The 57,671-nt window shown below is 43.7% G+C and carries 57 protein-coding genes (2 of these 57 only partly in view); 7 read left to right on the forward strand and 50 right to left on the reverse strand.

Going from position 1 to position 57,671, the window contains the following annotated elements; genetic code table 11:
* The 7 genes in view from DWX28_RS06125 to DWX28_RS06155 are tightly spaced (at most 47 nt apart) and all read right to left on the reverse strand, a layout consistent with a single transcriptional unit that may run on beyond the window.
* On the reverse strand, positions 1–1,183 hold the 5' portion of the coding sequence (locus tag DWX28_RS06125; RefSeq protein ID WP_118252151.1) for a DUF5702 domain-containing protein. The gene continues 305 nt to the left of window position 1, outside the view; the window shows 1,183 of its 1,488 coding nt (coding positions 1–1,183); its start codon is at positions 1,181–1,183; the stop codon falls past the left edge of the window.
* A gap of 15 nt (positions 1,184–1,198) precedes the next feature.
* Positions 1,199–1,378 (reverse strand): Flp1 family type IVb pilin, encoded by a 180-nt coding sequence (locus tag DWX28_RS06130; protein ID WP_022213977.1) that lies wholly within the window; start codon positions 1,376–1,378, stop codon positions 1,199–1,201.
* Positions 1,379–1,425: 47 nt separating this feature from the next.
* Entirely contained in the window at positions 1,426–2,460 is a 1,035-nt protein-coding gene (locus tag DWX28_RS06135) for a type II secretion system F family protein (protein WP_118252152.1), read from the reverse strand.
* A 1-nt stretch (position 2,461) separates the two neighbouring features.
* Positions 2,462–3,205 (reverse strand): type II secretion system F family protein, encoded by a 744-nt coding sequence (locus DWX28_RS06140; RefSeq protein WP_118252153.1) that lies wholly within the window; start codon positions 3,203–3,205, stop codon positions 2,462–2,464.
* Complete coding sequence (locus DWX28_RS06145) at positions 3,202–4,392, reverse strand: CpaF family protein (RefSeq protein WP_022213974.1); 1,191 nt, start codon at positions 4,390–4,392, stop codon at positions 3,202–3,204. The genes DWX28_RS06140 and DWX28_RS06145 overlap by 4 nt, the downstream gene beginning before the upstream one ends.
* Positions 4,382–5,404: a hypothetical protein gene (locus DWX28_RS06150; RefSeq protein WP_243002360.1), complete on the reverse strand. Its 1,023-nt coding sequence runs from the start codon at positions 5,402–5,404 to the stop codon at positions 4,382–4,384. Before DWX28_RS06150 ends, DWX28_RS06145 begins: the two co-directional genes overlap by 11 nt.
* Entirely contained in the window at positions 5,401–5,895 is a 495-nt protein-coding gene (locus tag DWX28_RS06155) for a prepilin peptidase (RefSeq protein ID WP_118252154.1), read from the reverse strand. The genes DWX28_RS06150 and DWX28_RS06155 overlap by 4 nt, the downstream gene beginning before the upstream one ends.
* 309 nt (positions 5,896–6,204) lie before the next feature.
* Here DWX28_RS06155 and DWX28_RS06160 point away from each other — a divergent pair, with 309 nt between their 5' ends.
* Together DWX28_RS06160 and DWX28_RS06165 are read left to right on the forward strand one after the other, a co-directional pair.
* Positions 6,205–6,966: a GNAT family N-acetyltransferase gene (locus DWX28_RS06160; RefSeq protein WP_118252155.1), complete on the forward strand. Its 762-nt coding sequence runs from the start codon at positions 6,205–6,207 to the stop codon at positions 6,964–6,966.
* Positions 6,963–8,108, forward strand: a complete 1,146-nt coding sequence (locus DWX28_RS06165; RefSeq protein ID WP_118252156.1) for a hypothetical protein — start codon at positions 6,963–6,965, stop codon at positions 8,106–8,108. The genes DWX28_RS06160 and DWX28_RS06165 overlap by 4 nt, the downstream gene beginning before the upstream one ends.
* An 88-nt stretch (positions 8,109–8,196) precedes the next feature.
* On the opposite strand, the gene DWX28_RS06170 is transcribed toward DWX28_RS06165, so the two are convergent.
* The 23 genes from DWX28_RS06170 to upp form a co-directional block, all read right to left on the reverse strand.
* Positions 8,197–9,066 carry an amidohydrolase family protein gene (locus DWX28_RS06170; protein WP_118252157.1) on the reverse strand — a complete coding sequence of 290 codons (870 nt, stop codon included), beginning with the start codon at positions 9,064–9,066 and terminating at the stop codon, positions 8,197–8,199.
* 21 nt (positions 9,067–9,087) lie between these two features.
* Positions 9,088–10,239, reverse strand: coding sequence for an alanyl-tRNA editing protein (locus DWX28_RS06175; protein ID WP_118252158.1), 1,152 nt, complete (start codon positions 10,237–10,239; stop codon positions 9,088–9,090).
* 142 nt (positions 10,240–10,381) lie between these two features.
* The gene (locus DWX28_RS06180) at positions 10,382–11,869 is read right to left on the reverse strand and encodes a glycoside hydrolase family 32 protein (protein ID WP_118252159.1); all 1,488 of its coding nucleotides are present in this window, start codon (positions 11,867–11,869) and stop codon (positions 10,382–10,384) included.
* A gap of 119 nt (positions 11,870–11,988) precedes the next feature.
* A complete protein-coding gene (locus tag DWX28_RS06185; protein WP_022213966.1) occupies positions 11,989–12,837 on the reverse strand; it encodes a carbohydrate ABC transporter permease in 849 nt (282 codons plus the stop codon).
* A 17-nt stretch (positions 12,838–12,854) separates the two neighbouring features.
* Entirely contained in the window at positions 12,855–13,760 is a 906-nt protein-coding gene (locus DWX28_RS06190; protein WP_118252160.1) for a carbohydrate ABC transporter permease, read from the reverse strand.
* Between the two features lie 86 nt (positions 13,761–13,846).
* Positions 13,847–15,160: an ABC transporter substrate-binding protein gene (locus tag DWX28_RS06195; RefSeq protein WP_227222157.1), complete on the reverse strand. Its 1,314-nt coding sequence runs from the start codon at positions 15,158–15,160 to the stop codon at positions 13,847–13,849.
* 411 nt (positions 15,161–15,571) lie between these two features.
* Positions 15,572–16,573 carry a LacI family DNA-binding transcriptional regulator gene (locus tag DWX28_RS06200; RefSeq protein ID WP_118252161.1) on the reverse strand — a complete coding sequence of 334 codons (1,002 nt, stop codon included), beginning with the start codon at positions 16,571–16,573 and terminating at the stop codon, positions 15,572–15,574.
* A gap of 432 nt (positions 16,574–17,005) precedes the next feature.
* Positions 17,006–17,413 (reverse strand): ATP synthase F1 subunit epsilon, encoded by a 408-nt coding sequence (gene atpC / locus DWX28_RS06205; protein WP_118252162.1) that lies wholly within the window; start codon positions 17,411–17,413, stop codon positions 17,006–17,008.
* A 12-nt stretch (positions 17,414–17,425) separates the two neighbouring features.
* Positions 17,426–18,820, reverse strand: a complete 1,395-nt coding sequence (atpD, locus tag DWX28_RS06210; protein WP_118252163.1) for a F0F1 ATP synthase subunit beta — start codon at positions 18,818–18,820, stop codon at positions 17,426–17,428.
* A complete protein-coding gene (atpG, locus tag DWX28_RS06215) occupies positions 18,820–19,716 on the reverse strand; it encodes an ATP synthase F1 subunit gamma (RefSeq protein ID WP_022213960.1) in 897 nt (298 codons plus the stop codon). The genes atpD and atpG overlap by 1 nt, the downstream gene beginning before the upstream one ends.
* 25 nt (positions 19,717–19,741) lie before the next feature.
* Positions 19,742–21,256: a F0F1 ATP synthase subunit alpha gene (atpA, locus tag DWX28_RS06220; RefSeq protein ID WP_173905335.1), complete on the reverse strand. Its 1,515-nt coding sequence runs from the start codon at positions 21,254–21,256 to the stop codon at positions 19,742–19,744.
* A 5-nt stretch (positions 21,257–21,261) separates the two neighbouring features.
* On the reverse strand, positions 21,262–21,765 hold the full coding sequence (atpH, locus tag DWX28_RS06225; RefSeq protein WP_022213958.1) for an ATP synthase F1 subunit delta: 504 nt from the start codon (positions 21,763–21,765) through the stop codon (positions 21,262–21,264).
* Positions 21,746–22,246 carry a F0F1 ATP synthase subunit B gene (atpF, locus tag DWX28_RS06230; RefSeq protein WP_022213957.1) on the reverse strand — a complete coding sequence of 167 codons (501 nt, stop codon included), beginning with the start codon at positions 22,244–22,246 and terminating at the stop codon, positions 21,746–21,748. The genes atpH and atpF overlap by 20 nt, the downstream gene beginning before the upstream one ends.
* A gap of 40 nt (positions 22,247–22,286) precedes the next feature.
* A complete protein-coding gene (gene atpE, locus DWX28_RS06235) occupies positions 22,287–22,511 on the reverse strand; it encodes an ATP synthase F0 subunit C (protein WP_015540752.1) in 225 nt (74 codons plus the stop codon).
* 40 nt (positions 22,512–22,551) lie between these two features.
* Positions 22,552–23,217: a F0F1 ATP synthase subunit A gene (locus DWX28_RS06240; RefSeq protein ID WP_022213956.1), complete on the reverse strand. Its 666-nt coding sequence runs from the start codon at positions 23,215–23,217 to the stop codon at positions 22,552–22,554.
* Between the two features lie 190 nt (positions 23,218–23,407).
* Complete coding sequence (locus DWX28_RS06245) at positions 23,408–24,376, reverse strand: biotin--[acetyl-CoA-carboxylase] ligase (protein ID WP_118252166.1); 969 nt, start codon at positions 24,374–24,376, stop codon at positions 23,408–23,410.
* Positions 24,360–25,370, reverse strand: a complete 1,011-nt coding sequence (locus DWX28_RS06250) for a helix-turn-helix transcriptional regulator (RefSeq protein ID WP_118252167.1) — start codon at positions 25,368–25,370, stop codon at positions 24,360–24,362. Before DWX28_RS06250 ends, DWX28_RS06245 begins: the two co-directional genes overlap by 17 nt.
* A gap of 22 nt (positions 25,371–25,392) precedes the next feature.
* The gene (locus DWX28_RS06255) at positions 25,393–25,635 is read right to left on the reverse strand and encodes a hypothetical protein (protein WP_022213953.1); all 243 of its coding nucleotides are present in this window, start codon (positions 25,633–25,635) and stop codon (positions 25,393–25,395) included.
* A 149-nt stretch (positions 25,636–25,784) separates the two neighbouring features.
* Positions 25,785–26,243 (reverse strand): metallophosphoesterase family protein, encoded by a 459-nt coding sequence (locus DWX28_RS06260; RefSeq protein WP_022213952.1) that lies wholly within the window; start codon positions 26,241–26,243, stop codon positions 25,785–25,787.
* Between the two features lie 38 nt (positions 26,244–26,281).
* On the reverse strand, positions 26,282–26,755 hold the full coding sequence (locus DWX28_RS06265; protein ID WP_022213951.1) for an acyl-CoA thioesterase: 474 nt from the start codon (positions 26,753–26,755) through the stop codon (positions 26,282–26,284).
* Positions 26,756–26,776: 21 nt separating this feature from the next.
* Positions 26,777–27,694: a ketopantoate reductase family protein gene (locus DWX28_RS06270; RefSeq protein WP_118252168.1), complete on the reverse strand. Its 918-nt coding sequence runs from the start codon at positions 27,692–27,694 to the stop codon at positions 26,777–26,779.
* Positions 27,695–27,765: 71 nt separating this feature from the next.
* On the reverse strand, positions 27,766–28,398 hold the full coding sequence (locus DWX28_RS06275) for an endonuclease III domain-containing protein (RefSeq protein WP_022213949.1): 633 nt from the start codon (positions 28,396–28,398) through the stop codon (positions 27,766–27,768).
* A 10-nt stretch (positions 28,399–28,408) separates the two neighbouring features.
* Positions 28,409–29,038 carry a uracil phosphoribosyltransferase gene (gene upp, locus DWX28_RS06280; protein WP_022213948.1) on the reverse strand — a complete coding sequence of 210 codons (630 nt, stop codon included), beginning with the start codon at positions 29,036–29,038 and terminating at the stop codon, positions 28,409–28,411.
* Between the two features lie 135 nt (positions 29,039–29,173).
* On the opposite strand from upp, the gene DWX28_RS06285 reads away from it, so the two are divergent.
* The 3 genes from DWX28_RS06285 to DWX28_RS06295 are packed head-to-tail and all read left to right on the forward strand — an operon-like array spanning position 29,174 to position 32,332.
* The gene (locus DWX28_RS06285) at positions 29,174–29,509 is read left to right on the forward strand and encodes a hypothetical protein (RefSeq protein WP_118252169.1); all 336 of its coding nucleotides are present in this window, start codon (positions 29,174–29,176) and stop codon (positions 29,507–29,509) included.
* 52 nt (positions 29,510–29,561) lie between these two features.
* The gene (locus tag DWX28_RS06290; RefSeq protein ID WP_118252170.1) at positions 29,562–30,797 is read left to right on the forward strand and encodes a vWA domain-containing protein; all 1,236 of its coding nucleotides are present in this window, start codon (positions 29,562–29,564) and stop codon (positions 30,795–30,797) included.
* A 29-nt stretch (positions 30,798–30,826) separates the two neighbouring features.
* Positions 30,827–32,332 (forward strand): ATP-binding protein, encoded by a 1,506-nt coding sequence (locus tag DWX28_RS06295; protein WP_118252171.1) that lies wholly within the window; start codon positions 30,827–30,829, stop codon positions 32,330–32,332.
* A gap of 1 nt (position 32,333) precedes the next feature.
* On the opposite strand, the gene DWX28_RS06300 is transcribed toward DWX28_RS06295, so the two are convergent.
* The 12 genes from DWX28_RS06300 to DWX28_RS06360 form a co-directional block, all read right to left on the reverse strand.
* Positions 32,334–33,584, reverse strand: coding sequence for a CDP-alcohol phosphatidyltransferase family protein (locus DWX28_RS06300; RefSeq protein WP_118252172.1), 1,251 nt, complete (start codon positions 33,582–33,584; stop codon positions 32,334–32,336).
* A 235-nt stretch (positions 33,585–33,819) separates the two neighbouring features.
* A complete protein-coding gene (locus tag DWX28_RS06305; protein WP_199611802.1) occupies positions 33,820–34,893 on the reverse strand; it encodes a DnaJ C-terminal domain-containing protein in 1,074 nt (357 codons plus the stop codon).
* A 421-nt stretch (positions 34,894–35,314) separates the two neighbouring features.
* The gene (locus DWX28_RS06315; RefSeq protein WP_118252175.1) at positions 35,315–35,863 is read right to left on the reverse strand and encodes a CFI-box-CTERM domain-containing protein; all 549 of its coding nucleotides are present in this window, start codon (positions 35,861–35,863) and stop codon (positions 35,315–35,317) included.
* A gap of 154 nt (positions 35,864–36,017) precedes the next feature.
* A complete protein-coding gene (locus DWX28_RS06320; protein ID WP_118252176.1) occupies positions 36,018–36,200 on the reverse strand; it encodes a hypothetical protein in 183 nt (60 codons plus the stop codon).
* Between the two features lie 21 nt (positions 36,201–36,221).
* Positions 36,222–36,647: a Mov34/MPN/PAD-1 family protein gene (locus DWX28_RS06325; protein ID WP_118252177.1), complete on the reverse strand. Its 426-nt coding sequence runs from the start codon at positions 36,645–36,647 to the stop codon at positions 36,222–36,224.
* A 1-nt stretch (position 36,648) separates the two neighbouring features.
* Complete coding sequence (locus tag DWX28_RS06330) at positions 36,649–37,626, reverse strand: hypothetical protein (RefSeq protein ID WP_118252178.1); 978 nt, start codon at positions 37,624–37,626, stop codon at positions 36,649–36,651.
* A gap of 53 nt (positions 37,627–37,679) precedes the next feature.
* Positions 37,680–39,134, reverse strand: a complete 1,455-nt coding sequence (locus tag DWX28_RS06335) for a tetratricopeptide repeat protein (RefSeq protein WP_158565284.1) — start codon at positions 39,132–39,134, stop codon at positions 37,680–37,682.
* A gap of 12 nt (positions 39,135–39,146) precedes the next feature.
* Positions 39,147–39,455, reverse strand: coding sequence for a hypothetical protein (locus DWX28_RS06340; RefSeq protein WP_118252180.1), 309 nt, complete (start codon positions 39,453–39,455; stop codon positions 39,147–39,149).
* A 31-nt stretch (positions 39,456–39,486) separates the two neighbouring features.
* Complete coding sequence (locus tag DWX28_RS06345; RefSeq protein WP_118252181.1) at positions 39,487–41,064, reverse strand: Hsp70 family protein; 1,578 nt, start codon at positions 41,062–41,064, stop codon at positions 39,487–39,489.
* Positions 41,065–41,113: 49 nt separating this feature from the next.
* Positions 41,114–42,667 (reverse strand): Ig-like domain-containing protein, encoded by a 1,554-nt coding sequence (locus DWX28_RS06350; protein WP_118252182.1) that lies wholly within the window; start codon positions 42,665–42,667, stop codon positions 41,114–41,116.
* 35 nt (positions 42,668–42,702) lie between these two features.
* Positions 42,703–43,227: a hypothetical protein gene (locus DWX28_RS06355; RefSeq protein ID WP_118252183.1), complete on the reverse strand. Its 525-nt coding sequence runs from the start codon at positions 43,225–43,227 to the stop codon at positions 42,703–42,705.
* A 16-nt stretch (positions 43,228–43,243) separates the two neighbouring features.
* Positions 43,244–46,498, reverse strand: coding sequence for an ATP-binding protein (locus DWX28_RS06360; RefSeq protein ID WP_158565285.1), 3,255 nt, complete (start codon positions 46,496–46,498; stop codon positions 43,244–43,246).
* A gap of 211 nt (positions 46,499–46,709) precedes the next feature.
* Here DWX28_RS06360 and DWX28_RS06365 point away from each other — a divergent pair, with 211 nt between their 5' ends.
* Positions 46,710–47,261: a helix-turn-helix domain-containing protein gene (locus tag DWX28_RS06365; protein ID WP_158565286.1), complete on the forward strand. Its 552-nt coding sequence runs from the start codon at positions 46,710–46,712 to the stop codon at positions 47,259–47,261.
* Between the two features lie 163 nt (positions 47,262–47,424).
* Positions 47,425–47,871: a hypothetical protein gene (locus DWX28_RS06370; RefSeq protein ID WP_147342084.1), complete on the forward strand. Its 447-nt coding sequence runs from the start codon at positions 47,425–47,427 to the stop codon at positions 47,869–47,871.
* A 675-nt stretch (positions 47,872–48,546) separates the two neighbouring features.
* Here DWX28_RS06370 and DWX28_RS06375 read toward each other — a convergent pair.
* The 8 genes from DWX28_RS06375 to DWX28_RS06410 all read right to left on the reverse strand — a co-directional run.
* On the reverse strand, positions 48,547–48,981 hold the full coding sequence (locus tag DWX28_RS06375) for a hypothetical protein (protein WP_118252187.1): 435 nt from the start codon (positions 48,979–48,981) through the stop codon (positions 48,547–48,549).
* A 4-nt stretch (positions 48,982–48,985) separates the two neighbouring features.
* Positions 48,986–50,197, reverse strand: a complete 1,212-nt coding sequence (locus tag DWX28_RS06380; RefSeq protein ID WP_118252206.1) for a GNAT family N-acetyltransferase — start codon at positions 50,195–50,197, stop codon at positions 48,986–48,988.
* Between the two features lie 98 nt (positions 50,198–50,295).
* Positions 50,296–50,823 carry a ribosome hibernation-promoting factor, HPF/YfiA family gene (gene hpf, locus DWX28_RS06385; protein WP_022214434.1) on the reverse strand — a complete coding sequence of 176 codons (528 nt, stop codon included), beginning with the start codon at positions 50,821–50,823 and terminating at the stop codon, positions 50,296–50,298.
* Positions 50,824–50,968: 145 nt separating this feature from the next.
* Positions 50,969–52,813, reverse strand: a complete 1,845-nt coding sequence (locus DWX28_RS06390) for a glycosyltransferase 87 family protein (protein ID WP_022214433.1) — start codon at positions 52,811–52,813, stop codon at positions 50,969–50,971.
* Positions 52,810–53,787, reverse strand: a complete 978-nt coding sequence (locus tag DWX28_RS06395) for a glycosyltransferase family 2 protein (protein WP_118252188.1) — start codon at positions 53,785–53,787, stop codon at positions 52,810–52,812. The genes DWX28_RS06390 and DWX28_RS06395 overlap by 4 nt, the downstream gene beginning before the upstream one ends.
* 6 nt (positions 53,788–53,793) lie before the next feature.
* Positions 53,794–54,720 carry an NAD-dependent epimerase/dehydratase family protein gene (locus tag DWX28_RS06400; RefSeq protein WP_158565287.1) on the reverse strand — a complete coding sequence of 309 codons (927 nt, stop codon included), beginning with the start codon at positions 54,718–54,720 and terminating at the stop codon, positions 53,794–53,796.
* Between the two features lie 28 nt (positions 54,721–54,748).
* A complete protein-coding gene (locus DWX28_RS06405; RefSeq protein WP_118252190.1) occupies positions 54,749–56,596 on the reverse strand; it encodes a thiamine pyrophosphate-binding protein in 1,848 nt (615 codons plus the stop codon).
* A gap of 5 nt (positions 56,597–56,601) precedes the next feature.
* A protein-coding gene (locus DWX28_RS06410; protein ID WP_118252191.1) for a phenylacetate--CoA ligase family protein crosses the window boundary here: on the reverse strand, positions 56,602–57,671 show its 3' portion. It continues 247 nt past the right edge of the window; 1,070 of the gene's 1,317 nt are visible here — the last part of the coding sequence; the start codon falls outside the window, past its right edge; its stop codon occupies positions 56,602–56,604.

The following is a 57,671-nucleotide window of genomic DNA, read 5'->3' on the forward strand; positions in this document are numbered from 1 at the left end:
TCTTTACCAGCGGAACTTTGCCGCCGTGAAACAGTTCCCTGACATCCAGAACACTCTCCGCAAAGGACCAGCAAAGAAGAAGTGCTGCTTCGATGATGACCGCCGCAGGCGGCACGAGAAATCCAGACGCGATCGCAAGTGCAAGTGCATGCATCTGAGCCCGCTTTCCTGCATCCGACATCAGACATGCCGCATTGATTCCCTCACGGATCAGAAGCAGCCGGTTCGCGACTGTCCGCAGGTTTGCCCTGTCATTATCGTTTGCGCCAAGGATATACTCCTGCTGGTACTTAAGTCCCGAGGCTGCCGGTTTCTGGTAATTGCCAAGCCGGTCTGTCAGATATTTCTGAAACAGCATCTGAGAAGTCTGTGAAGAGTCCTCTGTCGGATTTCCTGGCATGGACATTCCCACTTCGAGGTTCCGCTTGGATACCAGATCTTTCGTTGAAATCTGTACTTCTGAGATTCCCTTCGATGCCGGAACGACCAGATCCAGAAGACTCATCGTTCGGATCCGTCGGATTGCCGGGATCGGATTTTTTGCATTATTTGATTCACCATCCGAAAATCCACCGCCTTCACCGCTTCCGAAATCCTCTTCCTTCGCTTCTTCCTTCTTGGCAGCTTCTGCCGCTTCCTGACTTTTGTTAAATGCACCATTCATCTCCGAATCATAATTTTCCAGCGTCCCTCCATTTTCTGCAGTCTTTCCATCTGTCTCTGCCTGTTTCGTTTTTTCTTCCCTGTCTTTCAGCCGGTTCAGAAGTGCCTGAACTCCCTGACCGCCAAGAGTATCCTTCATATAGGACACCGCCTGATGATAAAAAACTTCTCCATTCTGATCTGTTGCCAGACGATATCCGGTAAAACCACCCTGTTTAATCCGAAGTTTCTGGCTGTTCTGCTTCAATACAGGCTTCATATAGGATTCCATATTGTCATAGACAGCTGCCAGATCCAGCTCAGTTCCACCCTGCGCCCCGTCCAGAAAAAACAGATCATAATCCTTAAGAAGTGAACGGTCATACTGCCCGAACAGAGAATACAGTCCAATATCCAGCCCATTCAGGATCTGTGTCCTCGCCGCAGCCGCCTGCACCGACTGGATACTGGTGGCAACCAGAGACAAAAGAACACTGAGTACCAGTGCCAGAAAAACCGTAATGCTGCCTTTTTTCTTCATAAACACACCACCGGATCAGATAGAATTACTCTGTTTTGTGATCTTGCTGAGAATTGCTTTTACAAGATTTGTGAGCTGTTCCTTAAAGATAATGACAAGACTGATCAACACCACCAGGATCAAAATAATCTCAACAACACCTACTGCATCTTCTTCTCTTCCAAACTCTCTTGCTGTTTCCATAAACTCTCTCATATACATACCTCCCAATACTGTCTTTGAATTGTTGCAATTCCTTATTTTTACTGCCCGTAGAAGGAAAGAAATGCCGGAATCATGATGATTGCCATGACAACCACAAGCATCATGACCATCGGTACCAGAAGTTTCGTGGCTGCCGCCTCTCCCAGAACTCTCGCTTTTCGTTTGCGCTCATCCCAGGCTTCCAGTGCTTCTTTCTCAAGAAGATCCGCCATGCGCTGGCTTCCTTTCTGAAGGTTCTGAATCAGGATCGTAGAAAAGGTTTTGTACTTCATCAGATCGCAGTGTTCTCCAAACCGACGATAGGCTTCCAGTTCTGACATACCGCTGTCCATCTCATGGCAAGCTGTCACGATCGCTTCATATGCAAACCTGCCTTTTGCCGGTTTTGTTCTCATATAATCTGCTGCCATCTTCTGAAATGCCCGCCTCGCTGTCATTCCTGCCTGAATCAGAAGTGTAAATTTCAGAAGCAGAGGAGGATAGTCCATCAGAAGCTGTTCCGAACGTTTTGCCAGTGCCTCCTGTTCTTCCCTTGCCTTCTTCAACAGAAGCACAAAAGCAGCAAAGAAGCTCAGCGCAGCGATCAACGTTCCTGTATTGTCTCCCGGCTTCTGCCATTCTAACTTCTGTCCATTCCATTCTTCCGGCAGATAATAGTAATCCGGGTCCTCTTTTTCTTCGTTATATTTCTCGATAGCTTCCCTGAGTTCTTTTTTTCTGGATTCCTCCGGAGTTTCTTCTTTTACTGTTTCTTCAGAGGCAGGTGATTCCTCACTCTCTTTCTCCGGCACCTGAATCTCAACTTTCTCCGTATCTTCGCCGTTTACAGCAACCTGAAACTCCTGGGTATATGCCCCTGTCGACTCTTTTTCGAGACGATATCCATTCGTGTAAACTTCACTGCTTCCACTTGTCAGTGTCAGAAGCATTCCCACAAGATTTCCACAAACTGCCACAATAAGAAACCATCGCACGCTTTCTCTGTCTGCCAGTCCGTCCAGCTTAAGCCATCCGGCTTTCCAGGCAAAGGCGCTTCCTGCCGCAACGATAAAAATCACAAGATGTACCCACATATCACACCTCTATATCGACGATCTTACGTCCAAGCCAGTAGGAAAATCCATAAATTCCAAGACACACCGTCATCGCAGCGATCCCGAACGGATTCCCATACAAAACACTCAAAAATCCCGGAGAAGTCAGTTTCAGATAAATAATGATCCCTGCCGGCATCAGACTCATGACCATCTGCTCGGCTTTCTTTGCCGCCAGAGTTGTCTCTATTTCTTTCTTTACGTCAATCTTGTCTCCAAGCATCCTTGCGGAAGTCTGAATGATTCTGGTCATATCCCCGCCTGTTCTCTTGGCTGTATAAAAGACTGCTGCAAAATTCTCCATATCTTCAATACCGCTGCGCTCACCCAGACTCTGAAACAGTGCTTCTACCGGAACGCTGACTTTTAGCTGGCCTTCCATATACCGGAATTCTTTTACAATATCTGCGTCCTGCGGATAGATCCGTTCCAGATCTCCTGCACAGGCCGAGACTGCATTTTCTACAGAGTATCCGGCCTGCACTGCCACGCTCAGCGCATTCAGCGCATCCTTGAACTGATAATTCAAATTTTTCTTCCGCTCCCGGATCAGCTGCCTTTTCCGCATTTTCAGAAACACCACTGTTGCCGGAATAGCCAGTATCATCAACCATTTGCTCTGGTAAAAAAGATAATCCAGTGCACCACAGAGCAGAATGCTCTGTACCAGATATTTCGCGATCTCCTTTCCTGAAAAATGATATTCCCTGTAATCCTGCTTCATAGTTCCACCCCTGCCCGGACCAGCTTCTCCCGGTTCAGAAGTTCTGCCGTCTGTACAAGCCCGCGTCCCTCCTGCCACCGGTAAAGTGTCCTGGTCTTTATTTCATGCTCTTCAAATCCACAAACTTCTGTTATTTCCAGTACTTTACGACTCTTATCCCTCATTCGCCCGAGATGTATAAGGATGTCCACTCCCGATGCGATCTGCCTGCGTATCGCTTCAAGCGGTAACTCTACACCCATCAGCGTCATTGTCTCAAGACGCGAAAGCATATCAACTGCCGAATTCGCATGCGCTGTGCTCAGACTGCCCTCATGTCCCGTATTCAGAGCCTGCAGCATATCAACTGCCTCGCCGCCTCGTACTTCGCCTACCACGATCCTGTCAGGGCGCATTCGAAGTGCCGTCCGGATCAGATCCCGTATTGTGATCGAAGTACCACCATCAACATTTGCCATCTTTGCTTCCAGACGCACCAGATTCTGCACACCCTGAATCTTGAGTTCTGCATTATCTTCAATCGTGATCAGCCTCTCATCCTTCGGAATGTAGTTAGATAATGCCCCCAGAAATGTCGTCTTCCCGCTGCCGGTTCCACCGCCGATCACCATGGAATATCTCGCTTTTACAAGAGTCTCCAGAAACTCTGCACATTCCCGCGGAAGACTTCCAAGGGCGATCAGTTTCTCCATTGTGATCGGTGTGTCCGGGAACCTTCGGATCGTAAGGATCGGACCGTTTAAGGCAACCGGGCGGATCACCGCATTTACTCTGGCTCCGTTTTCCAGACGGGCATCCACAATAGGCATTGATTCGTTGACCACACGGTTGCACCTTCCTACAATCTGCTGGATCACATCTTCCAGTTTTTCTCTGGAAGTAAATCCCTTTTCCCATTTTTTCAGTTTCCCTGCACGTTCCACAAAAATGCTTTCCGGACCATTCACCATAATTTCCGTCACGGAATCGTCCTCGATCAGTTCCTGCAGAACATCCAGTTTACGCACCGAATAAAAAAGTTCCTGGCGAAGCTGTACCTTCTCTTTGAGTGAAAGTGCAGATTCCCGCATTCCATTCAGGATCAGATCATCAATCTGTTCCAGGATCTCCTGATCTGACAGTTCTCTTGCCAGATCCAGTTTCTCCATCAGAAGCTGCCGGAGTTTCCGGAAATGGTCATTGCTCATAAGAAAGCCCCTTTCCGAGAAGTTCTCTCACATAATCTCCCAGCGTGCTCCACACCAGCGACTGCGGATAATCTGCGCTCACGCTTTCCACGGTGCAGAACGGAAGTTTCATTTTTACTGTTTTCTCAGATACCTCGGAATAATCTCTTGCATTCAGAAGATTTTCAAACTGTCGTATTTTGCTTTTGGAAACCGGATCCACACAGATTGGCATATAAATAAATTTACACAGGTCAAGCATCTGAAAAAGTTCCTCAATTCCATTCCCCATGTCGATCACGACTGCCTCGTAAGTTCCATGAAGAATAAGTTCCTGCAAAAGATATTCCCAGTCCTTCCAGGATGTTCCCCGGATATCCTCCGGCGACTGCACCGGCGGCACGAAGTCAAGCTGCCCCACACTCTGCACCATACTGTTCAGCTTCAGAATCACACCCGGATTTTTCTGACGTACATAATAAAGCAGATCACTCAATGTACAGGAGAATTTTTTCTGCATCAGTTCCTCCAGACCGGAATATTCTTCCAGACTTATAAGAAGAACACTTCGTTCTTCACTCAGAATCTGTCCCAGTGTCCACGCAAACGAGGTCTTAAGACATCGTCCCAATGGAGAATACACGCCAAAAAGCTCTGTCTTTCTTTTTAACGCAGGGTTCTGCATCGGAAACACAGTTTTTTCCTCGCCATAGCACGCCATGACCTCCCGGACGATCTCTGCCGAAGACTGATATTTATAGACTTCTGCATATGTATCCAGTTCTTCCGGTCTGGTTCCTTCCGTGAGAATCACAGTTTTGCTGATATCCAGTTCCCGTACCTCATCACACATGGCATCTGCTGAGATAAGAAGCAGTTCCACATGTGTTTCTTTTGCATACGCAATCAGGCTCTGCACACTGGTAAATGCCTGTACTTCAAAGGGCAGATTGTTTTTGCGATTGAGATATTCCATGAAGTTTCTGGCATATTCTGCTTCAAGATCACAGACTGCAAAAATTTGTTTCTTCAATATAGACCTCCTGTATAAAGCATCACGCTCATAAATATGGGCACCGTGAAATGAATATTTTCCGGTGTACTTTCCCTTCGATAATAGGGTTTGTGGCTGCCTGTCTGCAGATACTCCATAAGATATGCCGCCAGATACGCCATCCTCTGCCGGATTTCTCCACCGCAGAGCAGAATGGCAAGTGAAATCCCGGCTCCGCACAGAAAGGAAAACCAGATACACCACAGGATCTTTACAGGTCCCATAATCCCTCCCAGTGCACAGAATACCTTGATATCACCAGGACCAAGCATTCGAAAATAAAACATCCATCCAAGGACCGCCAGCGGCATCAGGATTCCCGGTATGAATCTTGTCAGACCGGCAAATCCTTTCTGCCAGAAACATGTTACTGCTCCGGCAAGAAGTGAACACAGGATCCAGCTGTTTTTTACACGCATTTTGTAAAAATCCATGACCACAGATACACCGGCGATCGTCAGAAGCAGCATTTCATCTGCAATAAAAACCCCTCCTCGCTGTTGATATTTGATTATAAAAAAATGGGATCGTTCCGTCAGAACTGACGGCAGGAATACCAGATGATTTCTGGTGAGTCTTATTATAGTCCTGCATTCCGCCCTTTGTAAAGAAGATTCGTTCGCCAAATCCGGACAGCAGGATTCTCCCGGATTTCGCTTTTTTCTTAAATTTATTTATCTCTTCGCTTCAGAGTTATTGCAGTTTTTTTTAGGCTTTTGTATAATATGTCTATCCATCTTGGATTTTATCGAAGATGCCCGAAACAGGAGGCTTTTTTTATGGAAAAAAACATCAAAAAAATCGAGGATATGTCATTGAACGCATGGCCTTCCCACAAAATGGAACTGTACGATGGCTGGATCCTCCGTTTTTCTTATTTTTATACACACAGAACGAACAGTGTTGAGCAGTTTGGAACTTCTACCCTTCCATGGAGAGAGAAGGTTTCCTACTGTGAGGACGTTTATAAGCGTCTGGGATCACCTGCAATCTTTAAGATCAGTCCTCTGGTTTCGCCGGATTTTGACTATACACTGGAGAATCGCGGATACGAGATCCAGCACACAACCGAAGTCATGACACTCCACCTTGAAAATGCCGAACTCAGTGCCGACTGCCCGGATGTCACCCTCACAGACGAAATCCCGGATATCTGGATCACCAGCCTGTTTGACCTCAAGGGAATGACAAATCCGATCCACCGTGCCATCGTTCCTTCCATGTACCGTGCGATCCCGAAGGAAACCGTCTGCGCTTCCATCTGGAAGAACGGCAAGATCATCGCTACCGGTCTCGGCATTCTGGACCGTGATTATATTGGGATTTATGCGATCCACGTCAAAGAAAAATACCGCGGACAGGGCTTCGCCCGCCAGATCTGCACTTCTCTTCTCAAAGAAGGCATGACCAAGGGCGCACAGAATGCCTATCTGCAGGTCGTCAAGGGAAACACTCCTGCCAAGAGACTTTACGCTTCACTTGGTTTTACGGATTCCTACACATACTGGTTCCGTGTTCAGCCACAGGGAGGAACAAAATGAAAAAATGGCTTCTTTTGTTGATCTGCAGTCTTTTTGGGGTTTCTTTGTCAGGCTGCAGTTTGCAGAATGTTGTCGAGTCTGTTTCACCTTCCAGAGAAGAAACACCGCAGGATATCCACCCGGACAGCACCCGCGTCTATATGGATGAAATTCAGGGAACACTTCAGACTTTTACCGGAAACAAGCTGACTCTTACCAGTTCTTCCCAGGATTACACCTTCGATGTTTCTCAGGCTACGCTGGAATCCGTGGACGGCATGGTACGGGGAGATTCCATCAGCGTAATCTATGAAGGGCAGCTTTCCGGCACTGACACTTCTACCGTCCGTACTCTGAAAGTTGTCGATGATTATCACGATATGGATTCCCTCAAAGAAAGAACCACCCATGGACAGGTTCAGGAACTCACCACCAACTCCATCACCATCAAGTCAAAAGGCGGCAAGACCGCAACCTTCCCGATCACCGGAACCGAACAGTATTATCAGAACGGAATCAAAGCAGGCAAATGGGTCTACATCCATTTCAAGGGTGAAATGGACACACCTGATCCGGAAAATCCTTCCCATTTATATGGCTTCCATACGAAAGTTTTCAGTGTATCTGACATTGATCCTCTCAAAGTTCCCGAGCCAACGCCAACACCCGCTCCTTCCAAAAATAAAGATCAGGAAAAGGAACGACAGATGCGTGCCGTGATTCAGGGAATCCAGACTAATATTCTGCAGGTCTCTGTTGAAAACACGGATAACCTTCTGAACCTTAATATGTCTGCAATCCCCTGTTATTTCAGTGGTGGACTTTCCTCTGGTTCTCATGTGACAGTTACCTACACCGGTGAGTTTGATGGAGTTTCTACAGCAGGAATCTCGATTCTCGGCATTACCGGTGAAGTTCCGGAATCACTCAGCGACCACGGTATCTCCTTTACCGTATCCGGAGACATTACCGCCTCCACCTCCAACACACTCACACTTCTGACCTACGACAATATGTATGTGACCTGCAGCATAGAAAACGCCTCCAATTCCTCCACGGGCGGGCTCTTAAGTGGAAGTTCCGTAAAGATCACATTCAATCCGGCGGAATCCCGGAATTCCAATATTGTCTCCGCGATCAAGATTGAAGATTTATATACGTGATCCACAAATATATACTGCACACAAAAATGCCATAACCCTCAGAATCATCATCTTTCTGAGAATTATGGCATTTTTTATTTCTATGATCTTAACTTCGTCTGAATTTTTGCCGGATGATCTTTTCTCCGTTTTCCAGCCATTCCCGGACTTCGTCAGAATCTCCCAGGATCTCCTGGAAAGACTGATATTCCTGACAGATTCCTTTCCCATGAGGTACACAGTACGCCCCTGCATCGCTGCCGAGAGCGACTTTGACTTTTTTGCGAAAAGCAGTCCTGACCATAGTCTCTGCCTGACGGATGATCGGAAGCAGGACTTCATCTTCGTATCTTCCACAGCCCAGAAGATTTCTGACTGTGACAAGCGTCGGAACCCATACGGTATGACTGTCTGCAAGCATGGAAATCGTCTCTTCATCCATGTAGTTGCCATGCTCCAGGCTGTCCACACCCGCCTCGACCGCTGCCTGTACACCATAAATCCCATTCGTATGGCTCATCACTGCAAAACCTTCTTCGTGTGCAATATGTACCATTTCCCGGACTTCGTCTCTGTCGAGAGGTGTTCCTGTGACCGCTCCATGATTATTGAAATCCAGAAGCCCGGTCGTCATGATCTTGATAAAATCAGCACCTTCTGCAGCCGCTTCCTGCACTCTCTGGTGAAATTCCTTCATATTGCTGAAACTACGTCCAACGATCCTGCCATAATGTCCTTCTTTATGGACAGCAAAAATCGGTGTCCGATAGTCGATCCCGTATTCTCCGGCAATCTCAGATGCCCTCTTGGAGACTCCTGCATTATCGCCGCCATCCCGGATAAAGGAAACACCAGCCCTCTGATATGCTTCAAAAAATTCTCTGACCTTCTCTTCGCAGACAGCATCTCTGTGCCGCGCTACAGCCTCACGATAATTGACACCATCCATCAGCATATGTGCATGACATTCACCAAACATTGTCCCGTACCTCTCCGTCTTTTACTGCTGGAAAAAACTGCGGATTTCTTCTTCAGAAGCTTTGACAGAACCCTGCACAAAGAACGGCTTGCCGCCGCCGCGGCCGTTCAGGGCAGCGTTCATTTCTTTTGTGAACTGACGGAGGTCTCCGTTCTGCTCTCCCATTGCATATTTATAACTGCCATCTTCACTCTTTGAAAATACTGCACAGCAGCCGGAGCATTTCTGCATCACTGCATCTGCCATCCTGCGGACCTGATCTGCCTCCAGTCCTTCGTGGAACAGAAGCACGCTTCCGGAATCTGCCCATCTCTCTGCCTCTGTCGCGCAGAGTTCATCAACCATGTGGCTGACTTTTCCTTTGAGACGGAAGTTTTCGTCCTGAAGGCGCGCTACTGCAGCCGCTGTCTCGCCTGTTTTTGCAGAAAGTTTCATGGAAATCTGATGATTCTGCTCGTTGACCATATTCAGGTAATCCATGACACGTTTTCCGCAGATCATGGTCAGACGGATTCCTTCGTGGAAGTTTTCGACAGTAAGGATCTTAACCGCACCGATCTCGCCTGTGTGGGTAACGTGTGTTCCACAGCATGCACAGAGGTCGGAACCAGGGAAACGCACGAGACGCACCTGTCCTGTCAGTTCTTTTTTGCTTCGGTAAGAAAGTTTCTCCAGTTCTTCTTTCGGTGGATAAAAGATCTCTACCGGAGTATTTTCCCAGATTTTCTGGTTTGTCTTTGCCTCGATCTCAGCAAGCTGTGCCTCGGTGAGAACGCCGCTCAGATCCACTGTGATCACATCACTGCTCATATGGAATCCTACATTATCATATCCGTATGCTTCATGCACCAGACCGCTGACGATATGTTCACCGGAATGCTGCTGCATCAGGTCAAATCTTCTCTCCCAGTCGATCTTTCCAGTTACTTCACTTCCGACCTCCAGAGCCACCTCTGTATGATGAACAATCTCGCCGTCTTTTTCCTGGACATCTGTCACTGCGATCTCATTCAGTGTTCCAAGATCACACGGCTGTCCACCGCCCTCCGGATAAAAAGCGGTCTGATCCAGAACGATCTCATAGCCCTTACCGGTTTCTCTGCACTCGAGAACTTTTGCGGTAAATTCTTTTATATATACATCTTCGTAATACAGTTTTCTTGTTTCACTCATGCTGCCGAACCTTCTTTCTGTAAATTTAAGTCAGTAAAAAATCTGTTTTTCTGCCCTTTAGTATAGCACAGCTTTGCCTTTCTGAACAGAAAAAAGACAGGCGCAGCTAAATGCTTACGCCTGCCTTTCTTTGGAGGTTGTATCAGAAAACAAGGTTATACTTGTCAATACTGATCTCTGCTTTTCCTTCTGCTGCAAAAGTGATCTGATCTGCTTCCTGCGGAGTAAACAGGACCATTGTAGCAGTCTGGCTTCCATCATTGATGAAGATCTCAACACTGAATTTATCCATGAGGATTCGTAATGTCACTTCTCCATCTACCGGTTTCACCTGAATATCTCTGGTGTGGAGGATGTCGTAGAGATATCCGTTTCTGCTTCTGTCGATGTTCAGAACTTCTTTTGCCGGATCATAGGTAATATAAGAAGAATATGTATCGTCTGCTGCAAGTTTGATCGCAAACTTACTGAAATCATCGGTCACTTTGAGTTTCACGGTCATATCAAGAACGCGGCCTTTGATTCCGTCCAGTGCGGTTTCTTCTGAGATTTCAACGTTGTGGTGCTGAACCAGCTCTCCACGATAGTTCTCGATCTCTCTTACCGGCTGCTGGATCAGTCTGCCATTGCGGTAGTTGATCTCTCTCGGAACAGTCATCTGTCCGAAGTATTTCGCTCCGTCCGGAACGAACTTGGAGTTCGGCCATGCCTGCATCCATGCGATCATTACACGGCGGCCGTCTGGTGTGAGCATGCTCTGTGGAGCATAGAAATCGATTCCACTGTCGAGCGGCTGTACATCTTCTCTTACAAATTTGTGTGTTTCTTTGTCGTAGGTTCCTGTCAGGTAGATAACGCTGTGACCTACGTGGAATTTCAGTCCTTCCGGAAGCATTGCCATCGGACTTACTACAAGAACGTGTTTGCCGTCAACTTCGTAGAAGTCCGGGCATTCCCACATCTTGCCAAGTTTTGCATCGCTGTGATCCAGAACGGTGACATATTCCCATTTGAAACCATCGGGGCTTCTGTAAAGGAGGATACGGCTGTTTCCATCGTCTGTCATATTGGAGATAACAGCATAGAAATAACCATCGTCTTCTTTCCAGATCTTCGGGTCACGGAAATCTACTTTGCTTCCGCCTTCCGGGATATCGTCTCCGGTGATGACCGGGTTGTTCTCGTATTTCTCATAATTAACGCCATCGCCAACAGCCATACACTGTGTCTGGTGAGTCGGAAGTTCTCCGTTTGCCATCGGGGTATCGCCTACATATCCAACTCCGGTATACATCAGAAGATGACGTCCATCAGAAAGCTCCAGAGCACTTCCTGAAAAGCATCCAAAGTTATCATAGGATTCTTCCGGTGCCATAACTACCGGAAGCCTTTTCCATGCAAGCATATCTTTGCTGCTGAGATGTCCCCAGTGCATCGGACCCCATTCATTGGAATATGGATGGTACTGATAAAACAGATGGTATTCTCCATTGTAATAGGAAAATCCATTTGGATCATTGATCCAGCCTGTGCCACCAGTCACATGAAAAGAAGGACGCTCTTCCGGAGAAATTTTGCTCAACTGTTCCTGTTCAAATTCTCTGGCCTTCTGTAATTTCTCACTAATCATACATTCGTTCTCCTTGTTGTAATATTCTAACGGTTTACAGATAGTATCCCACGATGTGTTTTACATGGCAACAAAAAAACCTGACATCTTGGTTTCCTGTTTCTGATCCGAGTAAGATTTTAGCCTTTGATACCAGAAGATGCAATACCTTCTACATAGTATTTCTGCATGAAGATAAACATAATGATCATCGGAATCGCAGAGACAACCAGGGCTGCCATGATGGCACTGTAGTGCACCGGCTGGGTACCAAAAAATGACTGAACTGCAAGCTGGATCGTACGTTTATCCTCACCTGTCATAACGAGGAATGGCCACATAAAGTCATTCCAGTGTGCCACGAAATCAAGAATAAATACTGTAGCATACACAGTTTTGGAAATTGGCATAACAATCTGGAAGAAAGTTCTGATCGGACTGCAGCCATCAATTGCCGCTGCTTCAATCAGGTCATCCGGAACATCACAGAAGAACTGCCGGAACATATAAATTGAGAAGCATTTTGCAACAAAAGGAATAACAAGTGCAGCCAGTGTGTTTACCCAGCCAAGCTGAGACATTTCAATATAAAGCGGGAGCATGATAGCTTCCATCGGCAATACCATCAGTGCAATTACGAGATTCAGAACTGCACCTTTACCTTTGAACTCAAATTTAGCCAGTGCATAACCGCACATGGAGTTTACAAGAAGATCAAGAACCAGGATCAATGCAATATACAGAAGTGTATTCTTAAATACCAGTGGCATATTCAATCGTGAAAATACCTCTGCATAGTTACTTAAGGATGCCTGAACTGGTAAAAAAGTAGTCAGTGAATCCATATTTGCAAAAATCTTAGCCTCTGGCTTCAGTGATGCGGAAATCATCCAGATCAGAGGAGATACAAAGATGATACCGATGATAATATTTCCAAAATAGAACATAAATTTTCCAAATGCATTAGAAAACCTCATTGATTTTTTCATATTTATATCCTCCTTTCTCAGTCTGTTGCCGCAGTTACTTTCTTCATAGCCATAGACATACATACTACGATTACAAAGAATACAGCCGCGATCGAGCAGGCATAGCCAAAGTTACCCTTCTGGAAGCCCTGTGTATAAATATAGTATACAAGAGTCTTTGTGGAGTTTTTCGGTCCACCCTGTGTCATGATATATGGCTGTGTAAAGAGTTTCATTGCCTGGATCATAGTGATCATGATTACATATTTAATTGTTCCCTTCAGCCCAGGAATAGTGATATAAAGGAACTGTTTAAATTTTGTAGCACCGTCTACGGATGCTGCTTCGTACTGGTCTCTCGGGATTCCCTGAAGACCTGCCAGGAAGATCATCATCTGATAACCGGCGCCCTGCCATGCAGACATAAAGATGATAGAATTCATCGCTGTGCTTGCATCACTCAGGAACTTGATCGGGCTCATTCCCAGAGATACCAGAATGGAGTTGATAAGACCTGTGTTCGGGTTTGCATTGTAAAGTACGGACCACAGTACGGAGATAACTACCATAGAAGTAAGCTGTGGTGCAAAGTACATGGTACGGAAAACAGCCACTCCACGGAACTTCTTTGAAACCAGAAGTGCAAGTGCGAGTGCGAGTACACACTGACACGGAACAACAATTACAGTAAAGTACACTGTATTTTTTAATGCAAGCCAGAAGTTTTTGTCACTGAAAAGCTTCTGATAGTTTTCTAAACCAATAAATTTCATGGCATCAGGTCTCATGATCTGATATTTAAATCCTGAAAAATATACGGTATAGATCATAGGTACAACAAGAAATGCAATCAGAAGAATCACTGCCGGTGCTACAAAGATATATGCAGCCACTCTTTCATCACGTTTACGGCCGGAAAGCTTCTTTTTTTCTGCCTTTGCCATTGCCTTTCCCCCTTTTTCTTATCCAGAAAAAGCGAAGCCGCACCGCTTTTTTGCCGATGCGGCTTCGTTTTCATTTATTTGTTTTCTTATTCAGCGTAATATGTTTCGTAGTCTTCTGTAAATGTGTCAACTACTGTATCAAGCTCGGACTGAACATAATCTGTATCTACTTCTTCATTACTTGCTGCATCGGAGAAAATGTTTGTCATTGCTTCTGCGTATGCAGATGAGAATGTAGCATAGGATGGTGTTCTAGGACGCGGAACTGCTGTGTTTTCAAGCTGATCTACAATAAGAGCTCTTGCACCTTCTTTATAGTCAGCCATTGCTTCTGTTTCATAAGCAGAAGAACGTGTTGCAGGTTTTGCAATTGCTGCTGCATAAGATGCTACGTTATCAGTATTCATCAGCCATGCCAGGAATTCACCTGCTGCATCTGCGTTCTCGCAGTCTTTGGAGATTGCTGCTGCCCAGTCACCACATGGGGAAACTGCTTTTTTAGTTTCAGCATTAACCGGATAATAAGTTACCCCCCAGTCAAAATCAGCATTCTGTTCAAGTGTTGCGATTTCCCATGAACCACCGATCATTGTTGCACATGCACCATTGAGGAATTCATCTGTGATCGGTTCAACGTTTGCATATCCTTTAGCGATCAGATCTGCAAGCCATGCTGTTGTGTTTACTGCTTCTTCACTGTTCACATATCCATCGGCTTCTTTTCCATCTTCGCTGATATAATCTTTTCCAGCAGAAAGATACAGCGGTTCAAGAGCATATGGAAGTCCTTCGCCGTGGTCCATGATGATGTGTGTTCCTACATAATCATCTGTTGTACATTTTTCAGCAATCTCAGCAACTTCATCTGTTGTCAGAGGATTTTCGAGTGTACGGGAATCCAGATCATCTGTATCTACACCACATTCTTTGAGGTAATCTTTGTTGTAGTAGAATGCTACGGATGACTCTGTTGCACCTACAGCATATAATTTGCCATCATATGTATTCTGCGTCATTGAAGAATTTACGAAATCTGCTTTGTCTTCATCTGTAAAATAGTCATCCAGCGGAACTGTGATTCCATTAGCTGCATAATAGGAAACCTGCGGTCCGTCTACATAGAAGATATCCGGAAGATCGTTGGATGTAACTGCTGTAGCGATCTTGTTGTCGTAAGCGTAAGAGTCAGAACGGTCAATTGCTTCACGACTTACCTGAATCTCAGGATGTTCTTCGTTCCATTCGGAAATTTTTTCTTTCCACCATGCTTCAATTGATTCTCTGTCTGTTGGACTCCAGATGGTGATATTTGTTACGTCATCTGCGAATACCGGTACAGTTGTTGCTGCTCCTGAAATTGCAAGTGCTGCTGCCATTGCCAGACTAATGGTTTTTTTCATTTCTTAATCCTCCTTTAATGTTTATTTCCACCGCGCGAAAGGAAATATTATAGAACCCGTTCCATATTCTCAAACAGCCGATTCTCATTATTATGTTCGAGAAGTTTTATATGGAATCCGTTCCATATCGTGTCTTTATCATACTTTCATAAAGTGCATTTGTCAACAGATTTTAACTAAAAAACCGCTTCCAAGCACAATTCCGTGCATTTTTATAATTTTATATATTCATTTTTGTGCATATTGCATATCTGTATGCGTTATTTTTTTAACACAAATTATCTGTAATATAAAAAACATGCAAAGCCGCTTGCAGACTCTGCATGTTTTGAATTATTATCAGAATATTTTACCATAATTTGCTTGTAATTTACTTTTTATGTCGTATATTCTGTATTTTATTTTTATTTTTTATAATTCACCGTTAATTTCAACTGGGTATGTGCTTTGTCCCTGCCTTAATTCCACGGATAAAATCTGTCTGTGTGGAACGGGTTCCTTGTCTTCTATCAGATTTATGACACTTTTGGCACAGGTTTCTGCCAAAAATTTCACATTCTGACAAATAGCCGTTACCTCCGGATAGCAGATTCTGCTGACATCCATTCCATCATAAGTGATCACCTTGAGATCCTCCGGGACTCTTTTCCCTGCCTTGAGGGCAAGATGCATATAGTAGAGTGCCGGCTGGTCAGCTGCAAATATACCATCTGCATCCGGATATTTCTCCATTGCCTCGGCTGCTGCATTCCAGTAAGACTGGTGATCAAACAGATTCCATTCCATGGTCAGATCCAGGACTTCCACTCCATGCTTTTTCAACGTCTCTTCAAATATGATATGTCTGTCATTTGCCGCTACATTCGGAGCAATACCAGTGATGTGGACGACCCTCTTACAGTTATTTTTCAGCATGATCTCTGCTGCCAGCTTACCACCATAAGCATGGTCAGACCCTACCATAGGGATTTCCGGACCGAAATCCTGGTCCAGTGCGACAATTGTACGCTTCCGGTTTACATATTCCTTCCAGTGCAATGTATGTGCACCGGTAATGATCCCATCCACCATATTGCGGTCCAACATATTCAGATAGTCGCGTTCTCTGTTGCTGCTTCCTACTGTGTTGCAGATCATCGCCTTGTAGCCTCTCTTGTAGAGAGCTACCTCCGTTTCCCGCGTAAATGCCGAGAAAAACGGATGATCCAGATCAGGGATCAGGACACCTATGATACCGGTTCTGTTACGAAACAGATTTCTTGCCAGTTCATTTGGTGTATATTCCAGATCGCTGATCGCCTGTTCAATTTTTTTGCGGGTATCAGCAGCAACATAGCCACTGCCATTTATTACTCTGGACACAGTACCGACCCCTACTCCGGCCTTCTGTGCCACATCTTTGATACTTGCCATATTTCTTAAATTAACCTTTCTTATACTCTGTTGTCTGGTTACGATAGTTTATTGTAACTGTTCTGTCTCCTTACAGTTTTTCCACTTCAGACAACGAGTTCAAAACATTTCCAATCTTTTTCGCGGTAGATCATTACTGTTCATTCATCAACAGCAATATGAATTCTTATCACGCAGAGTGACTCTGCAGTTATAAGTAATGTGACAATTATAGCATAGCAGCATTTTCTTTACAATTATCATCCTGTAGGAAAAAACAAACGTTTTTCAGCAACCTCTCCTAAAAACATGAAACAAGTTCTTCAGATTTCCCTGAAATCCAAAAAAACAGAACCGCATTCATTTCTGAATCGCAGTCCTGTTTTGCTGACTTTGATTTGTAACTGTTCTCTGTTCACATCCCGTAACCGGTTCATGTCTTAGCAGTTACTTTTATATATTTTTGCTGACACGAAGTCTTATCATCGCTCTTGCGAGTGCAGCCTGGCTTCTGTGATATTCCACAATGCTCTGTTTCTGACGCAGCTGCTCTTCCGCGCGGTCTCTTGCCTCTTCTGCTCTGCGGATATCAATCTCTTCCGGACGTTCCACAGTCAGGCAGAACAGTTTCGCACGGTTGTTGATCATCTCAACAAAACCTGAGCTTACTGCAACTGTCAGCCAGTTCCCTTCAGAATCCTCAAAGCGCATCTCACCCGGAACGATCGCACAGATCATATTGGCATGATGTGCCAGAAATTCCTTCTGTCCATCCTCGGCCGGGATGATCAGTGATTTGGCTCTTCCTGCAAAAAACTGTCTGTTGGCAGCATAAATTTCAAGTCCGAATGTACTTTCCATAAGCCTCACCCCTTATTCTTCTGATAAAGTTTTGGCTTTTTCGATTACTTCGTCAATGGTTCCTACGTTGAAGAACGCATTTTCCGGATACTGATCCATCTCACCATCAATGATCATCTTGAATCCACGGATTGTTTCTTTGAGCGGAACATATTTACCAGGAATACCTGTAAAGTTCTCAGCTACATGGAATGGCTGGGACAGAAATTTCTGAATCTTTCTTGCACGGAATACCGTATTCTTATCCTCATCAGAAAGCTCTTCCATACCAAGGATTGCAATGATATCCTGGAGTTCTTTGTATTTCTGAAGGATTTCCTGTACTCTACGTGCAACTTCATAATGCTCCTCGCCGACTACATCAGCTTCCAGAATACGGGAAGTAGATTCCAGAGGATCAACAGCCGGATAAATACCCTGCTCTACGATCTTACGGGAAAGTACGGTAGTCGCATCCAGATGTGCAAACGTTGTTGCCGGAGCCGGGTCAGTCAGGTCATCAGCAGGTACATATACGGCTTGTACAGAAGTTACAGAACCAGAAGTTGTAGAAGCGATACGCTCCTGAAGTTCACCCATCTCAGTTGCCAGTGTAGGCTGATAACCTACGGCAGACGGCATACGTCCGAGAAGTGCAGATACCTCAGAACCGGCCTGTACAAAACGGAAAATATTATCAATAAACAAAAGTACATCTCTGTGCTCTGTATCACGGAAATATTCAGCCATTGTAAGACCTGTTTCCGCAACACGCATACGGGATCCCGGTGGCTCATTCATCTGTCCGAACACTAAGGCTGTTTTCTCAAGAACACCGGATTCCTTCATTTCTGACCAGAGGTCGTTACCTTCACGGGAACGTTCTCCGACACCTGTAAAAATAGAATATCCACCATGCTCTGTAGCGATATTCTGGATAAGTTCCTGGATCAGAACGGTTTTACCAACACCGGCACCACCGAACAGACCGATCTTACCACCCTTTGCATAAGGAGCAAGAAGGTCGATGACCTTGATACCTGTCTCCAGGATCTCTACGGCCGGTTTCTGATCTTCGAAGCTTGGCGGATCTCTGTGAATCACCCAACGCTCTGCATCATCCAGAGCTTCTCCACCGTCAACTGTCTCTCCAAGAACATTAAAAAGTCTGCCAAGAGTGCAGTCTCCTACCGGAACCTTGATTCCACTTCCTGTGGCAACTACTTCTCTGTCTCTCTGAAGTCCCTCACTGGCACTCAGCATAATGCAGCGAACCACATCATTTCCCAGATGCTGAGAAACTTCCATAACGCATTTCTTACCATTGTTTTCGACTTCAAGGGCGTCCTTGATATCCGGAAGATCGCCATTCTCAAAAACAACATCTACAACAGGTCCCATGACCTGTACAATCTTACCTTTACTCATTATCGTCCCTTCCTTTTCTGGGCCTTCGCACCACTGCAAACTTCTGTGATCTCCTGTGTGATCGCTGCCTGACGTGCACGGTTATACTGAATTGAAAGATCCTGTAGCATTTTCTTTGCACTGTCTGTAGAAGACTGCATGGCTGTCATTCTCGCATTGTTCTCACTTGCATATGCTTCTACAAGACAGCCATAAATCACACCTGTCAGATAATTAGGAATCATAATGTCCAGTACGCCGTCTGTTGAAGGAAACATCTCTATCTCCTCCTGATGAACGCCCACCGGAACCTCAAGTGGCGAAAAGTTCGTTTTCTTTAAAGGAAGAAGCTGCATATTTACCGGCTCCATCACAACTGCATTCTGCATCTGTGTATAGATGATATGCACCTCATCCACTTCTCTTTCCAGAAAGCTTCTTACAACTTCCTCACTGATCAATCTTGCACGATGCATGGTCGGCTTCTGTACGGTATAGTGGAAGCTTCCATCCATGTCCACATCTTTCTTGCCAAAATACTGACGACCGACCATACCAAGAACATACAGCTTATGATATCCAGGTGTAGATGCTATAAATTCTTCTGTCATTCTGGTGATGTTATGGTTATAAGCACCTGCCATACCCTTGTCACCGGTTACCACTATGGTCGCTATCTTACGTTCTTCCTGTGGGATCAGATGACGCACGCTGAAGAACGGATGCTGGATATCCGGAACATGACGAAGAATTCTAGCAATCGCCCCCTGCATATTATAGAAGTAAGGCTCTGTATCAGACAGTATCTTCTTGGCTTTTTTCATCTTGGAAGAGGAAATCATATACATGGCATTGGTAATCTTCATTGTGTCCTGGACACTGCTTATCCTGCTTTTTATTTCTCTTGCATTTGCCATAAGTTCCTCCTATGCAATCTCTGCTTTATTTTGCGGCTGCACGATCCTTGAATTCATCTGCAACCTGAAGGATTTTATCTCCGAGTTCATCGCTTAAGACTTTGCTCTCATCGATTTCTTTGCCGATTTCAGGATATACGTTGTCGAAGTATTCGAGCATATCCATCTGATATTTCTTCACAGCCTTCTTATCCACATGAACCAGCTTCTTGTGGGTCGCTGTCCACAGTGTGATAACCTGCTGGTGGAGAGAAAGTGGATTACACAACGGCTGTTTCAGAAGTTCCATCAGGCATCCGCCATAAGCAAGCTGTGCTTTGGTCGCATCATCCAGATCGGAACTGAACTGGGTGAATACTTCCATCTCACGGTACTGTGCCAGGTCGATACGGATACTTCCGGATGCTTTCTTCATTGCCTTGGTCTGCGCTGCACCACCAACTCGGGATACGGAAAGACCTACGTTGACCGCCGGTCTCATACCTGAGAAGAACAGGTCACTCTCGAGGAAGATCTGTCCGTCTGTGATGGAAATTACGTTGGTAGGAATGTATGCGGATACATCTCCTGCCTGTGTCTCGATGATCGGAAGTGCTGTAATGGAACCTCCGCCCAGCTTATCACTCAGACGGCTGGAACGCTCCAGAAGTCTGGAATGAAGGTAGAATACGTCACCAGGATATGCTTCACGTCCCGGAGAACGCTCCAGAAGCAGTGACAGTGCACGATATGCAACTGCATGCTTGCTCAGATCATCGTATACGATCAGGACATCCTTGCCTTTGTACATAAAGTACTCTGCAAGTGCTGTTCCTGCATAAGGAGCAATGTACTGAAGCGGCGCACAGTCGCTTGCTGTTGAAGAAAATACTGTGGTATATTCCATAGCTCCATATTTCTCAAGGTTGGATACAACTTTGGCTACCGTAGATGCCTTCTGACCGATTGCCACATAAATACAAATCACATCCTTACCCTTCTGGTTCAGGATGGTATCGATTGCAAGGGAAGTCTTACCGGTCTGTCTGTCACCAATGATAAGTTCTCGCTGTCCTCGTCCGATTGGGAACATGGAATCAAGTGAAAGGATTCCTGTTTCCAGCGGTACATTTACGGATTTACGGTCAATAATTCCAGGTGCCGGATTCTCTACCGGGCGATAATCCTGTTCTTTGATATCACCTTTTCCGTCAATCGGGGCTCCAAGAGCATTGACGATTCGTCCAACGAAACCATCACCTACAGGTATACCTGCCTGTTTACCAGTTCTGGTTACTTTGGTTCCCTCCTTGATTCCGGTATCCTTACCAAACAGAATACATCCCATGCTGTTTGTACGGATATCCTGAACCATTCCCTTGAGTCCGTTTTCAAATACTACAACCTCGCCATACATAGCGTGATCAATTCCATAAACAGTTGCAATTCCATCTCCTACGGAAATGACCGTTCCTACTTCCTGGTTCTGGCTGATTTCATCATAATTCTCTATTTCTTCTTTCAGAATGGAAATAATCTCATCTGGATTGATTGCACTCAACGTGTTCACCTCCGGGTCAATTTCTGTTCCAGCTTGCGGTAACGTCCCCGCAGGCTCCAGTCATATTCGCTTCCGCCTGCCAGAAGGACAAATCCTCCGATCAGGCTTTTATCTTCTATCATTTCTATTTCGGCTTTCTGCGCCCCAAATTCCCGGCATAAAAATGCTCTGATACCATCAAGCTGTGCATCCTTCGGTGCTGTTACATAACGCATGACTGCGTGTATGGTCTTCTCATGCTGTCGGCACAGTTCTTCGTAATCTTCAAAAATTTCCTCGATCAGATCAATTCTGTGATGCTTGCAGACGACCTTGATGAAACTCTTCATTTCCTCAGGGATCACTCTGTCGATCACTTTTTCCTTGATCTCAAATGGTACCAATGGGTTCTTCAGACTCTGTGCGAGTTCAGGAACCTTCCGAAATATTTCTTTTGTATTCTGTATGACCTTTCTGGAAACAGAAAGGTCATACAGAGTTTTTGCATAATTAACGGCGGTCACTGTCATCTGGATCACCTGCTTTTTCTATAAATTGGTCATACAAGGATAAATCCTGGTCTGCTCCACTGTTTTTACCAATAATTTTACCGGCAGCTTCCATAGCAAGAGAGGCAACATCATCTTTCATCTGACGCATAGCATTCTCGCGCTCTGTGTTGATGTCCTCCTGCGCTTTGGCAAGCATTGCAGATACCTTTGCCTGTGTATCTTCCACAGTTTTGTCTGCCTGTGCTTTGGCTTCTTTTCTGGCCTGCTCCATAATCTGGAAGGATTCTTCTCTGGCGGATTTCAACGCACCCTCATACTGTTCCTTAAGTGCCTTCGCCTGATCCTCCTGCTCCTTTGCTCCTGCAAACTGCTGATCGATCATAGCCTTTCTTACGTCCATCACTTTGATGATCGGTCCGAATAAAAACTTCTTCATCAATAAATAAAGAACTAACAGGTTGATGATCGTAAAGACAAGGTTGATGTCAATTTTTATCACCTGGTCCACCTGCCTCTCTGTATTTTTCGGTTCTTTATCATTAGCCCAGCATGATGATGATCAGAAGTCCGATTACGAAACCGTAAATAGCTGTTGCCTCGGCAAGGGCACAACCTAACAGCAGGTTCTTACTGATCTTGCTCTCTGCTTCCGGCTGTCTTGCGATAGCTTCAACTGCCTTGGAAGTTGCGATACCAATACCAATACCTGCTCCAATACCTGTAAGAACTGCGATAGCTGCTCCGATTGCTACTAATGTTGACATACTTTTTTCCTCCTGAATAGATATCAAATTTTCTTTTGTCTTACTCGATTGCTTCCTTGATGAACAAGGATGTTAAAAATACAAATACATAAGCCTGTATGAATCCGTCAAAGAAATCAAAATACAGACTGAACGGTATGGGAAGAATTGCCGGACATATAAATTCAAGCAATTTCATTACAACAAAGCTTCCCAGAACATTACCAAATAATCGCATACACAGAGATGTTGGTCTGATCGCAAGCTCCAGAATATTGATCGGAAGCATGATCGGCACAGGCTCTGCAAAGCTCTTAAGGAATCCCTTAAGTCCTCTCTTATGAAATCCTGCATATTCGATCAGAATAATGCTCATAAGCGACAATGCTATGGTAACATTCATGTCCTTTGTCGGTGGTGTAAACCCAAACACACCTGCTATATTGGCTATTCCAATGAAAATTACGGTTGACATCAGATAAGGGACATACCGTTTTCCCTCTTCTCCCAGAATTCCCACAAAGAAATCCTGAAGGAAACTTACTCCTGATTCCAGAAGAAGCTGTTTTTTGCCTGGATTCTCGACTTTAAGATTTCGAACCAGTATCAGAGAAAGTATTACCAGAACGGCCATAATGACCCAGGTAACCGCGACGCTCTCTGCAATCGGTATTCCGCCGAACACTGGTATCGTAAACAATGTCTTGCTCTCAAGCTCTTCTGCCAATGTGGCTGATAAATTCCCCGTCTTTCTCCCTCCTTTTCTCCGACCGAACCAACATATTGGTCATACCGGTCTGTCATTTGATTCCTTTATTTTACGCTTTGTCAAAAAAAAGTCAATATCCATTCTCCCCATTTTGTCCGAAAAGATCAGCCGATTCTATACACATTGCACAATTATATTAAATATAATCTCATATTATAAGTGAGACCTCTCCATAGGCTAAAATAGACAAAGAGCCGTCAGACTCCTGTACTTTGAGCCTTCCGTCCGGACAGATCTCCAGTGCCTTCGCCTTACGGATATCCTGCCCGTCCACGATCTGGATCTCCCTTCCCGGGACAAGATTCTGCTGGATATATTCAGGAGGTAAACGCAGCTCTCTTGTCTCTTCCAGAAGGGCATTGATGATCTCAGCGGCAAGACGGTTACGATCCAGTCCTGCTGCCGCTTCCCGGTTCTCATACAGGGCTCCGGCGACATTCCTGATCTCAGACGGATATCCGCCCTCTGCCTCATACAGATTCAGCCCGATCCCAACTACGGCAAAGTCAATATCTCCGCTCTCAAAGTCTGTGACAGCTTCTGTCAGGATGCCGCAGACCTTCTTCTCATTGTAATAGAGGTCATTCACCCACTTGATTCCAAGTGAGATACCAGTAGTCCGAAGGACAGCCTTATAGACTGCCACAGCCGCCTCTGCGGTGAGCAGAAGGCTCTCCTTGAGGCTCCCGCGAGGTTTAAGGATAACACTGAGATAGAGTCCTGCTTCCTCCGGAGAATAGAAGCTTCTGCCTCTCCGTCCTCTTCCTGCTGTCTGCTTCCCTGCCACAACGCATCCACCATGACCGGCAAGTCCGGTTACCGCCGCTTCCTTCGCGGCACGGTTGGTCGAGTCGATCTCCTGATATACCTTCAGATAAACTTCCGGTGAAACTAAAAAGGGCTGTATTGCTTCCATGGAAAGACGATGACTGTCCTTCACCAGCATATAGCCCTTATTCTGTCCTGCCTCTATTGTATATCCTTCTTCCCTCAGGGACTTCACCGCCTTCCAGATCGCAGCTCTGGTACAGTGAAGTTCCTCGGCAAGTTTCTCTCCAGAAAGAGTTTCCCCCTTCTGCTGTTCTAATATTCCTAAAAGTTTAGATTTTACCGTCATATTTCTCTCCATAATTCTTAAGGGTCTTCTTGAGAAATGATACATATTCCCTGCGGATATTCTCCGGTGATACGATCACGGCTCCTGTACCCAGTCCTGCAAGCCAGCCAAAAAACTGTGTACTGACCTTGATCTGTGCCTGCATGGAAAAATGATTCTCATCCTTGGGGATCAGCATGACATCCTGACCAAAACGGTCAAGCACAACGCCTACAAACTGATTCTCAAACTCCATCCGGACACTTCTCTCCTTCCCTCCGAACATCCCGAAAGTACTGGAAGAGAACTTCCCGAGATCAAAATCCCTGAAAATATTGCCGCCATTTCTCTTCTGCTTCTCAATTACCTCTACCTGCATCATCTTGTCCACGCGATAATGCTTCACAACTCCGCTTCGCTCATCCAGTCCCAGAAGATAGTAATTCTCATTCTTCCAGATCATCTTCCACGGGCTGGCCTGATACCACTCTCCATTCTTCTTGGGTTTCAGTTCCTTGGACAGAGTCCATTCGTAATAATGAAAACGGATCTGTCTGTTCCTGGACATGCCGTCATAGATCGTCTGGATGTTGCTGTATATCTCCTCGTTGACTGTCTTATTGCCTGGTTCGATAAAAAGCTGCTCACGGAGTTTCTTTGCAGCTTCCGGGATAACAAGGCTCTCCAGTTTGCGGAGCAGTTCTCTGGATTTCTTCTGTGTGACAAATCTGGAAGACTGTACTGCATCCATCAGGAACTTCACTTCCGGAAGCTGGAACTTCCGGTTCGCTATATAGAAACCGCCAACCTTCCCACGGCGGTTGCGGATATCAAGTCCATAGATCCTCAGTGCCTCAATGTCATCGTAAACTGTCTTGCGCTCGACACTGATCCCGTATCCTCTGAGATACTGTGCCATATCCTTCGCAGATATGGGATGCTCCTCATCTGTCCGCTCCAGCAGCACATCCATCAGGTATAATATTTTGAGTTTCTGGTTAAATGATTTCGGCATGTATTGTCTGTTATCCTTCTTATTACTTGTCAGTCAGTGCTGCTACCACACCGGAATATACTACCACAAATGCCAGTGCCATCGCAATCCTGTCAGCAGAATGCACATCGATCTTCATGACCATGGCACCCAGGATCATGATCTCCACTGTTACCAGTATTCCGAGTATCATTGCCATGACATTGGAAAATTTCTTCTTCTCTGTATGGCTCTCTCTGTTCTCTGTCTCGTAGTGTCTCTTTGCTGTTTCTGCTGTGTTCATCATAGTAAGATCCCCTTTATATCGTATTATGGTTTGAGAATTTCGAATATTTGTTCTGAACATATTTTCCGAACATCTTTTCGATATAAAGAGTATCTCATATTAAATGTCCAATAAAACGGGACGAACTTAAATTTCAGAATATATGTTCACTATTTATTTGCGAACACAATTTTATCCACATGATACGTCCCCTGATCCACGCTCATGACAGCCATCGTGGCCTCCTGCCCAAAACGGCTTCTTCCACAGCTTCCCGGATTCAGCCACAATCTGCCGTCGACCATTTTTTCAGAATAACTGTGCGTATGACCAAAGATCACGACCTGGGCACTGCCAAGCTCCCATGCCACATCTTTTTTGTTGTGTGTCATAAAAAATTTCACACCTTCTATAGTGAAACGAAGTGTCTTTGCAATCCCCTCAGCCCAGTCTCTGTCATTATTTCCTCTTACGACATAGATGGAACCAAGGCAACGGATCCTGTCAAGAAGTTCCGGTCTGTCCACATCACCTGCATGCAGAATGCAGTCACATGTTTTGAGGATTTCCAGGACTTCCGGTCTTAATAAACCATGAGTGTCTGAAATGATGCCAATTTTTTTTGCCATATGATGTCACTTCCTTTCTTTCAGATCTGATGATATTATCAGTAGCCCTCTCTGCGTCTTTCCTTTCGGAGTTCATTACGCTTCTGTGCCCCGAGCCACTCAGCTTTCTCGGATTCCGTTTCAACGATCAGACCGGGAACTTCGACCTTGTTGTCGTTTTCATCCAGTGCGACCATGACTTCATAGGCACGGTTGATGACCCTGCGTGTTCCGTCAGGACTTTCTACATAAGTATCGATCCGTACTTCCATGGAAGTTCTTCCGACGTAAGTCAGCTTTCCGATCAGGACCACGGTGTCTCCCAGATAGGCTCCTGCCTTAAAATTCAGATTGTCCACACAGGCAGTCGTCACGATCGTTCCTGCATGTCTGTACGCTACGATCCCCGCCATCTCATCGATCCACTGCATCAGAACTCCGCCAAAGAGCCTGCCGTAACCGTTGATGTGCTTATTCATGATGAGATAAGTATTTTCGGTACGGGAATCCTCCATATGTTTCATCTTTCTCATATTTTTTCTCTTTTCTTATAACTATAATCCCTGTTTCTGAAACTGTGCGGCTGCTTTTTCATATTCCGGCATCAGCACGCCGTATTCTCTGCCCATACGCACAACTTCATATACAAGTCCGTCAATCTCAGACTGCTTTCCTGCCATAACATCTCTCTGCATGGATGTTGTTGATTCCGGTGCGAGATTTGAAAGGATCCTGAGGTTTCGTTCCACAAGGTCTTCTTCAAATTCAATTCCCATTGCATGGGACAAATTAACGATCTCACGCATCAGTTCGCAGATCATCTCACGTTTCTCGCCTTCCTGCTGAAAATCAACTGCCGTGGCATTGTAATATAAACCTGCCGTTCCGATCGGTGATACGTAGGAAAACTTCACCATCGCATCTCTGCGGATATCCGGTGAAAGAATCACTTCCAGATCTTCGGATGCCATATCCCGTGCGATCGCTCTCATGCTTTCTGTCTCTTCAGAAGGAGTCCGCGCGCCAAAAACAACTCGAAGGATCTTGCCATGACGAAGGATCACTCCCGGCTCCTCGATCGCCGCTGATACATAGATGCATCCATCCGGTACGGTGAGATCCGGAAATTCTTTCTGTAATCTGCCGCCGGTTCCATAAATATTCAGGATTGGAAGAACTACTGTCTCCGGTCCGGCAATCCTGCGGATATCCGGGATCAGATCCGTCAGGGAATAGCCCTTGACACACACCAGGATCACATCTGGCTGCTCTGTGTATTCTTCCATCCGGCATGCTTTGACAGGAATGGTCTCTTCTTTTCCATCCCAGAGCTGCCTCATGGTAAGTCCCTGTTTCTGCATCGCCTCAAGATGGCTGCCTCTCGCGATCAGAGTTACGTCCTTTTCTGCTTTTGTAAGATAAAATCCAAGAGTCCCTCCGGTTCCTCCTGCCCCGATGATTGCGTATTTCACACCAGATTCCTCCTTTGATCACTTGTATTATGTTTCAAAACAGGCTCCTCATATAGTGAGGAGCCTGGTCGTTATATATTCTTCTGGCAGATATCCTCCAGACAGCATTTATCACAATATGGCTTTGTCCGTGCAGTACAGACTTCTCTTCCGTGGCAAACAAGACGATGGCAAAAATCACTGCCTTCTTCCGGCGGAATGATCTTCCACAGAGCCATCTCCACTTTCTTAGGATCCTTGATGCCGTCAACCAGACCGATACGGTTCGTCAGACGGATACAGTGTGTGTCTGTCACAATCGCCGGTTTGCCAAAGACATCTCCCATGATCAGGTTTGCGCTCTTGCGTCCTACACCCGGGAGTTTGAGAAGTTCTTCGAATGTGGTCGGGATGTTGTCATTGTACTGCTCATGAAGGATCCGCATACACGCGCTGATATCCCTCGCCTTACTCTTGCCAAGACCGCAGGGACGGACGATTGCCTCGATCTCCTCCGGTTCTGCTGCTGCAAGAGAAGCTACGTCAGGATATTTTGCATAAAGATCCTCTACGACTACATTGACCCTCGCATCCGTACACTGGGCTGCCAGTCTCACGCTCACAAGAAGCTTCCACGCCTGGTCATAATCCAGTGTGCATCCTGCATCCGGGTATTCCTTCTTAAGTCTGTCGATCACTTCCAGTGCCAGTTCTTCTTTGGTCATTCTGCGCTCCTTAGATAGTACCGAAAATACGGTCTCCAGCATCGCCAAGTCCCGGGCAGATGTATGCATGGTCGTTCAGTTCACGGTCCAGATGTCCTACATAGATCTGTACATCCGGATGCTCTTTATGGAGACGCTCCAATCCTTCCGGTGCTGCGATAACAAACATGCATTTGATATTTTTGCCGCCGTGTTCCTTGATCATTCTGACTGCGTCCACAGCAGAACCACCTGTTGCAAGCATCGGGTCTGTGACAACGATCAGACGCTGATCGATCGGATCCGGCAGTTTGCAGTAATATTCGTGCGGCTCATGTGTCTCAGGATCTCTGTAAAGTCCGATGTGTCCGATCTTTGCAGACGGAACAAGTGTAGTGATACCATTGACCATTCCAAGTCCGGCACGAAGTACCGGAACAACAGCCAGCTTCTTGCCTGCGATCATAGGTGACATGCAGGTTTCGATCGGTGTCTCTACCTCAACATCTTCCAGTGGAAGATCTCTCAGTGCCTCATATCCCATCAGTACTGCGATCTCCTCGATCAGTTTACGAAATTCATTTGTTCCTGTATTTTTGTTACGAAGCATAGAAATTTTATGCTGGATCAGCGGATGATCCATAATAAATACATTCTCCATTTCAACCTCCATAGATGATTCTGTATCGAATTTTCTACATTTTCTATGGTGATTATACCCTATTTCTCAGTTATTGACAACCACCGCAAACATGTTACACTTAACTTATATTTATCTTATGTTAGGAGCAATTTTATGACTGATTATGAGCAGATTTTTCTCTCTTCCGGGCAGGAGAAGCAGAAACTTACGATTGCCCTGAAACGTTTTGTCGAAACAGAGGATCCTGACTGGAAATCCCGCTATCAGAGCTATCTGCGGACCCGTTTCCGTCCTGCCATGACTGAACTGATCCATGGCGGTGATCTGGCACGTATCCGCAATTTATGCGCTTTTGCCCCGCTGACTGCTCCCGCACTGGAACAGTTTATCCAGGAAGCTTCCATTTGCGGACAGACCGAGATCCTTGCTTTTCTTCTCCGGTTAAAAAAAGATTCCTTCGGATTTCATGACAGAGATTTTTCTCTCTGAAAATCTGACTTTTATTTTGAAGTTCATTTTATAGTATGAAAGGATTTTGTTTATGAAACCTTCCGGCGATTTTTCCCTTTATCAGAAGATCTGGGACTTCACGCGGGAACAGCTTTCCGTAAAATATCCCTTTTTTCGGAAACTTCTGTGGAATTTTTCTTTTAAAGAATCTGAAGATACCGAAACTGCTGGAACTGACGGCAGGAATATCTATTTCAACCCTGATTTTGTAATAAAAAGCTTCCAGGAATCATCCACGAAACTGGAGGAGCTTTTTCTGCACATGCTGTATCACTGCCTGTTCCTTCATCTCATCATGGATGTGCCACCGGATCGCAGACTCTGGGATCTCGCCTGTGATGCGGCTGTCCAGAGGATCCTTCAGAATGAAAAGAGGGAACGTGACCCGATGAAAATCTATCAGGAATTCCAGAACGCAGCCGTCTCAGATTCTTCCTCTCAACCAGATTCGTCAGAACCTTCTGCTGAAGCTGAACTCATCACTCCACTTGACGACCACAACTTCTGGAAATACACCGACCGCCAGAAATTCCTCGAGACGATCCGACAGACTCTCGGTGGTATGTCCGGTGCCGCCGGCATGGGGCTGTACGGCAACAGCGGACGCGGCAGTGCTCCCGGAAATCAGGTGGAAGAACTCTCTGTCGAGGAAAAAGGCAAATACGATTTTCACCATTTTCTCAGACGTTTTGCCGTCCACAGGGAAGAAATCCATACCGATGCCCAGAGTTTCGACTATATTCCCTATATATTCGGGCTTGATCATTATGGAAATATCCCTCTGATCGAATATCTCGAGTACCAGGAAGTCACCCGGCTTGAGGAGCTTGTCATCGCGATCGATACTTCCGGCTCCTGCTCAGCAGACACCGTCCGTCGATTTATGGAAGAAACTTATGGAATCCTCAGCGACCAGGAGAATTTTTTCCGCAAAATGAACCTCTATATCATCCAATGTGACTGCTTTATACAGGATGTGGCACATATTACCTGCGAAAAAGACTGGCAGGATTATCTCCAGAACCTCCGTATCCACGGGCGCAGCGGGACCGATTTCCGGCCCGTTTTTGAATACGTGGAAAAGCTCCGCGAAGAACGGAAACTCAAGAATCTCAAGGGACTGCTCTATTTCACAGACGGCGATGGGATCTATCTGGAAAAAGCTACCGACTATGAAACTGCTTTTGTTTTTTATAAAGAAAAATCCATGCACCAGAAAGTTCCTGCATGGGCTGTAAAGTTATATCTTGATGCTGAAAAATCCTGAACCTACGCATATCCAGAAAGGATCACGCTATGAATATCAAAGAAGCCAAAGAAGAAATTCTACACACGATACAGATCTACACTCGTAAAGACGCGCACGGACAGTATCTCATGCCCTCTGTCCGTCAGCGTCCGGTTCTCCTGATCGGACCACCCGGAATCGGCAAGACTGCCATCATGGAACAGATTTCCCGCGAATGTGGAATCGGTCTTACCGCCTATACCATCACGCACCACACCCGCCAGAGTGCCGTAGGCCTTCCCGTTATCGTAAAGAAAAATTATCAGGGCAAAGAGTATTCCATCACCGAATATACGATGAGTGAGATCATCGCCTCTGTCTATGAAACGATTGAAAAAAGTGGCTGCCAGGAGGGGATTCTCTTCATTGATGAGATCAACTGCGTATCGGAAACTCTGGTCCCGACCATGCTTCAGTTTCTCCAGAACAAAACTTTCGGCACACATCCTGTCCCGGAAGGCTGGGTCATTGTTGCCGCCGGAAACCCTGTCGAATATAACAAATCTGCCCGCGAATTCGACATTGTCACGCTGGACCGTGTGAAACGGATCGATGTGGAACCCGATCTCGCCGTGTGGAAGGAATATGCCTGGGCAAAGGGCATCCATCCGGCGATCCTTTCTTATTTAAGTTTACATAATGATCGTTTCTATCATGTAGAAAACACTGCTTCCGGTGTCCGCTTCGTCACAGCACGAGGATGGGAAGATCTTTCTTCCATTCTGTATGGATATGAGGATCTTGATCTCACACCGGACGCAGACCTGGTCCTGCAGTATCTTCAGGAACCGGAAACTGCCAGGGATTTTGCCGGATATTATGATCTCTATGCAAAATACCGCCAGGACTACCGGATTCCGGAACTGCTCTCCGGCCGTATCTCTGAGGAAGAATTTCAGGACCGCTGTAATCTCGTACAGCAAGCTTCCACCGATGAAAAAATCTCTGTCGCGGGGCTTCTTCTCGATGGGTGGAACAGTTTTTTCCAGCAGTTCCAGAAAGAAGATCAGTTTACAACAGCACTCCACGACACGCTGAAGCAGATCCGTGCCGCCCTGCTGCGCGAAGAAACACTCGATGAAATCATTATACAGCGAAAACAGGCTCTGAAAGTTAAGCTGGAAAATCATCTTATTTCTTCTGCGGACTATGAGCAGAACGAACAGATCACAAAAATTCTGGAAAGCTGTCTTGTCGAAACACGTAAGAAGCGGGTGAATGATCCGCAAAAAAACCTCGCCATTCTCAGGGATGCCCTGAGTGACGAGGTAGATAATCGCAAAAATCTTGCCGCACAAACTTCTCTCGCACTGGAAAATGGATATCGTTTTGCAAGTGAAGCCTTTGAAGATGGACCGGAACTTCTTTTCCTGACTTCAGATCTGAGCCACAATCCAAAGGCGGTACAGTTTATCAGCACTTTTGGATGCGAGCCTTATTTTCATTACAGTGAACAGTTGATGTTTCAGGAGAAACGGCAGACATTACTCCGGGAAATTGAAAGGCACTCCTGATTCAGATCCAGTCTCTGCCGCTCAGGTTCCTACGGTATTTCGGTCCCATCAGACCGTTTTTGCGCTCCAGTGCCTCGCGGAATTCAGCCCCGTACATTACGAAGGACATCGTCATGCACACAGCACAAGCCCCGATCAGCACATTGGCTGTCGAATACGGAAGTCTGACTCCTGCTGTCAAAATCATCACAACTACATAAGTAACTGCTGTATTCAGCTTGCCATGCCACTGAGCTTCCCCGGTCGCGTCGGTCTCCATAATGACTTTCCAGCCTACGACCAGCATGTATGTTTCTTTTATCACAAACAGGATCATCACAAGTTTCACCAGCGGATAACGTGATATCAGACACGCCAGCATCACTGCCTGCATTGCCTTGTCTGCCAGTGGATCAAGCAGTCTTCCGATCCTGCTGATCTGATTAAAGGATCTCGCAATTCTTCCATCCAGGAAGTCGGTCGCTGCCGCTGCCAGGATGATCATGGTCAGAGCCGGTCTGTTTCCTCTCATACCATGTCTCTCGCAGATTCCAAGGAAAAGAATTGCAAGTCCGAGTCTGATAAGACTCAGAAGATTCGGTACGGTAAGGATTTCTTTACGTGTAAAAACTTCTGCAAGCTTCTCCTGCCTTGCCGGAATCACACGGTAGAAAAGCTGGTAACACAGGATATTCAGAATCAGGGCTGTCATTACATCTGAAACACAGTGCTGCTTCAGGAACATGGTTGCCATGATGATAGACACTGTCAGAACTGTCTGTGCTGCTGTAAATACTTTATTTTTCCTGCATCTCTCATTCTGGAAAAGTGCTACACAGCTTGCCACAGAATTAAATACGTGGATACTTGGAAAAATATTCGTAGGCGTGTCGATCTTATACAAAAATCTGACCGCTGAAATAAAAATACCGCTCTCCCCGGTCAGATCCGGTCGAAGATTCTGTCCGTTCGGGTAAACATAGGAAACCAGAATGAACAAGGTCATTCCCACTGCCAGAGTGCCAATATACTGATAATATTCCTTCTTGCCCGGGCAGAACAGCACGAAATAAACCACTGTACCGATCAGAAAAAAGTACCACATCACATATGGAATAATAAAATACGGGCAGAACGGGATTTTGTCATCTGCCAGCGAATGGATGATATGTATTTTCACATCGCTTCGCTCTACGAGCATAAAGGATACCATATAAAAAATCCCATACAGCGGAATCATCCACAAATGTTTTGATTTCTTCAGATAATTCAAAATATCACCTTTCCGAATATGCTGGCTGCATGCCAGGGGCAATTTATTGTTTCAGTCATTACATTCTTGTTTCATTTATCTGTAGGTATAATATACCTATTTATAAGATTTAATCAATCCACAAAATGCCCAAAATATCCGATTTTACAGAAATTTCATAATCTCTTTTCATAAAGCTAAGATAAAAATAAGAAATTCTTTCGTTTTCGACACAGATACAAAAAGAGGAAGTGCTTTATGCTGCACTTCCTCTTCTCTTCTGTGTATCCTTACGCAAGACCTGCTGGAATTCTCTCAGCTTTTCTTTTGCCTCCGGGCTTAAGTTCTGCGGTACCTGGATCTGTACAGTTACGTACTGATTGCCGTGGACAGCAGAATCTTTCATAGAAACAATTCCTTTGCCTTTCAGACGGATCTTACGTCCGGACTGTGTACCCTCCGGGATCTTGCAGATCACATCGCCGTACAGGGTGGTGACTTTGGCTTCGCCGCCAAATACGGCTGTTGTAAATGGAATATTTGCTGTTGTGTAGATATCCATTCCTTTACGCTCAAAGCCAGGTTTCGATGCCACATTGACTTTGAGGAAAAGATCTCCTGCAAGACCGCCATTGAATCCCGGATTTCCTTTGCCTTTCAGACGGATGCTCTTGCCATCTTCGATGCCTGCCGGGACATGTACCTTAAGTGTCTGGGTAACGCCATTTCCAGATGGATCAGACAGCCTCATCACTCTGTCGCATCCAAAGGCTGCTTCTTCGAAGCTGACGCTTACTTCTGAGTGAAGATCACTGCCCTTTGCCTGCGTACTTCTTCCGCCGAAGCCGCCAAATCCGCTCTGGCTGTGGAAGCCCTGCCCTCCGAAGCTGCCGCTCTGACTGCCGCTCTGACCATGGAACATATTTCCAAAGATATCCCCAAAAATATCTCCCATATCGCCCATGTTGCCCATGTTGCCGTTTTCGAAATGGTATTCATGGTAGCCGCTGCCGCCCTGGCCGAAGCCGCCAAATCCACTGCCAAAACCACCCTGACCATGGAATCCCTGGCCTCCGCCATAAGCACCTCCGGCACCTGCACCTTCTTCAAAGGCCGCGAAACCATACTGGTCGTACAGTTTCTTCTTCTCGTCATCACTTAAGATATTATATGCTTCTGTGATCTCTTTAAACTTCTGTTCCGCATTCTTATCCCCCGGATTCATGTCCGGATGATATTTCTTCGCAAGTTTCCTGTATGCTCTCTTGATCTCCTTCGCATCGGCATTTCTTCCGACCCCAAGGACATCATAATAATCTCTCTTAGCCATAATGCCACCTCCGGTTATATTCGTATAGAAAAGAAGATGCGGTCATAAACTCCCGCATCCCCTGCCCTTGTCTTTTGTTCTATTTGTAATATAACACTCGATTTTTGATATGTCAAGATGGTGCGGAAAGATTTTTGCTTCCTGTCCTTGCATACTTGCCAAACAACCTGGCTCTGATCGTGATCGTAGCCCCTGTTTTGTTCTTTCCCATCTTCATTCATTTATTTTTTTCTGCAAGCATACGGCGTAATTCCTGCAGTTGTTTGTCTTTTATTTCCAACTGCTTCTTCTGACTAACCAATTGCTCTTTTTGGCTAACCATGCATCCAGTTTATTTCTGATACCCTTATTTTCCATGGTTTTTCGGAATATATCAAGTGGAACGAAAATATAGTTTTGAAGCATTATGTAGTTTTTTACATCAATCTTTAAATCTCTTTTTTATCAAAATTACCATCCGATTAAGAATCACCCTAACTTTATTATTAATAAACGTATAATCTTTTAGTTTTTCCGCCAATCCCGGGCTAAGTGCATAATATATTTTTATGAACATTCTTCCACCTCGTGATTTTTTTAATACGTTATCTCTGAATCTTCGCAACACCAACACTTCCGGCGCATCATAACTTCCATAAACCGCTGTTGCTATATAACAGCCTTCTTTCTGAGATGATTGCTGTGGCGGCTGCTGTGATTCCTGCTTCTGACTAATAGATACAGCTTTTTCCTCTTCTTTCTGTTCTTCTAATATTCCGTTAACAATGTTGTTCCATTTACTACAGTCAACTGCTCCACACTCATGTCCCCACGCATCAAAATTTTTTCCAAAATTTACTCTATGCAGTTCGCAGGCATCTTCATGTGTATCATCCGTTACTGTATAATAATTACATAAGGCGCAACAAGTTTCATTATCTTTATTTACTTTTTTGAATCCGGCATAATTTAATCTTTCTTCTACATTCATACTGTTTCCCCTGTCACTTCTTTTCTGTTTAATAATCACTAATTCTATTTGAGCACCTCATCATAAAAATAGTTTTTACAATAAGATGCTCAAATAATATCTACATGCAGATGTCTGGCAATGCAAAGAAATTGGTTTTATACTATACTAAATTTCAGTTTTTAAAATGGAAACATCCATTTCTGTCGCTCGGTTTGTTATAACCGCCATAAGAACCACGACAGTAAACGCGTCCATACTGATCCTTGTCGCTCCAGTCAGCGTATCTGCAGTCATAACAGTTGCCCTCAAAACATCCTTCTGGAATTTCAATTTTTAACTCTTTAAAATCTTTCATAGTTCTGTTCCCCCATTTCTGTCAGTCAACAATAAGTTTCTCTTTTGTAATAACCAATTTTCCCTGCATTTGCTCTGCAATATAGCAAACCATCTTTTTATCTGGCATGACCACTATCGGAAAATATAATCTCTTAAATTCTAACGGCATATTTTCAAGGATTTTATCTATGTACCTTTTATCTGCCTCAGATAAAGTTTCCACACTCCAGAAATGAGTATGATAAATCCCCATAAAGCTGATAGTTTTCATTTGCCACTGTTTAATTACATCGTTTAGTTCTTTTATATTCGGAATATAGCTACACATTCTGTCCGTCTGCATTCCTCTGTCAAAATGTTCTACTGTAATTATCTCATTCTGTCCTCCGAGGATTCCTCCTGTTTCCGGCGGGCATGTATTTTGAGAATCCATTATCTTCTTATATATTTCTGATTTTATATGCATTTTAAGTATCTTCCGGATTTTGTTTAAATTTGTATTGGACTATAGAATATTCTTCCACATAGGTTTCCTGAGAATTTCCGTCGGAGTCAGACCGTGTTTCCATATTTGGCTGCTTCTGCAGCTTTTGCATTAATGAAGACAGTACAATATTTCCATCGTTATCCCTGCAGGAATCTATAGTTTCTTTATCAGTAAAATAAGAACTGTATATTTTTTCTCCATTACCTACTCCTGGAACCAACTGATAATATATATCTCCATCCTTTAATTCTTTTGGGTTTGTCCAACCATCAGGATGATACTCTCCTCTCATATCTTCCTGGTTTCCAAGTGGGCGTAAAAAATCTTCTTGTTTCTCACCTGGTGGTACAATCCTGAGGCCTTCCGTCGAAGGCGTATTTTTATCCAGATATTTCAAATCTTCTTCTGATAGATCAGTATCCCCTGCTAACGCAGTTTCGTTTTTAAGATCATGAGCTGTGGATTCATCCAATTGAACCAAATCTTCTTCCATCAGAGGTCTGTTCTCCAAATGAACCTGATATCCATCTTCATTCATCCTGATATCTGAAGAGTATCTATCTGTCTCCGGATTAAAGCGGCATACTTCTCTGCTGACAGGAATTAAATTACCATTCTGCTTTAAAATCCTGGCATTTTGAATGAAATACTGATTTCCACCACCTTCGCCATAATCCCCATTTGCATCTACTTTCCCGGAAAAAAGTATATGTTTCTGTTTTTTTGAATCTTCCTGTGCGGCTTCTGACTCTTCTATTTTCTCCTCAAACAGATCATCCTCTTCTTTCGGAAGTTCTTTTATATCCTTCTGTTTTTTCTCAACCCTGTCACATAACTCTTCCAGGTCATCGAAATAATCACTTTCTGGACAGGATATTTCTTTACATTTGGTTAAACTTTTATTCGTAATCTCCGTATTTGCATTATTTTCAAATCGCTCATTGAAATTATTTCTCATAAAGCCCTTTCAAGAACGCCCATCTTATTGATGGGCGTTTGATTAAAAATAAATTAAAACCATCTGCCTGATGCCAGACCTATAATAAATTTGAATATCAGACTCATAGTCTGGATTAAAGCTTTGAATGCATATTCTGCCATTCTTGCCGTTCCATCGCCTGCTATGCTTATTACTTTTTCAAGTTTTCCTGCCTTACCTGTAACATAGGATTTATTAATTTGCCAGTATGGTCTGAAGCTGAAATAAATAAGCACGCCCATAACAAGATACAGGGCAATACCTATCGGAAGAAATCCTTCTGCAATAAATCCTAATACTGTAAAAATAGTTCCATATGTCGCAAGAGATTTAATTGCCGGCATATTCCAATCATTCCATGCTTTCTTACCATAGTATTTCGCACTCTCTAACTGATTCTGTGTATGTTCATCTTCGAAGATTTCAACTGCTTTTGTACGCAAAGTCAGGCATTTCTGATAAGAAGCCTTATCAGCAATAAACGTAGCATTCTGTGCAGCATCATAGTAATAGCAGGTGTTTGAATATGTATCCAGATCATACGCAACTCCACGCTTGAAATTATTATCATCCGGATGTGCCGCTATATAAGAATCAATTTCCTGAAACGCCAGTTTCTCATCACCTCTTCTCAAATGCAGATATACCTGCTCTGAATGACCAATTGAATTATTCGGAGCCAATTCAAGTAGCCGGTTTATTCTCTGCTGTGCATTTTCGAAGTTCTTTGTACCGATTGTTGCAATTCTGGCTCCCAGCCAATGCAGATTTAGATCTGTCTTAAAAATTGAAATACCATGGTCAACAACTCCCAGTGCTTTATCATATGTATTCATATCAAAATAACAACGGGCAAGAAGATCATATGCAGAAGCATCATTCACTTCTCCGGCAACTGCCTCTTCTGCAAATTTAGCAGCCAGTTTAATATTACCTTTACGATAATATGCCCTTGCCTGATCAAGTATTGTCTGAAGTTTTTCTTCAGCGACATCCACAATCCTGCCAGCCTGATAAGCAAGTTCCAGGGCCTGATCGTATGCCTGACGTTTTGCAGCTCTGATCAAGTATCGGCGAGCATCTCGAATATTGTCTATGATCTTATCAATAAGTAAACTTTGTTCCTTATCATTTGTGGCACCCTGGCGTTGGATCCATATTTTTTCCATGTTTTTCAAATGTTCGCGAATTGTTTTTTCATCCCATGCACGATCAATATCCAGTTCTTTGTAATAGTCAACTGTAACATCCATTTTTTTAGCAGATCCAAAAAATGATGTTTTATTTCCGGAAAAATTATTGGTTTTGTTTGAATCAGTTGCTGTCTGCTTAGATTGTGACGTATATGCTGAATCTGCAGACGAAGCTCCAGCGTTTTGTTTACTATACATATTTTCATCTGTAGAAGCATAATCATTAGCAGCACCATTATAATTCGCGCTATTATTTGTAGGAATAACTGTATTCATTGTCTTGTTGGAAGCCAAATTTTCTACATTCTATCCTCTGTTAAGAAAGAAAAATGTTATTCCAGGCATCAGAATTAAACTCACGAATGCCAGAGGTAAATTTACCTGATGTGTAATATTATAAATAAAATTTATAGCCACAATTATACATAAAGCATAAAAACCTGCTTTTTTTTGCTTAAACAGCAAAACAGCTACTGAAGCTATCTGACCGATGCCCATAATTATCGTATAAACTCCTACAGCAGCAGAATAAGAAAAAACATAAAATCCAGATAACACACTTATTGCGCCACCAACAATTAAAATCCATAACCATATTTTGCAACCTTTTGTCATAATATCAATCCTTTCCTTTCAACAAAACTTCTCATTCTCCGCTAATATCAAGCCTACTGATACGCTGTCGGCTTTGTTGAATTTCTTCTTCTGTAAGATTAGAGACTCTGTCGATATGCATTTCACCTAAATCCTGCTGCAGATCCTGGTCATACACCCTTACATGGATAATTGAGTTTTCATCACATGAAATTGTTACCTCAATCCCAACAATCTTTTCCCTCGGTGCAATTTCAATTTCGGCTGTTCCAATTACAGTTACATACCTTAAATCTTCTTCCTCTCCCTGAGTTACCTGAATATACAAATTCTCCTGAAATGGAGCTGTTGTACAATACTGATTTGTGCAGGCCGCCGGTACCTGTGTGTTCTTTGGCAAAATAACAGAATTATATTCCTGATCATTTTCACCCACACATACAATTCCAATTCCATGTGATGTAACATCTGTAAATGTATATTTTTTAGCTGGTTCTGGTATTGCCGCATCCAGAATCTGTCGATTCCCTGTTTCGCCCTGTTCTGTTTTTCTCTGTTCCTTTTTCTGTTCTCTTTTTAATGTTTCCAGTACATGATATGCCGCACCTATTGCTACTGCCTCATCTGGATGAACTTCTGATGAAGGAGTCATTCCTGTTTCTTCCTCAATGACTTCCTGCACCAGAGGCATCCTTGTAGAACCACCTACCAAAAGAATTTTATCCAAATCTGTATATTCCAGTCCTGCTTCATCACATGCATTTTCCATACTCGATATAGTTCCAAATAATACTCCCTCTATCAAGTCTGCAAAATCTTCTCTGGTTAAGGTATATTTGAATGGACGGCCTCCAATATTCAGAACAATATTCGCCTTTTCTCTTGCAGAAAGAGTTTTCTTTGCTTCTTCTGCTTTTAACTGCAGATCCTGCTGTGCAACAGGATCACTTTGAATATCAAATCCCTGTTCTGCTGCTGCCTCCGTTACAGCTGCTATAATACACTTATCAAAGTCATAACCACCCAGTTTACGATCTCCAGCTGTAGCAAGCACCGTAATATTTTCTGCATCAAATCGCAAAATTGTCACATCAAAGGTTCCACCGCCGAGATCATAAACCATAATTGTCTGCTCTTTTTCGTTATTCTTCGTAATTCCAAAAGCCAGAGCTGCTGCTGTAGGTTCATTTATAATTCCAATTACATTCAAACCTGCAATTTTGCCTGCATCCATGGTTGCTTTTCTCTGTGCCTCATTAAAGTATGCCGGAACTGTAATAACTGCACCATCAACTGATTCACCAAGATGCTTTTCGGCATCCGCTTTCATTTTGGACAAAATAATGGCAGATATAGCCTCCGGAGAATATTTTTCTCCATCATCTGTTGAAAACTGATAATCTCTTTCACCCATATGGCGTTTTACAAACTGCTCACAGTTTACGGGTTCAATGATACTCTGATTTTTTGCCTCTTCTCCAACAATTGTGGAACCATCCTCAAACAAAACTGTAGATGGGGTTATGTTCTTACCCTCTGCATTTGGAATTACCACTGGCTGGCCATTATCATTAATATAAGCCATACAGGAAAATGTTGTTCCAAGGTCAATGCCTATGTACTTTCCCATTCCTTATCCCTCTTTCCTTTTCATAATATTTATACTGTTATCAGAAGCATTACCTTCCAAATAACTTTCTTATAAGACTTGATTTCTGTACCTTTACAGTAAACGCTGTTTTTTTCCTCCGGGTAACATTTACTACTTCAATCGTTGCGGTACCGGTATTCTTTGCCACCACTTTATTTCCAATAATATTTGCAATATTATAATCAGAACTTGTCATAATATAACCTCTGTCAATACTGTTTTCCGGATAAACAGCAACATTCACCTCATATTCCTGCATCGGCTGCAGATGTAACTGTCCATCTTTTAAATCAACACTTAAGGACTCCAGATATGGTCTGACTTCACAAGCACATACAGCAGAAACATTCTCTGCAATACACCATATCTTACACTTTCCTGGTGAATTACAGGTTAATGTGCCATGCGAATTGACACTGGCAATCGTTTCATCTGATGATTTCCAGGTAATCGTATTAACATTATCGGCATTTACAGGAGAATAATCATACTGTAATCTCCTGGTATCACCTGCACCAAGTATCAGTTCATCGTCATTTAAAATAATTTTTTTAATACGATTTCTCTGAATAACATTTATTTCACATACCTGAAAAGGTTTTTTGTTCCCGTAATAGTATGCTTCCAACTGCGTCCTTCCAGGTTTCACGCCAAACACGCATAAATTATCTGTGGTCGCAATTGTATTATCAAGTACTCGAAAAATCACCTGCGGTGGCGACGAAAGTGGCGGATCCACTGCAATCTGGATAATATTACTCTTCCCGGTCTCTATTGTTTTTTGTATCTTTACACTGACAACTGGCTCAATAGCCATAAGTTTTGAAAAATTTATTTCTGTTCCACAGGAAATGCTTTGAATACAGTTTCGAAAAGCTAACATAAGCGGAAAACTTAAAAAACAATTCAAAATCACAGAAATAACTTCTGGCGTTTCACATTCATACGCAAGATATGTATTGTCTATTTTTTTTAATTTCGTTTCTGTTCCCTGATAAATCAGAAAAACAGGATTATCTGAATTATATTTTCGAGCGACCGCTTCCCCTTCGGAAAGATTCTTCGCCAGAATAAATAAAAAAGTATTCTGTTTATTTTCAAAACAATTATTTGAGCGATCCAAAATCTGAACTCGTGTACTGCAGAACAGATTACTGATTTCAATATTTTTTATCTCTTCCAGATAACTCTGAAACTCTGGAAAAATAACAAAATCTGACTCAATAATTGTTGACTGAAATCTAATTTCTGTGTTATTTTTTACAAGCTGGTTCAACATTCCAAGTCTTTTTTGAAATGGAATATTGACAGGTGGTAATTCTGAAGAGAATCCTATACAATGTAAGTTTTGCTCACATTCAAACTTCATAATGTCTATGCTCCACTCTGTTCCTGTAAATATAACAAAAAACTCATCTCGTACTTCGTTATAAAGAACATTCAGTATTTCAGAATGCCACTTCCAGATATCTTCATCTGCAAACTGAGTTAAACGACTGTATTCGGATGGCTGTTTTCCATCAATAAGAACGGTAAGTCGTGGAAGATATGGATTGTACTGCATATTTATCTGAGTTGCCATGTTTGTTTATAGCCTCCATAATTATTAACTACATTTCAAGATTCTTCCGCATTGTCTGATGAATCATCCATCGCTTCATATTTATTAGGACTTTCTCCTCCTAAAGTTCGTTCTCTCTCAAACCCACCTTTAGGGCGATCTTTTATTTCACCTGAATCGCCATGTTCTGCATTATATTTCTTTATTTCTTCAGGAGATTGAGTTACTTTTATACGATCCATAAATTCTTCTTTTCGTCCCTTTTTAGGCTCTGAATCCTCATTTTCCTCAGTTTTGTCCGTTTTATCTGCCTCTTTAACTTTTTCTTTAGAAAAGAAATCTTTTATACGCTCAAACAATTTCGGTTTCTCACCACCATCCGATTTCTTTTGATTTTCCTTAGTATCCTGAGCGTCTTTTCCCTCACTGTTTTCTACCTTTGATTCAAAATCATCTTTATAATCATACGCACCTTCTAAAATCTGATTGTGCCGTTTTTCCGTTTTTTCTGTTGAAGCCTCTTTATTATCTGGATTTTCTTTTGTCTCATTTGTTTCATTAAATTTATTATTAAATGCCATTCTCCTACTCCCCGTACTATTTTAATGAAATGCCCAGCTGACGATAAAGCATTCTGCACAGCATGGCCAGTTTACTGTCTGGATAATATTTTATTTTTCCGCCATATCCAATTGCATATAACATATCCAGAATAACGGTAGCCTTTACATACTCATCATCCAGAAGTACATATAAGGAAAGTGCTGAAAAAAACTTCTCAAACCATTCCTGCGTATTCTGTTTATATAAATTCAACATATCCGAGAATTCTCCGGAATCACTGTCCATTGCATTGAATTGTCTGTATGTAGGCACATCATCCAGAGGAATTACTTCAAACAGCTGTCCACATCCTGTCAGTTCGAGCAGTAAATTTCCATAATAGAACTTATTAAAAGCACTGTTGGCAGGAAATTTGTCATTATAGGAGCGCAAAATATCATCCAGCTCTCTCTTTTTATCTGCAGGCAGCGCAGAAGAACGGGTAATTGCCTTCAAACGCATTGGAGAAAAATGCTGTTCCTTCTTCTGTTCATTTAATGCTGTCAGAAGATTTCCCTTTGTAACCCTCAGATCTGCCGGATTCGTCATTTCCACTTCTGTATTATAACGGTCATCCCATTTATCTACTTTCATCAAAACCGGAGACAGCCATCCCTTCTGGAAAACTGCTGCCACTCCAACATTCAGTCGAGACAGTTCTCTGGTCTGCTGATCATTCAAAGAAAGGGCGCTTCCCAGTTCTTCACAGGCATCTTTTGCCGGTGTGTTCATAATAATCTTTGTTGATGTATTCTCAATAGCAGATGCATCTACAGCCATTGGAGACTGATCTATAATAATAAAACCTTCACCATATGTTCGCATTTCTTTGATAGAATTACTGATCATCTCTACAGATTTTCCAATCATATTTGCGCCTTCCTGATTCTGGTCTTTGGAAGTTCGTTTCAGCAGGTTATGTGCCTCTTCCAGAACGGTAACATGACTGAGCCGAGAGTTTAGAGCAAGTTTTGGATTTTCTTTTCTCTGAGATTTTCTGTATTCATTCAGTTTCATGATCAGGACACCCATAATCAAAGCAATTGCCTCGTCTGATCCAAGTTCACTCAGGTCTATTACAACATTTGAATCAAATAATAAGGAATCTTCAATTCCAACACTGTTCTTGAAAATCACACCATTAATACCAACCGTCATAGACTGTACTCGCGTAAGTAATGCACCTTTATAATCACCTTTAGAATCCGCAGAATAATCAGAAGTATTGATAATATCCGGAAGAATCTCCAGAACATCCGCAAATACCGGGTATTTATGGTCACTGATACCTGGAATCCAGATAGAATTCTGAACATCCCATCCACAGCGGGTATAGCTGTCAACGACAGCCTGTTTTAATATTGCAGGCATAGCTGCGTATAACGGCCAGGATGCATTAAATATCTGAAGGAGCTGTTCAACATGAGAAAGCAAATGAATATTGTCTGGGAACTGAAAAGGATTTATCCTCAGTATTCTGTATGCATTTGGATCCGTAGTAAAAATCTTGATTCCTTTTAGTCCTCCGAAAATCTGTTTATATTCGCCCTTTGCAGGTTCAATGATCATAATCTTCACATCATTTTGAAGTACCTGTTCCAACAGTTCATATGTAGCATATGACTTTCCTGAACCAGAAGATCCTGTAATAAAGCAATGAGAAGATAAGAGATCCAGATCCATTACAACTCTTGAATTTTCAACAACTCCCATATGATATATATTTCCAAAGTCAATTTTTCGAGAAGGTACTTTATTTTCATAAACAACCGAACGACCAAATTCTGCCATTTCAACAACTGCCAGTCCGGAAACTGATTTTTTAGGAAGTCCCATTACAAGAGGAAGTTCATTTCCACTTACAAGGTTCGTTGGCGTTACAATCTGTTTATTGTACCCTCCTTCAAAAGCCGCAATCTCTGCACTTGGATGAACAAAATGCAGAATGTTGTCTGTAATTTTTCTGATTGTATCCTCCTGATTAAGTGACCATATATTAAAATGAGCACTTTCAACATCCGATTCTTTTCCTGTCATCAATGCCTTGTACGCATTTCCGGCAAGTGCAGTAGTATGAATATCTTTCGACATAAAATAGCTGCAGAATTCCCACATTCCAAAAGATTCACACATTTTAAAACGTTCTAACTGTGCCTGCGCCCGCTTAATCAGATTACTTACACCTGTATTTTCAAAATTTAAAGTGACTGTTTTGGAAGAGCCTACTGTTTCTGTCGTTCCATCCGTTTTAGAATCAGTTGAAGTAGATCCTTCACTGTCAGATACAGCCTGTGTAAACGAATTTCCAGAAGTATAAGAATCAAAAGATCCATTGGAATATCCGCTGTTTCCTCCCCACCCAAAACTGCTCCCATCTTTGGAAAAACCTCCATTGTAACTGCTGCCACTGCTTGAACTGGAGTTTGTTCCACTTGAAGTTGATGAACTTGTTGTATTTGAATTGCTTACGCTTCTGCTTACGGATTTGGAGAAACTTGTGGATATACTTTTATTCACTGCACTACTTTCATTTTCCCCATACGCCAACGATAATTTTGCATGCGGTGTTAAGACAGAGCAAAGTTCTTCATATCCATGTTTTCGTTTTTCCATTACCTGTCTGTCCAGTGGACTTGCGAGACATAACATGGTATATGATTTTCCGTTCATCGTATCAATAAATTTCTCAGTTCCCTGAATAAAAGTATCCATATCCTTTGTTTCATCTCTCATAGATGGAACAATAGACACTGATGCAAGACTTTTAATTCCTTTTTTCTGGATACCTGTAATCACATCCTGGATATCATTTATATCCTTTGAATCATATACAATCCCCGGAAAATTTCCCTTTAATGTAGATTCAAGAATGTCTCCTGCCAGAGAACTGTTCTGTTCAGAACGAGTTCCCATATAAAATCGAATTTTCTCACCATCACTGTCAATGATAAGAGCAACTGCACTGTTCAAACTATGTAATGCAGAATATACACTCATCAGTTTATCTGTAAATTTTTCATTTGCATCAAAAACCAATTTGGATATTTCAACAAGGCGAAGCCTAGAGACATCCATAATTGAACGATTTGCAGAAATAATAGGAGCACTCGAAAATGCATCCAGATAAGATCTGTTTAAATATAGGTCTGCAACCTGAAATCCCTGAGACAACTGAAGTTCTGTAATTCTTCGCTGTTCAGCTTTTTGATATTTGGCCTCCTGCTCCGAATACGGTATTACCTGTGTCATATACTTTTCTCCTAATCGTTTTACATTCTTTATCATTACAACATCTATTTTGCCATACCTGATTTACGGATTTGTTCTGTTTTCTGTTTTGTTATATGATTTTAAAAAAATATTATTATGTCTATAAATAGACAAATTTATGGTTCTTTTTCTCACACTTTATCGTTTAATTTTAAGAAACATTCCCTCCTTCTACAAGATGGGGCGAGATTTGTGGACAGGTTTTTACAGTGCCTTTTGCCAATTTTTGTCTGATTCTGACACTTTCGTTATGACGAATATGATATACTGGGAATTAGTAATAATTGAAGTTATGAAAGGATTTTTACTTATGTCTGTATTTTCTGATATGCTTAAGAATTATATCCATGAGAAGGATGTAAAAGTAGGTGCCTTGGCACACTACTGTCAGCTAGAACGCTCTACTATCTATAAATTTATTAACGGTAAACGTGAACCTATGTCTGCTGAACTGGTGGAACAGATCGCTTATTTTATAAAGCTGACTCCTCTTGAAACACACCAGCTCAGAGAATCCTGGAAAATGGCTCGTATGGGAGAAGATGCTTATTATATCCGTAAAAGTGTTGAACATTTTTTATGTGATTTTCCAAACAAGTCCACTCCACCGTCATGTAACTTTACCCCCCCCCCACGCAAATTTAGTCAAACGTCTTTCCCCCACCCAGAACTGTCTTCTGCTAAATTCCAGACAGGCAATAGATTCTTCTGTCCATCAGATTTTATTGTCGGAAGCCGCTAAGCCAAATGGAAAAATCGCTCTTTTCCTGCAGCCTGACTATCCATTTCTGCTGCATCTGCTGTCCACGATCCAGCCTGAAGCCTGTATTCTCCCGTTTTTACGCAGAGACTTGTTGGAAGATATTTTCAATTATGATATTCCTGGGGCAGATTCTGTTATATCTATGGCAGATACTTTGTTCAACAATAATATGCAGCTGATCAACGACGAAAAATTTATTATATATTTTACAGAGTATGGAATGACCCGTTTCCTGCAAGAAGGTTTATTTGAAGAAATTCCACAAACCTTTTATCATCCGTTAAATATAGCGCAGCGAATCCGGATTCTCCGTGAAATCGCACAATGCTGTCATAACGGTTCCTACCGCATTTTGAAGAAGCCTCTGAACCATTTGTCAGAAAACCTTCGTATGTGTCTTTGTGGTAACACATGCTCCCTTACTTATCAGACAAATTCAGGTGATCATATGTGCTTCGCGATCACAGAGCCATTTATCCTGCAGATCTTTCAGGAATTCCTGACAAATATGGATCCGGATGTTTACTACAAGCCTGAGGAAGCCGAGCAGATCATTTATCGCATGATTGAGCAGCTGGAAGCAAAATAGTATAAAAATACGAGCCAGCCTTATTTTTTCTAAAGGCTGACTCATATTTTTCATGTTTTTTCGGAATATGGCAAGCGGAATGAAAACCTGCTTCTAAAGCCGTTACTATTCACTGGTATTTCAGGTAGAAAGACCTTCATGTAAATAAGTGTCCTCTGGACCATCCTCCTGGAGATAATTTATTGACTTGCTTGTAGGCAAGTACAATTCTAACCATCCATTTTTTTCGAATTTATGTACTCTGTTGCTACTTTCTTTTAACGTAGTCATCCAAAACTCCTAACTTCTGTTGACTTCCTGATCACTTACTCATCTCCCAGTCATTTTCCTCTCCGATTTCTGTAGACCTTTAAATAACTTACTTCCTGTCAAGTCATTCAGACCTCTAAATTTTGTGGGCCTTTAGGCGATTTACTTTCCGTAAGGTCATTCTGCCTCCCGATTTCCATGAACCTTCAACTCGCTTGCTTCCTGCCTAATCATCCAGCCAGCTTTCCCTCGCACACAATCACTTACTTTGCGCGGTCAGGTGGAGGACACACCAGGAAAGCGACCACACCATTGCCTCTGAACAGTACCTTAAAGCCTTTATAATTAAACAAATTCACAATTTTGTATAAAAGAAGGTACTGCAGAATCATCATATTTGATGACTTTACAGTACCTTCTTTTTTCTCATAAGTATGTGTTCATTTTGGAAGAACCAAATCTATTCAGAACCGAATAAAAAATACCTGATATGACGCGAGTCACTACTGCCACTCCCCAAAACACCGCAGTATATAACATCAAAAGAATTCCATTTGCCGGATTTGGATCTGCTTCCAATATTTCTCCCATCGGTATGACCAGTCCTGCATAACCTGCCAAAATATAGCAGATAAGATAAATAAAGCAGGCACAGAAACTGATCATCCAGGAAGTTATCCATCTTTTTCTGTTTATGGCAGAAGAGCACAATATGCTGACTCCCATCAAGAATATTCCAGCCAGCAGAAAAAACTCCACTACATAAATTGACTTTACATAGAAAAGAACACCAATCATCCACAGATATATTTTCGCTCTCAAAAGCCCGTCCAAAACAGAAATATAATTATTTTCTTTCATATTCTTAAAAGTAATCCGATATGTACGGTGTCTGCTGCTCAATCGCGTCTTCGAGCATGTCGATGGTCCACTCGGCGGCTTTGATCCTGCCGATCCTTGCGAGGTATTCGGGGCGTTTGTAGCCCATCAGCATGGTAGTCATGGTTTGAATGCTGATCTCGTCCTGGCAGGGTTCCATAGTGCGGACTGCCTGGCCTTTGCCTTCTCTGGAGATGGTCAGACAGAAATTTCCCTGGTTGCACTCCATGACCGGGTCGATCAGTTTAAATTTCCATTCACGGTCGAGGACGCTTGGCTTGAACGGATACTTCTCGATGAAGGACACAAAATCCACGATTCTTCCCATATAGTATGGCGAAATCACTTCCCTGATGCTTGCATCTTCCAGAAGAAATGCCAGAGGTTCATCCGTGTAAGTATCGCCCTCCACCTGATTAATCATGGAAAAATGTGCCGCCACGAAGTTCCATAATCCGGTTCTTGCCTCTTCATTATTAAAGATCATGTCTTTAATATGAAAAACTTCCTTCGCGATCCAGTAGATCACATATCCGTCCGGTTCATTGTTCTCATTATAATAAACGGCCGCCATGATATCGTCGGAGTCCCACAGCCAATATTCATTCCACGCCAGATCATCACGGAGGATTGCTCCATGTGTCCGCATGGCATAACGGTTATAGGCTTCCTTCAGTTCTTCGCCCTCGGTATCGACACGGCGTACATCACCCGGGACCTGATGGTTCTTCGGAAGCTGATAGTCTTTGATCTCGTAGGAGATTTTGTCTGAGATGATCTCCCATCCCTTGCGGCGGTAATATGGAATGGAATATGGATACAGATAACAGATGTCCTGTCCTCGCTCCTTCATGTTCTTGAGTGCCTGCTCAAGAAGTTTGTGCATCAGTCCCATGTTGGAGTATTCCGGATAAGTTCCTACTCCGGTCAGACCGCCCATGGCGTAAGTCCTGCCAAAGATACGTGTCTGCATAGGATAAACTGCCACCTGTGAAACAAGATTATCGTCATCAAACCATCCGATCACATCTGCCTTTTCCATGGTTGGAAATTTGGCGCGGATGATCTCACGTTCCTGCCATCCGATGGAACTCAGCTCCTGTTCCGTAACCTGGAACACATAGCGGAGAAGGGCATTGTACTGTTCCATATATTCGCTGCCTACGGGTTTCATTTTCAGGTTTTTCTTGTTATTCATGATTCCTTTCCCTTTTTCACCAATAAGTCCCATCCCTCATAAGAGAGATGGGACTACGTTTACTTAATGTTTACGAAGTGCACTAACCTCGATCAAACTTAAAACTCAGGCTCGATCAAACCGTAAGTATTGCCTTTACGTTTGTAAACCACATTCACCTGATCTGTCTCTGCATTGTAGAATACAAAGAAGTTGTGTCCCAGAAGTTCCATCTGTACACATGCATCCTCCGGATACATTGGTTTGATGCCGAATTTCTTGGTACGGATGATCTTAACCTCATCCTCTTCCTCGTAATCCTTGTCAATGTATTCCTTCTGGAAGTTTGCTGCAGCCTGCTGTTTGTCTACGATTTTATTTTTGTATTTACGAAGCTGACGCTCGATAACTTCTTCTACCAGGTCAATGGATACGTACATATCGTTGCTTACCTGTTCGGATCTGATAATATTTCCTTTTACCGGGATTGTAACCTCGATTTTCTGTCTTTCTTTCTCAACACTTAAAGTTACGATAACTTCTGTGTCAGGAGTAAAATAACGCTCCAGTTTGCCGAGCTTGTCCTCAACGGCTGTTCTGAGTCCTTGGGATACTGTGATGTTCTTTCCACTAATAATAAATTTCATAGTCCCATCCCCTTTGCTGTTTATTTTGGATGATATATATTCAACCTTCTGGTTGTCTATGTGACCATTATAACACATTCATTCGAATTTTAACACAACTTTACAAAATTTTTATAAAAAATCTGATAAATTTTTTCGGTATTTTCTATTCCACACCTGTGATACACATTTGAAGACTGCGTTTTTCTTCATGTTCCTCACTCCGTGGTTCCACAAGCTGTGCCAAAGCCTTGCCTGCCTCTACACAATACAGACCAATTCCGCTGTTCTGTGGTGCATCGCTGGTGATCTCAAGCTGATAAGTTCTTCCACTTTCCACATCTACAGAATGTTTCAGGAAAGAATACAGCGCAGTGTTTTCTTTGAGACCGTAAGTATCCCCTTCACTCTCATAGACCACTTCCCCGGACTCTTTGTCACGGAGCACGACTTTGAGGCTGTAAAGGTCAAGGTCTGTCTCTGTATATACACGGATCTTGATGTCAGAGATTTTATTTCCGGAAACGGTGAACTCCTGAATGATCGGATGATCCCGCTCCAGCATCACGACGTTTTCCATCTCCATATTCTGGCGGCTGTTGTCAAAGAAGACTGTTTTGCCCTGCAGAACGCCCATCGCACAGACAGACATCGGAAGCACAAACGCCGCTACGCCAAAGAGAAACGCCGCGCGGATCTGCCATACCAGACCTCTGGAAATGATACTGCCTTTCTTCTTATGATAACGCGGATGTCCAAAGACAACATAAAGCAAAAGCACGATCCACATCGCTGTACAGAGAAGTTCCTGGTCATGAAATCTGTAAACATCCCACATACGCACGGCAAAGTTCCTGTCCTTAAGAATATATTTCAGGATTCCGCCATTCAGAACTCTCTCATCTACCATACTCTGGCTGCAGAAAATATACATCGCCAGCATAAAGATATTTGTGATCATCAGAAGCAGATTTCCATTCTCATTCATAAAGATATTCAGTACGAGGAACGGAGCCATCAAAAGCACCCACTGCGGATTCCATGTCGAAAATCCAAACACAGAAAAGCTCACTGCCACACAGAAAAAGACTGCCCAGGAAGCCAGAGTTTCTTCTTCCTCCACTTTTTTCTGATAAGCCCAGACCAGTACAAAGGCGGCAACTGCTGCCATCAGATTGATCCCACTGAAAAATCCCACTGTAAACGGCTTTTTGACATATTCAAGGGCACTGAAGCCAAACACATTTCTGCGGAATGCTTCTGATCCGATGTTCGGCAGGATCTCCACCATAAGCGGAATCGCCATGATGACCGCATAACGGATCAGATTTCGGATCTTTTTCTCCTTTAATAAAAGTAATGTAAGGAAATACAATGCTGCATGATATTTGAAAGTACAAGCCATTCCAAATGCCAGCGCAAACTGCCACATCCTGTTCTTCAGGAAAAAGTACAGCCCCAGCACCATAAAAAATACAGTAAAAATATCATACTGGCTGAAGATAAACTGGCTGAACACCCCCATCGGAAATACCAGAAATGCAAATTTACAGAGGAGAGATTTTTTCTCCCCGAATCCCATTTCTTTACCGATATGATAAATAAGCTGTGCGGTGATAAAATAGACGATCACCGGCAGAAGTTTGTACCACATCAGATTGACAAAACTATTTGTCAGAATCGCCTCCGGCGCATGCCCTGTCAGATAAAGCGGCAGGTTCCAGATTGCATAGGCGATAAACGTACTCGGCAGATAATTTGCCCAGTAGCCGCCGGACTGCTCATAACTTGCCTGATAAAAATCAGAAAAATGTTTATACATCAGGAAAGATCTGTTTCCTGTAAGCTTCACATCTGAATGCACACAGGTAAAAAAGAGCACTGTCAGGATCAGGATAGACACGATCCAGTCCACTTTGCACAGTTCATTGCCGTTCCAGAGCTTCATTTCTTTCCACTCTGCTCTTTTGCGGTTCAGAAAACTCTGTTTTTTTGCTGCTTTTTCTTTCATACCTTTTTGCGCTCCTCTACCTCATCCTCTTCATCTTCGTCAAAATTCAGGCGTTCTTCTTCCACGACAAGCGGCCGGTCAAGCACACGGCTGTTGATACTCAGTACATACTCACCAAGGAATCCAATAAAGAACAGCTGCAGTGCTCCAAGAAAGAACATACCGATGACCATAGGAGCAACACCGGCAGAAAAACGATCCCAGTACATCAGTTTCAACACCAGATAGACAAGTGCTGCAACCAGGCTTAAACCGCCGATGATAAATCCTGCAAATGTCGCCAGTCGCATAACAACTTTGGAATAAGAAGTAATTCCGATCATCGCATAATCGTACAGACTGTAAAAATTATTTTTACTCTTTCCGGCACGGCGTTTCGGCTGTGTATATTCGATGGCCTTGTAATCAAAGCCAAGCTCCGCAATGATCCCACGTAAATATGGCAGTGGATCATGAAGGTCACGAACCACATCTACGAACTTTTTATCGTAAAGTCCGAAACCGGTAAACTGCTCGATATGATCGATATCCGTGATCTTGTTGATCATCTTGTAATAGCAGGAACGGATCCAGTACATGCCCTTGCGCTCCTTGCTGGCACTTTTGACACCGATGACGATCTTTGTTCCCTGTTCCCATTCACGCACAAATTTCGGGATCATATCTACCGGATCCTGAAAATCTGCACACATACGCACAACACAGTCTCCATATGCCTGTTTCATTCCATAGACCGGAGAACGTGCCTGTCCGAAATTCTTGGCGTTGAAGATTGCTTTGATCTTTTTATTATTGGCACACAGTCCACGAAGCAGTGCCTGGGTGTTATCCTTGGAATGGTTGTCGATAAACAGGATCTCATAATCATATTCACTGAGATCGCGTTCCATGACTTCCGACACCGCTTTTGCAAGAGGCACTACATTCGCCTCTTCATTATAGGTGGGAATTACCACTGAAATTTTTTTCTTCATTCTTATCTATACTCCTGTTTCCTGGCTTCTGATCCAGGCGATTGTTTCTCTGATTCCCTCTTCAAATGTATATTCCGGCACAAACCCGGTGTCACGCTGCAGAGATTCCGTATCCGCACAGAGATTCATAACCGCTCCCTGTGGATATGGTCTTGCACCGATTCCTGTTTTCTCTGCCCCGGTGAGTTCTGCCATTTTGAGGATATATTCTTTGAGTGGATGAGCTTCGCCGCTTCCGATACAATATACAGCACCGTCTCTGCCTTTCTCACCGATCAGATAATAAGCTCGTCCCGCATCTTTGCTGTAAAGATAGTCCCAGCGCTGCATTGCCGGAGTGAACTCTGTCGGTTCGCCTCGAAGCATCTTGCGGAGCCCGGAAGCGATCATCGTTGTTTCTTTCTCATAAATTCCGTAAACACTGAAAATCCTCGGCCAGATACATTCCATGCCAAGCTCCCGGCAGAGCATCCCCGCCAGATGACCGGATGCCAACTTGCTCGCTCCATAAGGTGTCGAAGGATTTGTCGGACTGTCCGGTGAAATCTTGTCAATGTTCATTGGTCCATATTCCGCCTGAGAACCAGCCCCAATAAAACGTTTACAGCCAAGTGCATTTGCCGCTCTCACCGCATCCAATGTATAGCTGATATTTCTGCTCTGCAGTTCTGTACTTCTGTTTCGATTCTCACCCGTATTTCCCCAGGCAATATGGTAAAAGGTATCGCAACCCGCCGGGATCAGCTCTGGAAGGTGATCCAGAGTTTCCAGATTACAGTCTATCAGATGTATCAGACTGCTGTCCGGCAGACGGCTCTGCTTCCCGGAAGAAGACCTTATGACTGCATAGACCTCTACGTTCTGTTTTACACATTCTTCGATCAGAGCCGTACCGATCATGCTGGTGGCTCCTGTCACAATGATTTTTTTCATAATTTTCTCCATATACCGCCGGATATCCTTACTGTCTCATCTTTTCCGGAAGAGGAATGAACATGTTGGATTCCAGCTCTTCCCTGTCAAGGAACGGATACATATCTTCAAGCGGCGCGGACACCATACTTCCATCCGGAAGTTTCTTCGCAGAAGTCTTTGGTTCCGTCTTCTGATATTTCGTCACAAAAACCTCGCAGACAAAAGCTCCCTCTGCATCCAATGCCTCACTGATCGCTGCTTCAAGATCTTCGGATGCATGAACTGCTCTATACGGAAATCCATAAGCAGGCATGATCCTGGAAAGATCCGGAAAACTCAAGTCTCCGCTCTCCTCACCCACACCGACCAGCGGCGGCTTGAAATAGCTCTGCTGTGTCTGACGGATGGAATGATAACCCTGGTTGTTGATCACAAACAGTTTCACCGGCAAACGGTTCTGAAGGATCGTCTGCATCTCCTGAATATTCATCTGCAGACTGCCCTCACCTGTCACACAGACAACAGCTTTGCCTGGCTGTGCGACTGCAATTCCTGTTGCCGCCGGAAGGCAGAATCCCATCGAAGCTGTGTTTGGATTTGTGATAAAGCGCTGTCCTTTTTTGACCTGGAACGCCTGACTTCCTGCCACTCGGGAAGTTCCCACGCTGACCATGAGAGTTTCGTTTTCCTTCATGGCTTTGGAGAGCTCTCCGTAAAAAGCATAGATATTTGTGCATCCTTCTTCCAGTGTTTCATAATGCTTCTCAGTCACAACCGGATACTGTTTTTTCCAGAGGAGACACTGTTTTCTCCAGTCTTCTCCCTTAAACAACGGGTATTCTTTATCTGCACCGCGCTTCTTCGCCTCAGCGAGAAGTCCACGGATCAGTTCACCTGCATCTCCGACAACCGGAAGGCTGACATGAAGGTTCGGTTTCTTTAATTCATTTTCATCAATATCATTGAGGATCGTATAGCTTTCTCTCGCCCAGTCCTGATACTGGAAACCAGTCTGTGCAAATCCCTGACGGTTTCCAATGGAAAGCAGCACATCACTGTTCTGCAGGGCAAAATTTCCCGGGCGCGTTCCTGTTCCGCCGCTTCTTCCCACGAAGTACGGATGATCGGATTCCAGCGCATCCACACTGCTCATTCCGGTCACGACCGGCACACCAAGTACATCGACCAGTTCATGGAACTCCTCGATCGCGCCTGCAAGACGTACACCATTTCCCGGTGATAATACCGGGCGGTGGCTTTCCTCTATTTTATCAAGGATCTTCTCTATTGTTTCCTGCAGGATCTCCTGTGGTCTCTGTTCCGGATTTTCTGCAGGATCATAAGCTCGGAGACTCTCTGTCTCTATGATCGCGCCCTGCACATCCAGTGGAAAATCCAGCCAGACTGGTCCTGGTCTTCCTGTTGCTGCCATGTAGAGTGCTTTTTCCAGATGATAACGGATGTCTTCCGGATGAATGACCATATGTGCATATTTGGTGATAGAAGCGACTACAGGAACAATATTACACTCCTGAACGCCCATGCTGCGAAGCGGAAGTCCGCTCGCCGGAACTGTCGTGGCATATCTCGCCTGCCCGGAAAAAACAAGCATCGGAATAGAGTCCATCCAGGCACCCAAGACACCTGTGATCGCATTTGTCGCACCAGGTCCTGTCGTCACGCAGACAGCTGCCATACGGTTATCCATCCTCGCATACGCTTCTGCTGCCATCGCACACGCCTGCTCATGATGCTGATAAGTGCAGTGCAACTTCGGATGATGTCCAAAAGAATCGTTCATATGCATCGCACCGCCGCCAGTCACGGTAAACACATCCCGGATGCCCCACTGTGCAATACGATCAGCTATATAATCAGATACTTTCTGCTTCATTCTGCCTACTTCCTTCCATCCCATTTGTTTTCACATACCATAAATTTACCGGATGCCTGGATCGGGATCTCATCGACATAAGTAACTTTGATCTCTGCATCTTCCCCGAGATAATGGCGGTATGCTGCCAGAACTTCATCGATATCAAGTTTTTCCTGATCCGCATTCACAAGAAGCTCATAATCCTTCTCGCCCCACTGGATGCATTTTGCCTGGTAAACAATACCCTCAAATTTCAGAAGTGTATTCATAAATACATGGATAGAAAGCGGTTCGCCCTTGGTGTTGTACATCAGAGAACCTCTTCTGCCGTAGATCTCTACATATTTACCATGCACCCTGCCCTTAGGATCATTATACATTCTCATGATTCCCGTATCACCGGTATCATAGCGGACCATCGGGAAAGTCTTGTTATAATAGTCTGTGACAACGATTCTTCCAAGTTCCCCTTCTTCTGCCGGTTCATCAGAATCCAGTTTCAGGATCTCCGGATAAAAATTGTAAAGATCAATGGTATATTCCGGATCCTCATCCAGCTGGATCGCAATAAAACCATTCTCATTATTTCCATAAGAACGCACCGGAGAAAATCCAAACAGCTCTTTTGTCAGGTCATAAGTTTCCTGTGGAAGCGCCTCTCCCATAGAGAAAACCAGCTCCACATCCCATTTACTGATGTCTCTGTGCGTTTTTCTGAGATACTGTGTCAGTGCTGTCAGTGCACTGGAATATGTGACCAGTACCTGGATCTTCTTTTTCTCGATATCCTGGCAGATTTTTTCCAGAGAATCGTCTCCCATGTTGGAGATATCCACCATGATCAGATTATTTTTGAAAGATTTCCACTTACTGATCGTATTTTTTCCCTTTATCCACGCACGGAACTCGCCGCGCTTCATTCCCATACGGAAACCGTTCAGTTCCATACAGGAGATAAAGTTCATATTTACACGGCTCATCTTGTCGCCATCGCAGAGTACCGTAAACGGTGTTCCTGTAGAACCACTTGTACTCAGACGGTACAGCTTTCCCTGTTCCTCGCTGTTGTCCACAAGGACCTGGTCATAATTTT

The organism is Blautia sp. AF19-10LB, assembly GCF_003461245.1.
Taxonomy (GTDB): Bacteria; Bacillota; Clostridia; order Lachnospirales; family Lachnospiraceae; genus Blautia_A; species Blautia_A intestinihominis.

Bases quoted from the DNA above. Each gene is read 5' to 3' on its own strand.
- atpH (WP_022213958.1), bottom strand. From the start codon at position 21,765: ATGACAGTGACCGCCGTTAATTATGCAAAAACTCTGTATGACCTTTCT.
- atpE (WP_015540752.1), bottom strand. From the start codon at position 22,511: ATGTCAACATTAGTAGCAATCGGAGCAGCTATCGCAGTTCTTACAGGT.
- DWX28_RS06245 (WP_118252166.1), bottom strand. From the start codon at position 24,376: ATGACGGTAAAATCTAAACTTTTAGGAATATTAGAACAGCAGAAGGGG.
- DWX28_RS06380 (WP_118252206.1), bottom strand. From the start codon at position 50,197: ATGAATAACAAGAAAAACCTGAAAATGAAACCCGTAGGCAGCGAATAT.
- DWX28_RS06295 (WP_118252171.1), top strand. From the start codon at position 30,827: ATGAATATCAAAGAAGCCAAAGAAGAAATTCTACACACGATACAGATC.
- DWX28_RS06305 (WP_199611802.1), bottom strand. From the start codon at position 34,893: ATGGCTAAGAGAGATTATTATGATGTCCTTGGGGTCGGAAGAAATGCC.
- DWX28_RS06370 (WP_147342084.1), top strand. From the start codon at position 47,425: ATGGCAGATACTTTGTTCAACAATAATATGCAGCTGATCAACGACGAA.
- DWX28_RS06175 (WP_118252158.1), bottom strand. From the start codon at position 10,239: ATGAGTGAAACAAGAAAACTGTATTACGAAGATGTATATATAAAAGAA.
- DWX28_RS06160 (WP_118252155.1), top strand. From the start codon at position 6,205: ATGGAAAAAAACATCAAAAAAATCGAGGATATGTCATTGAACGCATGG.
- DWX28_RS06250 (WP_118252167.1), bottom strand. From the start codon at position 25,370: ATGCCGAAATCATTTAACCAGAAACTCAAAATATTATACCTGATGGAT.
- atpD (WP_118252163.1), bottom strand. From the start codon at position 18,820: ATGAGTAAAGGTAAGATTGTACAGGTCATGGGACCTGTTGTAGATGTT.
- DWX28_RS06355 (WP_118252183.1), bottom strand. From the start codon at position 43,227: ATGGCATTTAATAATAAATTTAATGAAACAAATGAGACAAAAGAAAAT.
- DWX28_RS06320 (WP_118252176.1), bottom strand. From the start codon at position 36,200: ATGAAAGATTTTAAAGAGTTAAAAATTGAAATTCCAGAAGGATGTTTT.
- DWX28_RS06275 (WP_022213949.1), bottom strand. From the start codon at position 28,398: ATGACCAAAGAAGAACTGGCACTGGAAGTGATCGACAGACTTAAGAAG.
- DWX28_RS06290 (WP_118252170.1), top strand. From the start codon at position 29,562: ATGAAACCTTCCGGCGATTTTTCCCTTTATCAGAAGATCTGGGACTTC.
- DWX28_RS06265 (WP_022213951.1), bottom strand. From the start codon at position 26,755: ATGAGAAAGATGAAACATATGGAGGATTCCCGTACCGAAAATACTTAT.
- DWX28_RS06140 (WP_118252153.1), bottom strand. From the start codon at position 3,205: ATGAAGCAGGATTACAGGGAATATCATTTTTCAGGAAAGGAGATCGCG.
- DWX28_RS06185 (WP_022213966.1), bottom strand. From the start codon at position 12,837: ATGAAAAAATCAATGAGGTTTTCTAATGCATTTGGAAAATTTATGTTC.
- DWX28_RS06200 (WP_118252161.1), bottom strand. From the start codon at position 16,573: ATGGCAAGTATCAAAGATGTGGCACAGAAGGCCGGAGTAGGGGTCGGT.
- DWX28_RS06190 (WP_118252160.1), bottom strand. From the start codon at position 13,760: ATGGCAAAGGCAGAAAAAAAGAAGCTTTCCGGCCGTAAACGTGATGAA.
- upp (WP_022213948.1), bottom strand. From the start codon at position 29,038: ATGGAGAATGTATTTATTATGGATCATCCGCTGATCCAGCATAAAATT.
- DWX28_RS06400 (WP_158565287.1), bottom strand. From the start codon at position 54,720: ATGAAAAAAATCATTGTGACAGGAGCCACCAGCATGATCGGTACGGCT.
- DWX28_RS06375 (WP_118252187.1), bottom strand. From the start codon at position 48,981: ATGAAAGAAAATAATTATATTTCTGTTTTGGACGGGCTTTTGAGAGCG.
- DWX28_RS06345 (WP_118252181.1), bottom strand. From the start codon at position 41,064: ATGGGAAAGTACATAGGCATTGACCTTGGAACAACATTTTCCTGTATG.
- hpf (WP_022214434.1), bottom strand. From the start codon at position 50,823: ATGAAATTTATTATTAGTGGAAAGAACATCACAGTATCCCAAGGACTC.
- DWX28_RS06405 (WP_118252190.1), bottom strand. From the start codon at position 56,596: ATGAAGCAGAAAGTATCTGATTATATAGCTGATCGTATTGCACAGTGG.
- DWX28_RS06195 (WP_227222157.1), bottom strand. From the start codon at position 15,160: ATGAAAAAAACCATTAGTCTGGCAATGGCAGCAGCACTTGCAATTTCA.
- atpC (WP_118252162.1), bottom strand. From the start codon at position 17,413: ATGGAAAGTACATTCGGACTTGAAATTTATGCTGCCAACAGACAGTTT.
- DWX28_RS06145 (WP_022213974.1), bottom strand. From the start codon at position 4,392: ATGAGCAATGACCATTTCCGGAAACTCCGGCAGCTTCTGATGGAGAAA.
- DWX28_RS06390 (WP_022214433.1), bottom strand. From the start codon at position 52,813: ATGAAAGAAAAAGCAGCAAAAAAACAGAGTTTTCTGAACCGCAAAAGA.
- DWX28_RS06135 (WP_118252152.1), bottom strand. From the start codon at position 2,460: ATGTGGGTACATCTTGTGATTTTTATCGTTGCGGCAGGAAGCGCCTTT.
- DWX28_RS06170 (WP_118252157.1), bottom strand. From the start codon at position 9,066: ATGTTTGGTGAATGTCATGCACATATGCTGATGGATGGTGTCAATTAT.
- DWX28_RS06360 (WP_158565285.1), bottom strand. From the start codon at position 46,498: ATGACACAGGTAATACCGTATTCGGAGCAGGAGGCCAAATATCAAAAA.
- DWX28_RS06315 (WP_118252175.1), bottom strand. From the start codon at position 35,863: ATGAATGTAGAAGAAAGATTAAATTATGCCGGATTCAAAAAAGTAAAT.
- DWX28_RS06155 (WP_118252154.1), bottom strand. From the start codon at position 5,895: ATGCTGCTTCTGACGATCGCCGGTGTATCTGTGGTCATGGATTTTTAC.
- DWX28_RS06350 (WP_118252182.1), bottom strand. From the start codon at position 42,667: ATGGCAACTCAGATAAATATGCAGTACAATCCATATCTTCCACGACTT.
- DWX28_RS06325 (WP_118252177.1), bottom strand. From the start codon at position 36,647: ATGCATATAAAATCAGAAATATATAAGAAGATAATGGATTCTCAAAAT.
- DWX28_RS06340 (WP_118252180.1), bottom strand. From the start codon at position 39,455: ATGACAAAAGGTTGCAAAATATGGTTATGGATTTTAATTGTTGGTGGC.
- DWX28_RS06330 (WP_118252178.1), bottom strand. From the start codon at position 37,626: ATGAGAAATAATTTCAATGAGCGATTTGAAAATAATGCAAATACGGAG.
- DWX28_RS06395 (WP_118252188.1), bottom strand. From the start codon at position 53,787: ATGAAGAAAAAAATTTCAGTGGTAATTCCCACCTATAATGAAGAGGCG.
- DWX28_RS06285 (WP_118252169.1), top strand. From the start codon at position 29,174: ATGACTGATTATGAGCAGATTTTTCTCTCTTCCGGGCAGGAGAAGCAG.
- DWX28_RS06255 (WP_022213953.1), bottom strand. From the start codon at position 25,635: ATGATGAACACAGCAGAAACAGCAAAGAGACACTACGAGACAGAGAAC.
- atpG (WP_022213960.1), bottom strand. From the start codon at position 19,716: ATGGCAAATGCAAGAGAAATAAAAAGCAGGATAAGCAGTGTCCAGGAC.
- DWX28_RS06165 (WP_118252156.1), top strand. From the start codon at position 6,963: ATGAAAAAATGGCTTCTTTTGTTGATCTGCAGTCTTTTTGGGGTTTCT.
- DWX28_RS06260 (WP_022213952.1), bottom strand. From the start codon at position 26,243: ATGGCAAAAAAAATTGGCATCATTTCAGACACTCATGGTTTATTAAGA.
- DWX28_RS06180 (WP_118252159.1), bottom strand. From the start codon at position 11,869: ATGATTAGTGAGAAATTACAGAAGGCCAGAGAATTTGAACAGGAACAG.
- DWX28_RS06130 (WP_022213977.1), bottom strand. From the start codon at position 1,378: ATGAGAGAGTTTATGGAAACAGCAAGAGAGTTTGGAAGAGAAGAAGAT.